Origin of the sequence: Corynebacterium diphtheriae (assembly GCF_001457455.1) — a bacterium.
GTDB lineage: Bacteria > Actinomycetota > Actinomycetes > Mycobacteriales > Mycobacteriaceae > Corynebacterium > Corynebacterium diphtheriae.
The window spans coordinates 57,672-113,633 of sequence record NZ_LN831026.1 but is presented as its reverse complement, the minus strand read 5'-3'; the positions used below and the strand labels follow the sequence as shown (position 1 = coordinate 113,633).

At 57.3% G+C, this 55,962-nt stretch carries 60 protein-coding genes and 3 pseudogenes (2 of these 63 running past the window's edge); 28 read left to right on the top strand and 35 right to left on the bottom strand.

The features are described from left to right. The 3 genes from AT687_RS00600 to AT687_RS00590 all read left to right on the top strand — a co-directional run. Positions 1–115: the 3' end of a galactan 5-O-arabinofuranosyltransferase gene (locus AT687_RS00600; RefSeq protein ID WP_014318479.1), read on the top strand. Its footprint begins 1,886 nt before the window's first position; the window shows 115 of its 2,001 coding nt (coding positions 1,887–2,001); its start codon lies beyond the left edge, outside the window; the stop codon is at positions 113–115. Further along, on the top strand, positions 108–3,533 hold the full coding sequence (locus AT687_RS00595; RefSeq protein WP_014318478.1) for an arabinosyltransferase domain-containing protein: 3,426 nt from the start codon (positions 108–110) through the stop codon (positions 3,531–3,533). The genes AT687_RS00600 and AT687_RS00595 overlap by 8 nt, the downstream gene beginning before the upstream one ends. A 225-nt stretch (positions 3,534–3,758) precedes the next feature. Further along, a complete protein-coding gene (locus AT687_RS00590) occupies positions 3,759–4,196 on the top strand; it encodes a hypothetical protein (RefSeq protein ID WP_016830456.1) in 438 nt (145 codons plus the stop codon). Positions 4,197–4,216: 20 nt separating this feature from the next. Here AT687_RS00590 and AT687_RS00585 read toward each other — a convergent pair whose 3' ends face one another. Genes AT687_RS00585 through AT687_RS00575 form a run of 3 tightly spaced genes read right to left on the bottom strand, consistent with a single transcriptional unit; the run spans position 4,217 to position 6,664 of the window. After that, positions 4,217–5,125 carry an ABC transporter substrate-binding protein gene (locus tag AT687_RS00585; protein ID WP_014318476.1) on the bottom strand — a complete coding sequence of 303 codons (909 nt, stop codon included), beginning with the start codon at positions 5,123–5,125 and terminating at the stop codon, positions 4,217–4,219. Beyond that, on the bottom strand, positions 5,115–6,035 hold the full coding sequence (locus tag AT687_RS00580; protein WP_014318475.1) for a PrsW family intramembrane metalloprotease: 921 nt from the start codon (positions 6,033–6,035) through the stop codon (positions 5,115–5,117). Before AT687_RS00580 ends, AT687_RS00585 begins: the two co-directional genes overlap by 11 nt. Continuing rightward, positions 6,032–6,664 (bottom strand): hypothetical protein, encoded by a 633-nt coding sequence (locus tag AT687_RS00575; RefSeq protein WP_014318474.1) that lies wholly within the window; start codon positions 6,662–6,664, stop codon positions 6,032–6,034. Before AT687_RS00575 ends, AT687_RS00580 begins: the two co-directional genes overlap by 4 nt. 42 nt (positions 6,665–6,706) lie before the next feature. On the opposite strand from AT687_RS00575, the gene AT687_RS00570 reads away from it, so the two are divergent. Continuing rightward, positions 6,707–8,701: a M13 family metallopeptidase gene (locus tag AT687_RS00570; RefSeq protein WP_014318473.1), complete on the top strand. Its 1,995-nt coding sequence runs from the start codon at positions 6,707–6,709 to the stop codon at positions 8,699–8,701. A gap of 7 nt (positions 8,702–8,708) precedes the next feature. Here the strand turns inward: AT687_RS00570 and AT687_RS00565 are convergent, their stop codons facing one another. After that, on the bottom strand, positions 8,709–9,335 hold the full coding sequence (locus AT687_RS00565; protein ID WP_014318472.1) for a CG0192 family protein: 627 nt from the start codon (positions 9,333–9,335) through the stop codon (positions 8,709–8,711). 139 nt (positions 9,336–9,474) lie between these two features. Between AT687_RS00565 and AT687_RS00560 the strand changes: the two genes are divergently transcribed. Further along, the gene (locus AT687_RS00560) at positions 9,475–10,395 is read left to right on the top strand and encodes an alpha/beta hydrolase (RefSeq protein ID WP_003850127.1); all 921 of its coding nucleotides are present in this window, start codon (positions 9,475–9,477) and stop codon (positions 10,393–10,395) included. A gap of 9 nt (positions 10,396–10,404) precedes the next feature. On the opposite strand, the gene AT687_RS00555 is transcribed toward AT687_RS00560, so the two are convergent. From AT687_RS00555 to relB, 5 genes are all read right to left on the bottom strand, one after another. Next, positions 10,405–10,710, bottom strand: a complete 306-nt coding sequence (locus tag AT687_RS00555; protein WP_003850125.1) for an MGMT family protein — start codon at positions 10,708–10,710, stop codon at positions 10,405–10,407. A gap of 5 nt (positions 10,711–10,715) precedes the next feature. Beyond that, positions 10,716–11,540, bottom strand: coding sequence for a VOC family protein (locus tag AT687_RS00550; protein WP_014301205.1), 825 nt, complete (start codon positions 11,538–11,540; stop codon positions 10,716–10,718). Continuing rightward, positions 11,540–11,833 (bottom strand): RNA-binding S4 domain-containing protein, encoded by a 294-nt coding sequence (locus AT687_RS00545; protein WP_014302727.1) that lies wholly within the window; start codon positions 11,831–11,833, stop codon positions 11,540–11,542. The genes AT687_RS00550 and AT687_RS00545 overlap by 1 nt, the downstream gene beginning before the upstream one ends. Before the next feature lie 126 nt (positions 11,834–11,959). Next, complete coding sequence (locus tag AT687_RS00540) at positions 11,960–12,223, bottom strand: type II toxin-antitoxin system RelE family toxin (protein WP_014302726.1); 264 nt, start codon at positions 12,221–12,223, stop codon at positions 11,960–11,962. Further along, complete coding sequence (relB, locus tag AT687_RS00535) at positions 12,207–12,443, bottom strand: type II toxin-antitoxin system RelB family antitoxin (protein ID WP_003850117.1); 237 nt, start codon at positions 12,441–12,443, stop codon at positions 12,207–12,209. The genes AT687_RS00540 and relB overlap by 17 nt, the downstream gene beginning before the upstream one ends. Before the next feature lie 502 nt (positions 12,444–12,945). On the opposite strand from relB, the gene AT687_RS00525 reads away from it, so the two are divergent. Then, complete coding sequence (locus AT687_RS00525; protein ID WP_014302723.1) at positions 12,946–13,629, top strand: hypothetical protein; 684 nt, start codon at positions 12,946–12,948, stop codon at positions 13,627–13,629. Between the two features lie 210 nt (positions 13,630–13,839). Here the strand turns inward: AT687_RS00525 and AT687_RS12870 are convergent, their stop codons facing one another. The 7 genes and pseudogenes from AT687_RS12870 to AT687_RS00490 form a co-directional block, all read right to left on the bottom strand. Continuing rightward, positions 13,840–14,592: an IS30 family transposase gene (locus tag AT687_RS12870; RefSeq protein ID WP_227889257.1), complete on the bottom strand. Its 753-nt coding sequence runs from the start codon at positions 14,590–14,592 to the stop codon at positions 13,840–13,842. Next, positions 14,514–15,362: a helix-turn-helix domain-containing protein gene (locus AT687_RS12865; protein ID WP_003850110.1), complete on the bottom strand. Its 849-nt coding sequence runs from the start codon at positions 15,360–15,362 to the stop codon at positions 14,514–14,516. Before AT687_RS12865 ends, AT687_RS12870 begins: the two co-directional genes overlap by 79 nt. Before the next feature lie 279 nt (positions 15,363–15,641). Further along, complete coding sequence (locus tag AT687_RS00510) at positions 15,642–16,400, bottom strand: hypothetical protein (RefSeq protein ID WP_003850109.1); 759 nt, start codon at positions 16,398–16,400, stop codon at positions 15,642–15,644. A 265-nt stretch (positions 16,401–16,665) separates the two neighbouring features. Beyond that, positions 16,666–17,064 carry a LysE family translocator gene (locus AT687_RS00505; RefSeq protein ID WP_003850107.1) on the bottom strand — a complete coding sequence of 133 codons (399 nt, stop codon included), beginning with the start codon at positions 17,062–17,064 and terminating at the stop codon, positions 16,666–16,668. A gap of 10 nt (positions 17,065–17,074) precedes the next feature. Beyond that, positions 17,075–17,803: an SDR family NAD(P)-dependent oxidoreductase gene (locus AT687_RS00500; protein ID WP_003850105.1), complete on the bottom strand. Its 729-nt coding sequence runs from the start codon at positions 17,801–17,803 to the stop codon at positions 17,075–17,077. A 4-nt stretch (positions 17,804–17,807) separates the two neighbouring features. Beyond that, entirely contained in the window at positions 17,808–18,395 is a 588-nt protein-coding gene (locus tag AT687_RS00495; RefSeq protein ID WP_003850103.1) for a DNA-3-methyladenine glycosylase I, read from the bottom strand. A 52-nt stretch (positions 18,396–18,447) separates the two neighbouring features. Continuing rightward, positions 18,448–19,139 (bottom strand): annotated as a pseudogene (locus tag AT687_RS00490) (alpha-ketoglutarate-dependent dioxygenase AlkB family protein). A 19-nt stretch (positions 19,140–19,158) separates the two neighbouring features. On the opposite strand from AT687_RS00490, the gene AT687_RS00485 reads away from it, so the two are divergent. Together AT687_RS00485 and hrpB are read left to right on the top strand one after the other, a co-directional pair. Beyond that, positions 19,159–19,530: an LbetaH domain-containing protein gene (locus AT687_RS00485; RefSeq protein ID WP_014318465.1), complete on the top strand. Its 372-nt coding sequence runs from the start codon at positions 19,159–19,161 to the stop codon at positions 19,528–19,530. Continuing rightward, complete coding sequence (gene hrpB / locus AT687_RS00480) at positions 19,520–21,865, top strand: ATP-dependent helicase HrpB (RefSeq protein WP_014318464.1); 2,346 nt, start codon at positions 19,520–19,522, stop codon at positions 21,863–21,865. Before AT687_RS00485 ends, hrpB begins: the two co-directional genes overlap by 11 nt. On the opposite strand, the gene AT687_RS00475 is transcribed toward hrpB, so the two are convergent. Beyond that, positions 21,855–22,625 (bottom strand): TSUP family transporter, encoded by a 771-nt coding sequence (locus AT687_RS00475; RefSeq protein WP_014307773.1) that lies wholly within the window; start codon positions 22,623–22,625, stop codon positions 21,855–21,857. The two genes, hrpB and AT687_RS00475, sit on opposite strands and share 11 nt — an antisense overlap. Here AT687_RS00475 and AT687_RS00470 point away from each other — a divergent pair. Both AT687_RS00470 and AT687_RS00465 read left to right on the top strand, forming a co-directional pair. Then, a complete protein-coding gene (locus AT687_RS00470) occupies positions 22,624–23,208 on the top strand; it encodes a hypothetical protein (protein ID WP_014318463.1) in 585 nt (194 codons plus the stop codon). The genes AT687_RS00475 and AT687_RS00470 overlap by 2 nt on opposite strands. A gap of 4 nt (positions 23,209–23,212) precedes the next feature. Then, complete coding sequence (locus AT687_RS00465) at positions 23,213–24,265, top strand: AbrB family transcriptional regulator (RefSeq protein ID WP_003850090.1); 1,053 nt, start codon at positions 23,213–23,215, stop codon at positions 24,263–24,265. On the opposite strand, the gene AT687_RS00460 is transcribed toward AT687_RS00465, so the two are convergent. Genes AT687_RS00460 through AT687_RS00445 form a run of 4 tightly spaced genes read right to left on the bottom strand, consistent with a single transcriptional unit; the run spans position 24,243 to position 28,948 of the window. Further along, the gene (locus AT687_RS00460) at positions 24,243–24,680 is read right to left on the bottom strand and encodes a MarR family winged helix-turn-helix transcriptional regulator (protein ID WP_014318462.1); all 438 of its coding nucleotides are present in this window, start codon (positions 24,678–24,680) and stop codon (positions 24,243–24,245) included. The two genes, AT687_RS00465 and AT687_RS00460, sit on opposite strands and share 23 nt — an antisense overlap. Positions 24,681–24,716: 36 nt before the next feature. Further along, a complete protein-coding gene (locus tag AT687_RS00455; protein ID WP_014318461.1) occupies positions 24,717–26,330 on the bottom strand; it encodes a DUF885 domain-containing protein in 1,614 nt (537 codons plus the stop codon). A gap of 11 nt (positions 26,331–26,341) precedes the next feature. Then, complete coding sequence (locus tag AT687_RS00450) at positions 26,342–27,565, bottom strand: TIGR00730 family Rossman fold protein (protein WP_014318460.1); 1,224 nt, start codon at positions 27,563–27,565, stop codon at positions 26,342–26,344. Positions 27,566–27,577: 12 nt separating this feature from the next. Beyond that, positions 27,578–28,948, bottom strand: coding sequence for a PepSY-associated TM helix domain-containing protein (locus AT687_RS00445; RefSeq protein ID WP_014318459.1), 1,371 nt, complete (start codon positions 28,946–28,948; stop codon positions 27,578–27,580). Positions 28,949–29,315: 367 nt separating this feature from the next. On the opposite strand from AT687_RS00445, the gene AT687_RS00440 reads away from it, so the two are divergent. Further along, positions 29,316–30,314, top strand: a complete 999-nt coding sequence (locus AT687_RS00440; protein WP_014318458.1) for an ROK family protein — start codon at positions 29,316–29,318, stop codon at positions 30,312–30,314. Here the strand turns inward: AT687_RS00440 and AT687_RS00435 are convergent. Both AT687_RS00435 and AT687_RS13365 read right to left on the bottom strand, forming a co-directional pair. After that, entirely contained in the window at positions 30,311–30,865 is a 555-nt protein-coding gene (locus AT687_RS00435; protein ID WP_014318457.1) for a gamma carbonic anhydrase family protein, read from the bottom strand. The two genes, AT687_RS00440 and AT687_RS00435, sit on opposite strands and share 4 nt — an antisense overlap. A 407-nt stretch (positions 30,866–31,272) precedes the next feature. Beyond that, a pseudogene (locus tag AT687_RS13365) lies at positions 31,273–31,521 on the bottom strand (PTS ascorbate transporter subunit IIC); the annotation flags it as partial. 126 nt (positions 31,522–31,647) lie between these two features. On the opposite strand from AT687_RS13365, the gene AT687_RS12525 reads away from it, so the two are divergent. Together AT687_RS12525 and AT687_RS13360 are read left to right on the top strand one after the other, a co-directional pair. After that, positions 31,648–31,890, top strand: a complete 243-nt coding sequence (locus AT687_RS12525) for a hypothetical protein (RefSeq protein WP_167596961.1) — start codon at positions 31,648–31,650, stop codon at positions 31,888–31,890. A 201-nt stretch (positions 31,891–32,091) separates the two neighbouring features. Further along, a pseudogene (locus AT687_RS13360) lies at positions 32,092–32,965 on the top strand (RNA-binding domain-containing protein). Positions 32,966–32,969: 4 nt separating this feature from the next. On the opposite strand, the gene AT687_RS00420 reads toward AT687_RS13360, so the two are convergent. Further along, the gene (locus AT687_RS00420) at positions 32,970–33,548 is read right to left on the bottom strand and encodes a nitroreductase family protein (protein WP_010934031.1); all 579 of its coding nucleotides are present in this window, start codon (positions 33,546–33,548) and stop codon (positions 32,970–32,972) included. 96 nt (positions 33,549–33,644) lie between these two features. Here AT687_RS00420 and AT687_RS00415 point away from each other — a divergent pair, with 96 nt between their 5' ends. From AT687_RS00415 to AT687_RS00405, 3 genes are all read left to right on the top strand, one after another. Continuing rightward, on the top strand, positions 33,645–34,427 hold the full coding sequence (locus tag AT687_RS00415; protein ID WP_014318454.1) for an alpha/beta hydrolase: 783 nt from the start codon (positions 33,645–33,647) through the stop codon (positions 34,425–34,427). Positions 34,428–34,521: 94 nt separating this feature from the next. Then, positions 34,522–35,280, top strand: coding sequence for a VIT1/CCC1 transporter family protein (locus AT687_RS00410; RefSeq protein ID WP_014318453.1), 759 nt, complete (start codon positions 34,522–34,524; stop codon positions 35,278–35,280). Between the two features lie 246 nt (positions 35,281–35,526). Then, positions 35,527–36,594, top strand: coding sequence for an inositol-3-phosphate synthase (locus AT687_RS00405; RefSeq protein WP_014318452.1), 1,068 nt, complete (start codon positions 35,527–35,529; stop codon positions 36,592–36,594). Here the strand turns inward: AT687_RS00405 and AT687_RS00400 are convergent. The 9 genes from AT687_RS00400 to bioB all read right to left on the bottom strand — a co-directional run bounded on the left by AT687_RS00400 (position 36,581) and on the right by bioB (position 45,005). Continuing rightward, positions 36,581–37,000, bottom strand: a complete 420-nt coding sequence (locus AT687_RS00400) for a DUF2871 domain-containing protein (RefSeq protein ID WP_014301170.1) — start codon at positions 36,998–37,000, stop codon at positions 36,581–36,583. The genes AT687_RS00405 and AT687_RS00400 overlap by 14 nt on opposite strands. Positions 37,001–37,022: 22 nt before the next feature. Beyond that, the gene (locus AT687_RS00395) at positions 37,023–38,363 is read right to left on the bottom strand and encodes a cryptochrome/photolyase family protein (RefSeq protein ID WP_014318451.1); all 1,341 of its coding nucleotides are present in this window, start codon (positions 38,361–38,363) and stop codon (positions 37,023–37,025) included. A gap of 14 nt (positions 38,364–38,377) precedes the next feature. Beyond that, positions 38,378–38,785 carry an iron chaperone gene (locus AT687_RS00390; protein WP_003850048.1) on the bottom strand — a complete coding sequence of 136 codons (408 nt, stop codon included), beginning with the start codon at positions 38,783–38,785 and terminating at the stop codon, positions 38,378–38,380. Positions 38,786–38,802: 17 nt separating this feature from the next. Continuing rightward, complete coding sequence (locus tag AT687_RS00385; RefSeq protein WP_014318450.1) at positions 38,803–40,281, bottom strand: hypothetical protein; 1,479 nt, start codon at positions 40,279–40,281, stop codon at positions 38,803–38,805. An 89-nt stretch (positions 40,282–40,370) separates the two neighbouring features. After that, on the bottom strand, positions 40,371–41,129 hold the full coding sequence (locus tag AT687_RS00380) for an ABC transporter ATP-binding protein (protein ID WP_003850046.1): 759 nt from the start codon (positions 41,127–41,129) through the stop codon (positions 40,371–40,373). Position 41,130: 1 nt separating this feature from the next. After that, complete coding sequence (locus tag AT687_RS00375; protein WP_003850045.1) at positions 41,131–42,174, bottom strand: FecCD family ABC transporter permease; 1,044 nt, start codon at positions 42,172–42,174, stop codon at positions 41,131–41,133. After that, the gene (locus tag AT687_RS00370) at positions 42,175–43,362 is read right to left on the bottom strand and encodes an ABC transporter substrate-binding protein (protein WP_014302690.1); all 1,188 of its coding nucleotides are present in this window, start codon (positions 43,360–43,362) and stop codon (positions 42,175–42,177) included. Positions 43,363–43,749: 387 nt separating this feature from the next. Beyond that, entirely contained in the window at positions 43,750–44,010 is a 261-nt protein-coding gene (gene bsaP, locus AT687_RS00365) for a biotin synthase auxiliary protein BsaP (protein WP_014307755.1), read from the bottom strand. After that, the gene (gene bioB / locus AT687_RS00360) at positions 44,010–45,005 is read right to left on the bottom strand and encodes a biotin synthase BioB (protein WP_003850042.1); all 996 of its coding nucleotides are present in this window, start codon (positions 45,003–45,005) and stop codon (positions 44,010–44,012) included. Before bioB ends, bsaP begins: the two co-directional genes overlap by 1 nt. Positions 45,006–45,082: 77 nt before the next feature. Between bioB and AT687_RS00355 the strand changes: the two genes are divergently transcribed. The 3 genes from AT687_RS00355 (at position 45,083) to AT687_RS00350 (ending at position 47,438) form a co-directional block, all read left to right on the top strand. Continuing rightward, on the top strand, positions 45,083–46,429 hold the full coding sequence (locus tag AT687_RS00355) for a M20/M25/M40 family metallo-hydrolase (protein WP_014318449.1): 1,347 nt from the start codon (positions 45,083–45,085) through the stop codon (positions 46,427–46,429). 10 nt (positions 46,430–46,439) lie between these two features. Then, on the top strand, positions 46,440–46,607 hold the full coding sequence (locus tag AT687_RS11625) for an antitoxin (protein WP_003850040.1): 168 nt from the start codon (positions 46,440–46,442) through the stop codon (positions 46,605–46,607). 63 nt (positions 46,608–46,670) lie between these two features. Next, positions 46,671–47,438, top strand: coding sequence for a MerR family transcriptional regulator (locus AT687_RS00350; RefSeq protein WP_014318448.1), 768 nt, complete (start codon positions 46,671–46,673; stop codon positions 47,436–47,438). 66 nt (positions 47,439–47,504) lie between these two features. Here AT687_RS00350 and AT687_RS00345 read toward each other — a convergent pair whose 3' ends face one another. Then, positions 47,505–49,145 (bottom strand): cytochrome c biogenesis protein DipZ, encoded by a 1,641-nt coding sequence (locus AT687_RS00345; RefSeq protein ID WP_014318447.1) that lies wholly within the window; start codon positions 49,143–49,145, stop codon positions 47,505–47,507. Positions 49,146–49,375: 230 nt separating this feature from the next. Here AT687_RS00345 and AT687_RS00340 point away from each other — a divergent pair, with 230 nt between their 5' ends. Genes AT687_RS00340 through AT687_RS00315 form a run of 6 tightly spaced genes read left to right on the top strand, consistent with a single transcriptional unit; the run spans position 49,376 to position 52,990 of the window. Beyond that, the gene (locus AT687_RS00340) at positions 49,376–49,621 is read left to right on the top strand and encodes a hypothetical protein (protein WP_003850035.1); all 246 of its coding nucleotides are present in this window, start codon (positions 49,376–49,378) and stop codon (positions 49,619–49,621) included. A gap of 50 nt (positions 49,622–49,671) precedes the next feature. Further along, positions 49,672–50,232 carry a sigma-70 family RNA polymerase sigma factor gene (locus AT687_RS00335; protein WP_014301156.1) on the top strand — a complete coding sequence of 187 codons (561 nt, stop codon included), beginning with the start codon at positions 49,672–49,674 and terminating at the stop codon, positions 50,230–50,232. Then, a complete protein-coding gene (locus AT687_RS00330) occupies positions 50,229–50,837 on the top strand; it encodes an anti-sigma factor (RefSeq protein ID WP_014318446.1) in 609 nt (202 codons plus the stop codon). Before AT687_RS00335 ends, AT687_RS00330 begins: the two co-directional genes overlap by 4 nt. A 9-nt stretch (positions 50,838–50,846) precedes the next feature. Next, on the top strand, positions 50,847–51,677 hold the full coding sequence (locus tag AT687_RS00325) for an ABC transporter ATP-binding protein (RefSeq protein ID WP_014318445.1): 831 nt from the start codon (positions 50,847–50,849) through the stop codon (positions 51,675–51,677). Beyond that, entirely contained in the window at positions 51,668–52,309 is a 642-nt protein-coding gene (locus AT687_RS00320) for an ABC transporter permease (protein ID WP_014306251.1), read from the top strand. Before AT687_RS00325 ends, AT687_RS00320 begins: the two co-directional genes overlap by 10 nt. 6 nt (positions 52,310–52,315) lie before the next feature. After that, entirely contained in the window at positions 52,316–52,990 is a 675-nt protein-coding gene (locus AT687_RS00315) for an ABC transporter permease (protein ID WP_014302684.1), read from the top strand. 350 nt (positions 52,991–53,340) lie between these two features. Here the strand turns inward: AT687_RS00315 and AT687_RS11620 are convergent, their stop codons facing one another. After that, complete coding sequence (locus AT687_RS11620) at positions 53,341–53,631, bottom strand: hypothetical protein (protein ID WP_071569687.1); 291 nt, start codon at positions 53,629–53,631, stop codon at positions 53,341–53,343. A 149-nt stretch (positions 53,632–53,780) separates the two neighbouring features. Between AT687_RS11620 and AT687_RS00305 the strand changes: the two genes are divergently transcribed. The 3 genes in view from AT687_RS00305 to AT687_RS00295 are tightly spaced (at most 38 nt apart) and all read left to right on the top strand, a layout consistent with a single transcriptional unit that may run on beyond the window. Beyond that, positions 53,781–55,010, top strand: a complete 1,230-nt coding sequence (locus tag AT687_RS00305; protein ID WP_014318443.1) for a sensor histidine kinase — start codon at positions 53,781–53,783, stop codon at positions 55,008–55,010. Further along, the gene (locus AT687_RS00300) at positions 55,010–55,669 is read left to right on the top strand and encodes a response regulator transcription factor (protein ID WP_014301148.1); all 660 of its coding nucleotides are present in this window, start codon (positions 55,010–55,012) and stop codon (positions 55,667–55,669) included. The genes AT687_RS00305 and AT687_RS00300 overlap by 1 nt, the downstream gene beginning before the upstream one ends. A 38-nt stretch (positions 55,670–55,707) precedes the next feature. Beyond that, a protein-coding gene (locus tag AT687_RS00295) for an ABC transporter ATP-binding protein (protein WP_014318442.1) crosses the window boundary here: on the top strand, positions 55,708–55,962 show its start. The gene runs 447 nt beyond the window's last position; 255 of the gene's 702 nt are visible here — the first part of the coding sequence; it begins with the start codon at positions 55,708–55,710; its stop codon lies off the right edge, out of view.

Sequence of the window (55,962 nt, the reverse complement as noted above, 5' to 3'; positions counted from 1 at the left end):
CAACCCCAACGTATGGTTCAAGGGTGTTCGCTTTAACCCCGAGGTATTCCAAGGAGAAAATAGCCCATGGACTGTCACCCAAGTAGGACCATTCGTGGTGGTGACGCATGACTAAGCCTATGAACACTAACATCACCGGCATAAAGTGGGCGGCGATCCTTTCCGGTGTGATCGGCTTCGTCCTGTTCATCATCACCCCACTCATGCCCGTCAACCAGGTGCAATCGAGTGTGTCGTGGCCACAAAACGGCTCACTCAACAGCGTGAGCGCTCCACTGATGAGCTACACGCCCATCTCTTTCGATGCGAAGATCCCAGTGGCAAGCGTCGATAAGCTGCGCAAAGGCCAAGACCTCATCCTAGGCACACTGCCCGCCAACAGCGAAGATGCCGGTGCCCGCGGACTCTTCGTGCGCGCAAACGACGACGGCCTGCAAATCACCTCCCACGGCGAACTCGTGCTCGACCTGGGCAAACGCGAACTCGCCCAACTGCCTGCCGACGCCACCATCGCGATCTCCTCAACCGAGGACGAAACAACCGCCGGCATCGAAGGCGACGACTCCACCACCGAAACCGTGGAACGCGACGTTCGTCCCATCATCATGGGCATCTACACCGAGCTGGAAAGCAACGCCGCAGCTGACCTCCTCAACGCCGGACTTAACGCCCATGTAGAGATCAACTCACGCTTTACCTCCTCGCCGACCCTAGCCAAATACGCCTCCATGTGGCTCGGCGGCCTCATGCTGCTGATCTCCCTGATCTCCCTCGGCATGCTCGATCGTCGCGACGGCGCCACCGACATCCGCTTCCTCAATAAGGGCTTCTTCCGCCCACGGCCCCTCGACGCCATCGTGGGCGCCATCCTGCTGGTCTGGTACTTCATCGGCGCTAACACCTCCGATGATGGCTTCATCCTCACCATGGCCAGGGCCTCCTCGGCCTCCGACTACATGGCCAACTACTACCGCTGGTTCGGTGTGCCAGAATCCCCCTTCGGCGCCCCCTACTACGACCTTCTCGGCCTCATGTCCAAGGTGTCCACCGCCTCCATTTGGATGCGCTTGCCATCACTGATCTCCGCCATCGTGATCTGGCTCGTCCTCTCCCGCGAGGTACTACCACGCCTTGGCGAAAAAATCGCACAGCGCCGCGTCGCACAATGGACCACAGCATTTGTGTTCCTCTCCTTCTGGCTGGCCTACAATAACGGCCTGCGCCCCGAACCCATCATTGCCGCTGGCACACTACTAACTTGGTTGTCGTTCGAGGTAGCAATCGCCACCCAACGCCTCCTACCAGCAGCAATAGGCACGATGCTGGCAGCATTTACCCTCGCCTGCGGCCCCACCGGCCTCATGGCAGTCACCGCAGTCCTCGCCGGACTGTCCTACCTCATCCGCATCGTCTACCGACGCCTGCCCTACCTGAACACGGGGGCGTCGAAACGCTCCATCGCGGTGAGCGTAATGGCCATGGTCGCACCATTCATGGCCGCCGGCACCGCCGTGTTTATCGCCGTCTTCGGTGACCAAACACTGCGCAACGTGCTGGAATCCATCCACGTGCGCGGCGACAAAGGCCCAGCCCTGAGCTGGTACAACGAACTCGTGCGCTACCAAGTGCTCATGATGCAAACAGTCGACGGCTCCTTCGCCCGCCGCGTCGGAGTCTTCTTCACCTTTGTCGCCGCAGCACTCGTCGGTGCCACCATCTTGCGCCAAGGCAAAGTACCAGGCACCAACAAAGGCCCCGTCATGCGCCTCATGCTCGTCATGGTGGGCACCTTGTTCTTCATGATGTTCACCCCCACCAAGTGGACGCACCACTTCGGTGTGTGGGCCGGCATAGCCGCAGCACTAGCTGGTGTAGGTGCCGTAGCGCTTTCGCACATCGCGCTACGCTCCCCACGCGCCCGCATTCTGCTGACCGGCGGCATCCTCTTCGTGTTCGCCTTCGCCCTCGCAGGCCCCAACGGCTGGTGGTACACCTCGAGCTACTCCATCCCTTGGTGGGACAAGACCATCCAATTCCACGGGATCGAAGCATCAACCGTGATGTTGCTGCTCTCACTGGTCGTCATGGCTGCCGGTGTGCTCGTATCCTTCCGCAAAGACGTCGCCGAGGAACAAGCAGAAGCCCGCGGCGAAGACCCCACGATGGTCAACCGCCCCTTCCGCAAGCAGTACTTCGAAGGCCTTGCAGCCGCACCCATCGCTATCCTGAGTATCTTCGCAGTCGCATTCTCCCTAGCCTCATTGACCAAGGGATTCATCGACCAATACCCGAATTACTCCGTCGGCTTAGGCAACCTCCGTTCGCTCAAGGGTGACACCTGCAACCTCGCCAACGATGTCCTCGTAGAAACAAACACCAACGAGTCCTTCCTCACGCCGCTCACCGGCACACTAGGCGACTCCCTTACTAACGACGACGTCCGCGGCTTCGACCCGAACCGCATCTCACCGTGGGCATTTACCCCAGAAAACCGACCGGAAGCACTCGGCGCAGCAAACAGCACCGGCGACGGTTCTGGCACTGCCGCAGCTGACTCCGACGCATCCAACACCGCAGCGGGTGCTGACTCTGATGGCTCTGCAGCGAAAGCTGACGCAACCTCCGACAACCAAGAAGAAGCTGCGAAGAAGAAAGAAACCCACCGCGCCGACCAAGGCGTGAACGGTTCTCACTCCCGACTCCCCTTCAACTTGGATTACCGCACCGTACCGGTGTTGGGCTCGTGGACCGATGGCAAACAAGAAATCGCTGAGGCAACCTCCAGCTGGTTCAAGCTGCCAGAAACCACCGACAACACCCCACTGGTTGTTGTCTCCGCCGCAGGATCCATCAAGCACAAGGATGTCAACGGCATTGTGGAAAACGGCCAAAAGATCGTGCTGGAATACGGCCGCAGCAACACTGGTGGCTCCTCCGGCAAGGCAGAAAAACTCGGCGAGCTCGACCTGCTCGACAGTGGTATCGACTCCACCTGGCGCAACCTGCGACTCCCACTGAGCGACATCCCCGATGACGCCGACGTGATCCGCATCCATGCCAAAGACACCAGCCTCGACCCCGACGAGTGGATCGCCTTTACCCCACCACGCGTGCCCACCATGGACACCTTGGCCAACCAATTCCCTGCCTCTACCCCAGGCCTACTGGACTGGGCGGTACCGCTGCAGTTCCCGTGCCAGCGCACCTTCAACCACTATGCAGGTGTGGCAGAAATCCCTGAGTACCGCATTTCTGCGGATGCTAAGGGTAAGCAAAGCGGTATGAACTTCCAGGACTTCGCTGGCGGTGGCGTGACCGGCATTGCTGAGACGATCAACTCCAGCTACGAGTTGCCGAGCTACTCCAAGAATGACTGGGTTCGCGACTGGGGTTCTATCAAGGTGTACAAGCTGCGCACTAATTCCAAGGGCGAAGCTCCCGATGTAGCCACCGTGGACACCGAAACGATCACTCGATCTGGGCTGTGGTACCCAGGCCGGATGAACATTGATACGAAGGTGACTAAGAACTAGCCAGCCTTTGCATCACAAGTGAGTAGTTCGTGCCAAAACTTTTTCACCTCCGCAGCGTTTCCGCAGGTCGGAGATATAAGAAAAGATTTAATTTGGCACGAACTACTCACTTTTCTTATCCCCACCCCTTTTTGGCAGCCAACCCCTTAGCCCTTTACAGCTAATCCACAGCTTGCCGACGCATGCTAGAAACTATCTTCCGTGAGACTTCAAAGAGGTGTGCCGATGCGAAAGCTAACCATGGTCGGGATTACTGCAGCCGTGGTGGGCGCCAGCGTGATCGCTGGGATATCGGGGATGACGTCGCGCAATTCGGACCACATCACTGCGGCTAGCTTGATCTCTGCATCCTCTGAGGTGCGCAGCGCGCCCGCAGATGGAACCATCTCAGAACCTGGCACTTACAGGGTGGGCAATCAAGATATTCGTGTGACAACAACCGAGCCGGTCATACTGGTTTTGTGTGGCCCAGAAGTTGCGTCTATTTCCGCGTCAGGCCCGTTGGGATTGTCGTTGGACGAGGACGTTCGTTTGGGTTCACTGCAGACCACGGGGGATGTGACGCTGGTGGGACGCGGCGATTTGTACATTGCTGAGACGTTGAGCGCCGCTCATGTGGCCACGCAAACAGGGCAGCTAGTCACGCATGGTGTTCCGCGCTAGCTGCCCCTATTTTTCGGGTTTTATAGGTGTTGTTTGATCCAGTCTTTGGCGATCACAGAGCTGGGTAGTTGCTCGTTGACGGAGCGGGCGTTGAGTTCGCGGAGTTGCTTGGTTGTCAGTGTGGCATTGACCTTGTTGAGCACGGTTGCGGCACCGAGGGGGACATCGTCGTGTGCGATGGTGACCACGTGGGAGGCGAGGAATTGCCCCTTGGGGTCTTCGAGGGTGGTCAGGTGGTTCGTGCTTATCGACGGGTCCGCACTGTAGATGATGGCCAACTGGATGGAGTTGTCGCGTAGTGCTTTGACGGTTAGCGGTCCGCCAGAATCCTCGATGGGAGTAAAGCCGACGGACACCCCATAGGTTTTTTCTAGCCCTTTGGGGCCGTTTGGGCGGTCTTGGGCCTCCGAGTTGGCGCCGAGTGTGAGGGGTTGTTTTTTGGCAGCTTCGGCAAGGTCAGCGATGGACTTTACGTGGTGTTTTTTGGCAAACTCCTCGGTCACCACATAGGAATCTTGATCGGTGGCCGCTGATTGATCAAGGGCTACAAGGTGCTCAGGCAATGCTTCTTTGAGCTGCTGATACACCTCTGTTTTCTCGCGGGCTTCGGTATCTGGTTTCCAGTGTTGAAGGAGTGGGCCGGTGTATTCGGGGAAGACGTCGATACGCCCAGATTCGATTTCGTCGACGTAGACCTCGCGTTGCCCGATTCGGAACTGGCGGTCCACGGTGTAGCCCTTGGCCTCGAGGGCCTGCGAGTAAATCTCTGCGATGATTTCGTTGGAGTAGTAATCCTGCGATCCCACCACGATGGTGTCGGAGTTGTGGTGGCTTCCGCCCTCGATGGATTCGATGGATCCACAGGAAGAAAGCGCGAGAGCTCCGGCGGTGACGGTGGCGGCGATAATCGTGGTGATGTTAAGACGCATGAGGCTGGCTTTCTTCAGAGGTGGTGGCGAGCTTGCGACGCTGCAGCTCAGCGATGGTCGTAATGGGGCTCTTCATGCGCACTACCCCGAGATCGTTTTTGGCTTGCCTATGGCACCGCAGCCAGAGCCACACCATCAGTGGGTAGAGGATCAACGCCACGATGATAAAGTTGGCGATTTGCTTGGCGTAGCTATCAAACTGCAAGTTCCATGTGAAGTGCAGGCAGAAGGCCACACCAAGTGCGCATAGTCCCACAAGGAAGCGCTGGAGGGTGTCCCAGCCGTAGCGGAATACCGCTAGACCGATTCCATAGCCTGCGATGGCTGTGAAGGCGACGTGCAGGCCTGGGCCTGCGATGCTGCGGATCCCCCACGAAGATAGCGCTCCGGTGATGTCGGTGTTGGGGTCGCTCATCGCCCCAAGTACGCCGTAGCTGATGTTTTCAAAGACCTCGAAACCCAATCCGATCATGGCTCCGGTAACAAAACCGTGCCAAGGGCGAGTCAGTTTGGAGAAGGTAAACAAGATGAGCAGCACGCCGAGAGACTTCGCGATCTCTTCGGGGTAGGCACCGGCGAATGAGGCGGAGATGGCTTCCCATCCCAGTTTGTCTGTGAGATCTGTAAACGGGGCCGCAGATAGCATGACAATGCAGAAGGAGGCACCGGCGCCCCAGCCGATGCACGCGAAGTACCACTTCCAGCCGGCGGTGGGCCACATGGGTGAGAAGAAAAATAGTGCGGTGCCTACGGCGAAATAGACGAGGCCGAAGAGGACACCAAGGAATGCCGCGATCGGAGAGGCGAAGTAGTTAGCGAAGGTGAAAAACACTATGACTGGTATCGAGATACCGATGAGGGTCCACAGCACCCATGAGATGGATGCGGGTTGTGCTCGTTGGGTGCTCATGTGTGTGCGTCCCCCTTGTGGGCTTTGTCGAACCCTTTGGTGAGTTCTTCTAGGGTCATCGGTTCGTGCTCGCCACCAGCGATGCGGGCTTCTTCAGCACGGAGGTTGTTAAACACCAGCTCGGCGTAGCTATCAAATTCGGGCCCGTCGACAAGCACGAATAGGGTGCCGGTGTGCTCAACGTCGTCGGCGGGTCGCTCTAGACTCAGGCCGACTTGGTTGGGGTTCTCAGGGCTGCTGATAATGCGCACGCCACCCTTGTGCAAGATGGGGACCTCATCGCCTGGGTCAATCATGGAATTGAGTCGCATCATGCGTCGTAACGTCATGTCTTGGTCTTTACTGCCCCACACCACCATGGAGGTCAGTGTTGCGCCGTCGCAATCCCAGGCGGGGGTAAGTAAATCCGACATGGATTCTTCGCATTGCAGGCGGGAGGAGTCATTTTTAAACATGGGCATTTCCCATTTTTCCTGCTCGGAGCCTAGGGAAACATTCACGGTCTTAGCGTCCACATCTGGGGTGACCATGTTGAGAAGCGCTGGCAGCACAAGAGCAGTGATCACTCCTAGTGCGAGCAGGCTCCATGTTTTGGCCGTCACCGCCGGCCGGAATTGATAATGCGACATGAGATACAACCTACTAGGTCATCGTGACATGCGGTTACCCCAATGTTGGATAACCTCACTAGAGTGGTGCGTATGAATGATAATCAGCACCGTTTTGCCCTGTCAGACCTCTACCGTTTTGTTAATGGCCCGTGGTTGGATTCTCATGTGATTCCAGACGATCGTGGCGTGGATGGCACTTTCCATGGCTTGCGGGATCGCGCGGAAGAAGATGTGCACACGATCGTGGCGGATTCTGCTGATTCGTTGGCCGGAAAGTTGTATGCCTCGTTCATGGATACCGAGGGCATCGAGTCGGCGGGTATTGCGGCCCTCGATAAGGATCTCGCACTGATCGATGTTGCTACGGTGCCGGAGTTTGTTCAGGCCTTGGGCGCGTTGGACCGCGTGGGCGTGGGCGGACCTGTGGGGTTCTGGGTTGCGAAGGATTCTGCTGGTGACGAGTCCGTGGCTTATATCATGCAGTCAGGTATTACGTTGCCGGATGAGGCCTATTACCGTGAGGAGGCTCATGCGCAGACGCGTGCGGCTTATCAAAAGCACGTGGAAAAGATGTTGGGTTTCCTTGCACCGGAGCAGCTGGGCACCACGCCTATCGACGCCGCCACGCGGATCCTGGCACTAGAGACTGATATTGCTGCTGCCCATTGGGATGTGGTGCAGCGTCGCGATGCTGTAAAGACCTTCAATCCCACTGAGATGGCTGAGCTTCCGCCGCAGGTGGCAGCCCTGTTGCGTGCCGCTGGTCTGCCGGAGCACCGTGTTATTTCCATGATGCCTTCCTACTTTGAGGCCCTAGAATCCCTGCTGACACCGCAGCGTCTTGATGATTGGAAACTGCTGACCACCTGGCACATCCTGCATTCTCGTGCCGGTGTTCTCACCCCTGAGATTTCTCGCGCCGACTTTGAGTTCTTTGGTACCACGCTCTCTGGTGCGACACAGCAGCGCGACCGCTGGAAGCGCGCCTTGGGGTTGGCGGAGTCTTTCGTGGGTGAAGAAATCGGTGCGTTGTATGTGGAACGCCACTTCCCCGAGTCCTCCAAAAAAGATATGCTTTCGCTGGTCAGCTACCTTATCGAGGCCTACCGTGAGCGCATCAGCGGGTTGTCGTGGATGACGCCGGAGACTCGTGAGCGTGCGTTGGACAAACTGGACAAGTTCAATGCCAAGATCGGCTATCCAGATTCTTGGCGCAGCTACGCCGGCTTGGAGTTCAGCGCCAAGGGAACAGACCTCCTTGATAACGTTCGTGCTGGTTCTGCCTTTGCCCACGACTATGAGCTGAACAAAATTGGGCGGTTGGCGGATCGCAACGAGTGGGTTACCACCCCGCAAACCGTCAATGCGTTTTATAACCCCGTGGTCAATGACATCACCTTCCCTGCGGCTATCCTGCGGACACCGTTCTATTCGCCTGATGCCGATGCGGCTGAAAACTTTGGTGCTATCGGCGCGGTGATTGGCCATGAGATCGGCCACGGTTTTGACGACCAAGGTTCGCAGTACGACGGCCACGGCAATCTGGAATCCTGGTGGACCGATGAGGATCGTGCTGCGTTCAGCGCGTTGACGGACCGTCTGGTGGAGCAGTTCGAGGGCTTGGTTCCGAGCGTGCTCGCGGACAACAACCCCAGCGGTGCGGGTGTAAATGGCCGGTTTACCTTGGGTGAAAACATCGGTGACCTCGGCGGATTGGGCATCGCAGTCATCGCTTATCGACGCTACCTCGCCGATCACGGCCTCGACTTCGATTCCACCCCACTAGCTGCTTTCCACGTCGAAGATGCCGACCCAGAACTGGAAAAGACCCAGTTCACTAGCCTGCAGCGCTTGTTCCTCGCATGGGCACGCGTGTGGCGCACAGCGATTCGTCCAGAGCTTGCGGCACAGTACCTCGCCATTGATCCGCACTCCCCTGCCGAGTTCCGCTGCAATGTGATTGCCGGCAACGTCGCCGAGTTCTACCAAGCCTTCGACGTGGCAGAGGACTCCCCCATGTGGATCGCCCCAGAAAAGCGAGTCACTATCTGGTAGCCCTTGGTTAAATATCGTGCCAGCTGAGCTCCGCTGCGATGAGAACGGTTTTAGGAGACATCACCACAGAGCCGTTCAATCGCATCGGCGAGATGTTATGCCCTAGGCGCGGGGAGTTCTCTGGCACGAGCAGATGCGGAACACGCAGGACAAAGCCGCGCAGGGTGGCGTCGATACGCACGTAGCCCACCGCGCGCTGCCGTGTGGCCTCAAGAATGCGCACCTCCCCGAGGGTGAGTTTTTCCTCGCGGTTGCCGCTTCCGCGCACGTCGAGGACCGACACTTTGCCGTCGGAACGCTGCGCGCCGTTGTCGGCCTCCAAGATCACCCGAATGTACTCGCGTACCGCCACCGGATCGCCCATGGCGTTGCTCACGTAGCGGGTGCCTAACACCGAGTGGTCCATGGTGGTCAATGTGTGTTCCGCATCAAATTCGGCACTGCGGTACGTCACCGGCATTTGTACAAGCCGGCGGTCGAGGTCGAAGCCAATCAGCGACTCGATACCTACCTGACCGTCGGGGTCAACAAACCGGTAGGAACCAATGTGCTCAAAATAGCCCAACCATTGTTCAGCAACCTCGCGCTTGGTGGGCTTGAGAACTGCGTTTTCGATAATAGAGATACCGCTCATGATCCGCACTAACCCTTTCGCGCTACGGACACACCCTTGTGACCATTATGTTTTTATTGTTTCTACACCTTTTGTTGAGAACGTGGCGCGGTAATGTCCTGCAGCGGGGGTGATCCCCAACACGCGTAGGATGAAAAACATGACGGATACATCGAATATCAGCCCAGAAGAACGCCGCGAGCGTGAAGAATTCCTCATCGGCGGCCACGATCGCATCCTTACCCCCGAGCAGCAATTAGAGCAGCTCTCCACCTATATCGCCGCCCACTATGAGGCACCTGCGAAGAACCCACCGTGGTCGGATAACCCCAGCGATAAGGAGGCCATCGACACTTTCGACGCCCGCCTGCCCGACCGGATCACCCATGCGTGCATGCTCATGCTTGGCTCCGCTCTCGACCACACCATGCCAGGTGTTGCCTTTATCGACGGCGTGACCACCGAAGATGTTCCCGAACTTGGCGGGCAGATCATCCGCCCCGCCAACCCCAGTGGCGCTTGGGCTATTTCTTTGCACCCAGGCGGCTGGTGGAAGGGCTCGGGCGTGGCGCTCGATAATGCGTGGCGCCCCGAGGTTGCTGCTGTAGCCAACCTCTCCGGTGTTACCTTCTTGGACCTAGATTATCCGCTGGTGCCAGAGCACACCTTGGAACAGGTCATTGCAACGGTCACCACGGCCGCCCAGTGGGTGCGTGACAATCAACAGCCCACCGCGCTGTTTGCCTGGGGATACTCCTCCGGTGGAGCGTTGACCACCTTGACGCATTCGCTTTGGGATGCTCAGGCTTTAACTTTCCCGCATCTTGATCTCACGGGGCTGCCACCTGAGGTTGTTGGGGGTATTAGTTTCCCTGATGCGGCACAGTTCCCACCAACGCTTATGCAGGTAGCTAGCAACGATACCATCGCAGGGCATTACCCGTGGGCTGAGGAGCCGGAGCAGGTCAGGGTGCAAGAATACGTCTCTGAGCATCGGGTTTCTACCCCAGAGGTGGCTCGTCAACGGGTGCGCGACGTGGCGGAATTTTTTGCTCATCAGGCAGCGCAACACAGCGCGTAGATTCACCGGTTATGGCTGGTAGTAGCACTGGGATAGGTCCACGCGTTTTCCATTGTGCGCGATATTTTCGCGGTCCCAGTGTTCGATGGCGCGGTCGGCGACCGCTAGGGTGCCGTCGGCACGCACGACGCGCCACCAGGCGGTCAGCGCCCCGTATCGACGCATAATGCTGCCGACATGGCGGGCGCCACACCCCACGCGGCGCGCTATGTCACCATAGGTGGTCACTGCGCCGCTGGGTATGGTGTCAACATCTGCTAGAACCCGCTCAGTGAGATCGCTGAGCGGGACATGCTGCGAGCAATCAGTGCCCATGACGGCTAGAGGCCGAATTGGCTGAGGTCGATGCCTTCTAGTGGATCGGACTCGTTGCCTTCTTCTACTGGCTCCGGTGCTTCGCATAGGGTGACGGTGGCGCCGGTGGAGTCTGCGATGATCGCCATGCGACCGAATTCGGTGTCCCATGGTTCGCGGATAACACTGCCGCCGTATTCCACGGTCGCTGCAACGGCGGCGTCTACCTCAGCAACGCCGAGGTAGCTTTGCCAGAAGCTTGGTACTTGGGGTGGGAATTGGCCTTCGGCGTTGAAGATTCCCGCAATGGCACCGCCATCTACTTGGGCGGTGGTGTATTCGAAGGAGCCGTCGGTGTCCATGGTGGCTGTTGCCCAGCCGAAAAGTGCTGGGTAGAACTCTACTGCCTTGGTGTAGTTCGTGGTGGCGGTGAGCTCATGCCACACTGGTGTGCCAGGTTCGCCGGCCGCAATGAAGGCATCTTCGCCGGCGGGTTGGATCAGGCCGAAGAGGCCGCCGGCGTTGTCGACGACCAGTGCCATCTGTCCGAGTCGGACTTCCATGGGGTCGGCAAGTACCCGACCGCCTAGTTTTTCTACTTCTGCACAATCAGCGGCGATGTTGTCGGTCATGAAGTAGGTGACCCAGGTATCGGGCTGCTGATGGTTTTCTGGCCGTTTGATAAAACCTGCTACTGGTAGGCCTTGTACGCGGGCAAGGTGGTAGTCGGCACCAAATTCTTCAATTTCCCAGCCCAGTACGTGGGAGTAGAAGTATGTGGATTTACGCAGGTCGCTGGTGGTCAGGTCAATCCAGTAGGGCATGCCTGGCTCGGCTTGAAATGCGGGCATTACATGTTCCTCCAGACTTCTGGGTCGAAGTCATCGTTGGCGGTCTTTTCATCAAAGTAGTCATCGTCGTCTGCTGCGCCTGCGACTACGCGGGCGCAGGCGGTGCCGATGCAGACAACGTCGCCGTCGCGAAGCGTTTTGCCACGGCGGGTATCCACGGCACCGTTGACGGTGACGCGGCCTTCGGCGATAACTTCTTTTGCGGCACCGCCGGTTTCTACGAGGTTGGCGAGCTTAATAAACTGACCGAGTTTGATTTCTTGATCACGAATCGTGACATCCTGCGCTTGCATGCACATCAGTCTAACCGGTGCGGCCGCTTATGGCCTCGGCACCCCCTCAAGCCCACAATCTACAACCCCCGCCTCTGTCGCGTGATGGAAAACGGTGGACCCGACGGAGGCGAGGACCAAGGGAGGTTAGTCGTAGGCCTTCGAGCGGTGCCCAACGTCAACCACAACGACGACAACACGCGCGTCCACAATGTCAGCAATAATCCGATAGTCCCCCACACGCCAGCGCCACAAACCCGACTTATTGGCTGTTAATGCCTTACCTCGTAACCTCGGGTCCTCAAGGGCGCCAACCTCCCGCAGAAACTTACTCACCCTCCGCTGCTCACCCGTATCGAGCTTCTTAAACGACTTCACCGCCCGAGGAGAAAAACTAATCTCCCAAGCCACACTCGCGCTCCAGCTGACTCAACGGCACAGTTCCCAACTCCCCGCGACGAACCTGAGCAGCCTCCTCCTCCAAGCGATACACATACTCCAGATCAGCCAGATGTGCACTCAACGCTTCCCGAAGATAAAACGAACACGGCCGCCCCGTACGTCGCGACAGCTCATCCAAACGCCGCTTCTGCTCGTCATCGATACGCAAGCTAATCACCGAACCACTCATGTAAACATGCTTACAGGTTATACGGGCAAGAATCAAGGGCTCGCCACAGCCACTCAAGCAGCCGACGAGCCACCCCAAAGTGAAGGCCAAAGCACGCGAACTACTACGTAACCGGAACCCGTGTGCCGAATCCGCCTAACTGAGGTTCCCAAGGTGTCCGCTAGCTCCTTGGATGAGGGGTCGGCACCCCCTGGGTTCTGGCCTCCAAGATGGCCATTTTCACCTTTGAAGAGAGCAGCTCGCCTTGCATCTCTCTTTGCATTAGCTGCTTGAAGAGCGCTTCTGCGTCCTTGTGCGTAGTCGCCGTTAGGGTCTGTTTTCCAGCGTTGTTCGGCCTTCTGTTCATCCCTGCGCCCCATAGTTGCTAGGGCCTTGCTTTCGCGGGCAGTGGCGCTTCCAGCGCACCGAGAGGTGTGCTGAGTTATCTGAGCGTGGCCTACGGCCAGTAACCTAGTTTCTGGAGGAATCAATCAAGCTAGGTAGATCATCTGAGGAGGATGTCATGAAAGAGCATCTACACCCATCTTTGGTGAGGCTGTACGGTGGTGCGTCTGATGATGACGCCTTTCTTTACCTCGATGAGTCGTACTCGGTGCCTGACGAATACGAGAGCGGGTCCTTTTATATCTTGGCAGCAGTGAAGCTTAGCTATGGGGATCTTGAGGGAACCCGAAAGACTCTTCGCGATATTTCGGAGAAGGATTATTGGCACACAACAGATGAACTCCGCACCTCTGAAGGTCAGTACCGTACCGTCGAGATGCTGAAGCAGCTCGACTCCTGGGGAGACAAGCACCTTGTTTCCGTTGAAATTTCCCTGCAGTCTGGGGGAGCCCTTGAGCAGGCTAGGGGAGATTGCTTAAGGTCTCTGGTAGAGCACATCTACGGGAGCGCACGCGATAATCCTCCGGCAGGGCTCATCTTCGAAAAGCGATTAAGACGAGTTGACGATAATCGGGATCGGCGTCTGGTTAGGAGGCTCAGGCAGGAGGGCATCTTTCCTCGTGAGGTAGGCGTAGCTTGGGTTAGCCCATCCGATGAGCAGCTTCTATGGGCTCCGGACATAACTTGTATGGCCTACCGACGTCAGATTACACACAAGGGCAGAAACGAAACCGGGGACTACTTCGAGACCTACTTAGAGCCGCACTCTACGATTATCTATGCAGCTCCCCAGAAGAAATAAAATGGCCCGCACCTGCCAGTAGCTACAGTGCGGGCCGAGTTGATGTTCATCTCTCAACGAAGATCAACTCCACACCCTTGAGGATAGCGTTCTGTTTTAGGAAGGGCAACCCCAACCTTTTCCGTGTTCTCGTCAAGAGCTGGTTGGCAGTTGTTGCTTCCCCTCGTGACTTCTTTCTTGGGTTCTAGGAGTCGTTGCAACAACGACTAATTATCCGGTGATACTACCCTCCACACGAAGCACATCTGCCATAACTTCAGCGGGCGTGTGCCATCCCAGCGCTTTACGCGGTTTGTGATTGTGGATATTCGCGATCATTTCCAGATCCTGTGCACTGTAGACCGACAGGTCCTGGGATTTCGGGAGGTTCCTACGCAACCGACCGTTAGTATTTTCATTAGTTCCCCGCTCCCACGGCGATGCGGGATGACAGAAGTAGACCGGAACGTTCGTAGCCATGCTAAACCGTTTGTGCCCAGCCATTTCCGATCCTTGATCCCAGGTAATCGACGACCACATGGATTGATCAATCCGACCAACGATGTCTTTAAGCACTCGCGTGACTTCAGCTGAGGTGTGATTGCTCGGTAGACGGCCAAGGACCACGAACCGGCTGACCCGTTCCACCAGCGTGATCACTGCTGACTGGTTGTTTTTGCCCAAGATCAGATCTCCTTCCCAATGCCCAAGGACCACGCATTCTTCAACGTCGTGTGGTCGGTCATCGATCATGGTCATCGCGTCAACAAATCGATCGGTGCTTTGGCCACTGCGGCAACGACCACGATGCCGGCGTTTCTTACGCCCAGTGGGAAGTTGCAGGTCAAGGTCTTTTAGTCTTCCTTTCGCATCCAGGTAGAACGCGTCGTAGATGGTTTCGTGGCTCATGCGCATCTCCTGATCATCGGGATAGTCGAGGCGAATTCGACTCGAAATTTCCTCCGGTGACCATTGTGCCCGCAACCCGCCGACAACAGATTTCGGCGCAAGTCCCGGGTGATCGTCGAGCGGCTCTGCCCCATCACTCGGGCGATGTACGCCGGGCAATGACCTTCCCGATACAGGTCAGCGATCTGAATGCGATCTTCGATGTTTAAGTACCTGCGGTTAATAGGTTTGTAGGGGTCAATGCGTGTGGGTAGCGCTGGGGCCGGTAGACGGCCTTCTTCGATGACATCATGGCGGGCAGCAAGCGTGGTCATACACGTGTTATACGCCTTGGCATGAGGGCCGTTTGGGATGAACCGTCGGCGTGTGGAGCCAGTATGCGACAAACCATGGTCGAAGTCATAGGCAGTGCGACGCCCGATGTCTACCGCGGTGGCTGCGTCGCGTTGCGACAGGCAGGCAAGCCGCAATCGTAGGTACTCCAGGCGTAGGTTGGTTGAATCAACACGTTGTTGGTAGCGGCTGCGTCTGGTGTGCTGGCCGGTGTCACGCGCTAGGCGGTAGGCCACTGACAAAGACAGTTCGGTATCGATGGCTGCACGGCGGATGGAGGTGTTCTCGTTGTTGATCTGGGTGAGAAACGCAGCGCGTTGCTGTGGGACGACCGTGCTCTGCCGCCGTGGGGTAATCAATGTGTTGTGATGGGAATAGTTCAAGCAATGCCGGTAGTTGGCGTTGAGGAGGCGTGCTGCAGCATGGACACTACTGCCAGCTGTGATCAGTTCAGTCAGGCGATGCTTGTCAGCGTCGGTGAGACTGTGGAACGGGCCTGGGGATGATGCCATGAGCAACCTCTTTCGGATGAAAGTGTTGCAACGACCCTCTGAACCCAAACTTCGTGTGCTCATAGAAACACTCCCTATTAGTCGGTGTCTGATTTCTCAGTCCAACTAAAGGGGAGCAGTTCACAATCTCACCCACGGAGTTGACAACCTATATAGGAACACCCCCAAGTCGGCTGCACGGCGAACCATCTCTGCGATGGTGCGGCCTTCAACAGTAGGTGTCGTGGCAACAATCGTGGGTATCTCCTTGTCGTAGCAATTGTTGGCTTACGCAGCTTATTAGCTGGCAAGTTTGTGGATTTGTTTGTTAACCAAGTCGGTGATCACTTGGTCAGGAATATCACCGGTTCCCACTGCGGTGATGGTGTGTCCGTGCGCTTGCGCGATGACCACTGTGGTGCGTTCCCCGGCGCGCGCACCGCTCATATCAGCGTCGTCGAGGGTTAAGCCCTGGAGGTTTTGGTCAACGGCTACGACGGTGTCTGCGCCTTCTATTGGGAGTTCTTTTGGTGCGATGGCGTAGGTGGTGCGTGAGGTTCCTAGTGTTGAGGTGTTTTCTGTGGTGACGGTGGCGCAGGCACCTGCGTCTGGTACGGGCCTTGCTGCGTCTTCTTCGATTTTGATGAAGGCGGTTTGGTCGCCGTCGGCGCTGTTGTACATGGATACTGCGGTGGTGCCGCGGGCTTGGGATCCCCAGTTGAACATGGTGTGGCTGTCAAAGATCAGTGGTTCACATTCTGGTGGGTTGATGGTGTCTTTGGGGGTTTCTTCTGTGGAGCCGAACATGGCGTAGAAGTCCTCGTGTGTGAGGCCTTCGGGGGCGTCTTCGGCGCCGACGATTCGCCCTGAGAGTGCGTCGGTGGTGGTTGGTGTGGCCGAGGCTGCTGCTGGGCTAGAAGGTCCTGCGGAGCCGTCGGTGGTGTCGGTTGTGGTGTCGGATCCGCAGGCTGCCAGCATGGCGGCACTGAGCGTTCCTACTGCGAACACGAGTGGGAGTTTGGTCCAGCGTGTGTGTCCTTGACGGTGTGGTGTACGCATTGCGTGTGTTCTCCTCTTGAATAGACAACGTTGGACGGGGCACGCTGCGGGTGCAGTGCATCCTCTCTTGTGCCGCAGACTAGCACACATCAAAAGGATTAAAGTGGCTTACCCCACAATTCCGGCAACTCCTTCAACGGCCATGATTACGCCAATGATGAGGAAAATTACGCCCGCACCAAGATCAATCCATGCACTATTACGTATTAAAGCGCTGGCTACCATCCTCACGGCACATGCAAGGCCGATAAACCACGCTAGACCGCTAACGATCGGAAACGCTGCTATCACAATAGTCCACATAGCCCCCATATTGGGGTTGACAAACTGCGCGAATATCGAGGAGAAAACACCACGGCTTTGGGATTAGACAGATTCGTTGCCACCCAGACCGCACAGAGGACACACCCATCCACGCGATATAAAGCCCACCAACTAATTGAATAAGGTGCACGATCTCTGGCCTAGCAGCTAACACTGCCGCAAACCCCAACAGGGATCCCACAATCCATATCGTGTTACCCGTCATCACACCTAGCGCACACCACATGCCTAAGTGCCGGTTCTTAGTACCCATGCGCACAATCTGCAGCACGTCTGGGCCAGGCAGCGTAATTGCTGCAGCCCACACGGCAGCTAGTGCACCAAACACCGAAAGAGTCATAACGATAGAGCTAGATCACCTGATCCTGTGGGGTGATCACAAGCCGGTCAATGTTGACGTGTGCAGGCAACGAGGCCACCCACCGGATCGTTTCCGCAATATCGCCCGCGGTGAGGTTCACCTTGCCCTCATAGACGGCATTGGCTGCCTGCTGGTCACCTTTAAACCGCACCAGTGAAAAATCAGTATGCACCCGACCTGGGTTGATTTCTGCCACACGGATACCTCGTTCTTGGAACTCAATGCGCATGACCTTATCCATGGCCGATACCCCGAACTTCGCAGCGTTATAGCCAGCGCCACCGGCATAGGGCGCGATACCGGCGATCGAACTGATGTTGATAATCAGACCATTACTGCTGCTCAACACATCAAGCAGAGCCCTCGTTACCCGCAATGTGCCTAACACGTTGGTGTCATACATCCACTGCCAATCCTCAAGGTTTGCTTGGGCAATGGGATCAAGCCCTAATGCGCCTCCCGCGTTATTCACCAGCAGGTCACATCGCGGAATCTGCGCCGCAAACGCAGCCACGGACTCATCGCTTGTCACATCAAGTTCAATCGCTGTACCGGCAATATCAGCAGCCAGAACATCCAACAGGTGTTTGCGTCGTGCCGCTACGATCACATGCCAACCATCGGCCGCAAGAGCACGCGCGGCAGCCTCACCAATACCCGAGGAAGCACCGGTAACAACCGCAATCTTTTTCTCATTAACCACATGTTGATTCGACATGGCACTAGCTTTCCACGAGAAGTGGCGACGCGCCACGGGGGCGATCATCTACCATCCCCACCGCCTGCATCGTGGCATAGCACGTGGTAGGCCCAACAAATTGGAAGCCACAACGCTTCAACTCTTTAGCCATCGCCCGTGACTCCACCGTCTGCGAAGGGATATCCGCCACCGTAAGAGGAGGCGTATGCTGCGCCGGCGCAAACGACCACAACACCTCATCCAAGCCACCATGCTCACGCAGATCAATCACAGCACGAGCGTTATTGACCACCGCCATGATTTTGCGCCGATTGCGAATCAGGCGGGCGTCGACAAGCAAAGCCTGCACATCCGCCTCCGTCATACCCGCCACCCGATCCGCATCAAACCCCCAGAAAACCTCCCGAAAAGCAGCGCGCTTCTGCAGCACCGTCCGCCAACTCAACCCCGACTGGAACCCCTCTAGCGCTAATCGCTCAAACAACCCCGACTCCGAATGAACCGGTGCGCCCCACTCATAGTCGTAATAATGACGCAACAGCGCATCCCCCACCGCCCATGCAGGGCGTACCCGACCATCATCACAAGAAATAAGATCCATACCGTTCATGACAGCGAGGCTAAAACATCCCTCCAACACGCGGGGGTAAAACAGGGGTAAACTATAGCTTTACCTGCCGAAATGTCAGATTTATCCGCCCCTGAGACACCCCACATCGCGTCGGTGCCGTGCCCTCGTGCAGCCGCACCACCGAATGAAACATGTCTCGCGACGGTCCACCAAACACCACCGCATCCCCGCTCCCCAACACCACATCCTGCCACGGACGCTGCCGATTCACACCATTGCCCGCCCGAAACACCGCCGAATCTCCAATAGACAACGACACCACCGGTGCACGGGAATCCTCAAACGCATCTTGGTGCATCCCCATCCCAGCACCCGGCGGATAATAATTCACCAAAGCCGCATCAATGCGATAAGAATCCACCCACGCGGCAAGGGAGTCGTCAACACCCGCAGCAGCGCACAACACCTCATGCGCCAGCGCCGAAAACTCCACAGGAATAGGCGGGACAGCCACCCCACCCCACTGAGAAACATACTGGTAGGTGCGGTATTCCCAGTGCAACCCCAAGGACATCAAATAGGCGCTCATCGTGCCATACGCCCACTGCTGCCGGTGCATCGCAAGCGGAGTACCTGCCACCGAGCGCGCAATCTCACGGCACTGCTGCACCACGGCGAACTGCTGGTCCAACCCCATCCAACGTGGCAGGTGAACAAGACCAGGGCGCAGCGCCCGTGACAGCTCACCACTACCCAACCGCTATCACTGAAAAGATCTGGCATACCCACTAACCTAGCCATCATGAGCTTAGATCCGCATACCCTAGCTACGATGGCCGACCAGCGCGCCCAACGGTGGCATATCCCAGTATCGCCGGAGATCACGCAGGCTATAGCTCGCACCGCCGAGTTGGTTTTCGATTACAACGCCACTCACCCAACGCATACCGAGGAGCTTGATCGCCTCCGCCGGTTGATCCTCAGCCCCGCCAGTAAGGACTGCACGATCAGACAGCCTCTGACCATTGAATATGGTGTTAACACGACCATTGGCAAAGATACTTTTATCAATTACGGAGTGACCATCCTCGACACCGCAGGGGTCACCATCGCCTACGGCAACCCCGCCCGAGTTATACGCACCGCTAATCCTCACACCACTTATGAGCTTTAATCTTTCTGTTATCGGCGCCGGTCTGCCCGTCGCACAGTCCACCACGACGCTTATCGACGCCCTGCGCACCCATCGCATGGCGGTGGTGCAAGCCCCACCTGGCACAGGTAAAACCACCCTTGTACCACCCATTGCGCACAATGTAACTGGCGGCAAGGTGATCGTGGTGGCACCGCGCAGGGTGGCTGTTCGTGCTGCCGCCCATCACCTTGAACAGCTCGACCGGAGCAGTTGCGATCAGCCGAGTACACATCGTGTGGGTTATACCATTCGTGGCGAGCGTTCTCGGGGCGATCTCGTGGAGTTTGTCACCCCAGGTGTGCTGTTGCGCAGGCTGATTTCTAATCCGGAGCTCGACGGAGTCTCTGCCGTGGTGGTCGATGAGGTCCATGAGCGCCAACTCGACACCGACCTTGTCCTTGGCATGCTTGTTGAGCTACGAGAGCTTCGCGACGACCTCACGGTGATCGCGATGTCCGCAACCGTCGATGCCCCGCGCTTTGCTGAGCTACTGAGCCCAGAACACCCAGCACCTATCGTGGAAACCCACGCGGAGATTCACCCCTTGGAGCTGCATTATCAGCCTGCTGCCGAGCGCATAGCGCTGAGCCGCTCATACATGGATCATGTTTGCACAGTTACCCAGCGTGCGGTGGCGCACTCCACGGATTCCGCCCTTGTATTCCTCCCCACCATTGCCGCCGTGACCACTGCGGTTTCCGCTTTAGAGCAGCGCACATCCGTGCCGGTTTATCCTCTGCATGGCCAGTTGACTAGTTCGGAGCAAGACGCTGCGCTGCGCGCTGGTCGGCAGCGGATCGTGGTGGCAACGTCGATAGCCGAAAGCTCTTTGACCGTGCCAGGCGTGCGCATTGTTGTCGACGCCGGCCTAAGCCGTGTTCCCAAACGCGATCGCGCCCGTGACCTCACCGGCCTGGTCACCACCAGCACCAGCCAGGCACAAGCAGACCAACGTGCGGGACGCGCTGGTCGTGAAGGGCCAGGCACCGTATACCGCCTGTACTCGGCGGCGGAGTTTCAGCACTTCCCCGACCACGTCACCCCAGAAATCCGCTCCGCCGATCTCACCCAAGCGGCACTGTGTTTGACCGCGTGGGGTTGTACTGATCCCGCCCAGTTTCCGCTGCTGAGCACGCCCCCGAAGCAATCATGGGAGCAGGCCGTGGATACATTGCGCGACATCGGCGCACTCAACGCCGCAGGCCAGATCACCGAACTTGGTCGCACGCTGGCTACGTTGCCTACGGATCCTCGGCTGGGTGCGTCGTTGCTGCATTGTGGTGGCGGGGCTGCACCGACGATTGCGGCGCTAAGTCTTGATGCCCGTGGGGATATTCCTCGTGCAATCGCGGCGATGTCTCATCAGCAGCGTTTTACCCGCGAGGTGGCGCGGTTAGCGGGGTTCGTGCCTGATTCTGAGTGCACACCAGGGGAAGCGATCGCGCGGGCGTGGCCTAAAAATGTGGCGCGGCGCGATGGCGACAGCTATCTTATGGCAGGCGGTTCCCGTGCTGAGCTGGGGGTTTCTAGTCTTTCTGGCCATGAGTGGCTTGCGGTGGCGCAGGCGTCTCTCACACATCGTGGCAGTGTTATCCGCTCGGCTGCCCCTATCAGTGAGGCCGCTGCTGTGGACATCATCGGCGTTGCGGAGCGCACTGAGGCTACGCTTGTCGACGGCTCCCTGCGGGGCACGCGCATTCGCCACTCCGGCGCAATAACATTGAGCACAACCAATGTGAAAGTTGAGGGTGAGCTCGCGGAACAGGCACTAGCCGAGGGTATCCGCACCCATGGCCTTGAGCTGTTTACGTTCTCCGATAAGGCCACCGAGCTGCGCGATCGCCTCCGACATCTTCACGAGTATTACGGTGAACCGTGGCCGGATGTTGATGCAGCCGACCCCACCTTGTGGCTTGGCCCTGAGATCGCAGCATTGGCCGCCGGCACCCCAGCCGCCCGAATCGATCTCTACCCCGCACTCCAGCGCTTGCTCCCGTGGCCGGAGGCCACCCGCCTCGACGAGCTGGCACCTGCTGTACTCGAGTTGCCTAATGGTCGCCGCGCCCGTATTTCTTATGCTGGCGACCGGCCGGTGCTGAGCACTAGGCTTCAAGACTGTTTTGGCCTGTTGGAGTCCCCCATTGTGTGCGGCCGCCCGCTTCAGTTTCATTTGTTGTCGCCTGCTGGTCGCCCGCTTGCGGTGACCGACACGTTGGATAGTTTCTGGGCGGGCCCCTACCAGCAGGTTCGTTCCGATATGCGCGGACGCTACCCCAAGCATCCGTGGCCGGAGGATCCGTTGGCTATCCGTTGAACCACTGTTGTTGTGCCAGGTAGATACTCATCACGACGACGAGGGTGAGCAGGGCTGCGCGCAGGAGGCGGGTGCCACCACCGAGGACGGTGCGTGCGCCTAGTTGTGCGCCAGCAACGTTGGCGATGGCGAGGATGATGCCGAGTTTCCAGAGGATGTGGCCCGCGGCGATGAAGACGCAGAGGGCGCCAATGTTGGTGGCGGTGTTGATGACTTTTGCCAAGGCTGCGGAGCGGATGAAGTCTTGGGAAAGCAAGGCGGTAAACGCCATGATGAGGAACATCCCGGTGCCGGGCCCGAAGATGCCGTCGTAAATTGCGATGGCGGCAACGGCGATGAGTGCTACGGCGCGTCCCCATGGTTTGTGAGCGCTGTTTCCTTGGCCAAAATCGGGTCTAAGCGCCACAAAGAGGCCGGCGATAAGCATCAATATGATAACGATTGGCCGCATTACATCTTTGCTTATCGACGCCGCCATCAGCGCACCCACTCCCGAACACACGGCCGCAACGGGGATCATACGTAGCGCGAGGGAGGTATCTACGCCCACTTTGCGCACGAGGGTTACCGCCGCGGAGAATGTTCCGGTGACTGCCGCAAATTTGTTTGTGGCCAGCGCATTTGCTGGGAGCAGTCCTGGGGCTACGGCCATGATGAGGGGGATGAGGATCAATCCACCGCCGCCAATGACGGCGTCTACCCAACCGGCGGCGGCCGCCCCAAAGGTGAGTATCGCCCAGCCGCTTAGTCCTAGATCCATGGGGGTGTTGTCCTTTGTTCGTCTTCTGTGCCCTGTCAGCGTTGTTCGTGGTTACACACTACGCTCGGAGGTAACCAAGCTTGTGGAGGTGAGCACCGTGAGATTGACTACCGTTTTTCAAGGCACTGTAACTACTACCGCGATTGCTGCCGCGGTGGCATTGGGGGTGTGTGGTTGTTCGTCGGCTGGATCGGTCCAGCAGGCGGCACCGGAAACCATTCAGCCCGGCGGCTATGTGGTAGCCCTTAGCAGCGATGTAGACCTTGCTTGTGATTTCACCCCAGCCCAAGCCCAGTGTTCACCGCTGCAGTTTGTTACCACGTGGAAAAACACCGAAGGTGCCCACGAGCAAGCCACCACGGTGCGAGTCCAGGCGGAGCCGTTTGCGGTGTCGGCAACGGGTAAGCAGCCACCGGTGCGAGATCAGGGCTTCGCACACTTGGGTAAAGAGCACCGCTATGTGGTCGGTGATCCGCAGTCGGGGTGGACGATCGATACCTCGGCACCGGATTCGATAAAAATCAGCAGGCCTGATGGCAAGGGTGTGGTGATTACCCAGGATTCCTATGAGGCTGTGAACTGACAAAGTGGCATGGAATAGCAGTGTTGCCGCCAAGTGGCTGCTGGTGGTTCCAGCCTCGGTTGCAACCGGATATGTGTTCAGCATGTTGCATGTTCCTGCGGCATGGATTCTCGGTGCGATTTTTGTATCGGCCACGATGGCGATTGTGAGCGGCACGGAGCTACCGATCCACAAGGAGGTGTTTAACCTCGGCCGTGGCTTCATTGGAATTCTGGCGGGTTTGCCGTTAGCTACTGCGAACCCGGCGCTGCTGGCACGCTACGTGCTGCCTGGTCTCATGGTCACGTTTGTCACGTTGGCGATTGGCATTGTGGGTGGCATGGTGTTGGCGCGGGCGCAGCCGTTGATTTCTCAGGAGACGGGCATTTTGTCGATGTTGGCTGGTGGGGCGTCGGTCATGCCGGTGTTGGCGCAGGATCTGGGCGCGGATTTTCGCTATGTGGCATTGTCGCAGTATTTGCGTCTGGTGGCGGTGTCGATGTCGTTGCCGCTCGTGGCTCATATGATTGCGCCGACGGGTTTGGACCATGTGGTTACCCCGCGTGGCGACCAGCCGTGGTGGGCGCTTGCGCTTGTGTGTGTGATTGCGGTGGTGGGCCATCGTCTTGCGGCGGTGTTGCGGATTCCGGTGCCGTCGATTCTGGGGCCGTTGCTTCTTATTGTTGCTGCTAGTGCGGTGTTGCCGCATGTGGATTTCACCCCGCCAATGTTGGTGCGCATTTTTGCGTTTTTGTGCATTGGTTGGATGTGCGGCGGTGGGTTATCGGTGGCTGCGTTGAAGTTTTTTGCACGCCAAGTACCTGCCACGATGATTTTTATCGTGGTGTTGTTGGGTGGTTGTGCGCTTACGGCGTGGCCGTTGGCTGCGACCATGGGCGTGGATTATTTTGACGCGTATTTGGCTACCAGCCCTGGTGGCTTGGAGACGGTCCTAGCCCTTGCCAGCGAGGGCGGTGCTGGCCCGATTGTGGTGGCCGTGCAGATTATCCGCCTGTTGTGTGTGTTGTTGCTGGCAGGGTGGCTGCCGCAGCTTATTAGATTGCTGCGGAGGGGTTGATCTTTTCTAGGACGCGGGTGACGGCGGTGAGGTCGGCGTCGTCAAAGCCCAGCATGTCGTTGAGCTCGTCGTTCATTTTTTTGGCTTTGGTTTTCAGCCGGCGGCCGCGGGTAGTCAGGCACACGACTACTTTGCGATAGTCGCTTTGTTCATGTTCGCGGGTGACAAAGCCATTGGCCTCCATGCGCCGCAGTAGTGGCGAGAGGGTACCGCTGTCTAGGTCGAGGGGGTCTGACAGTTCGCTGATGGTCTGGCGATCTTTTTCCCATAGCAGCAATAGGACCAAGTACTGGGAGTACGTGATTCCCCACTGGTCGAAGTAGACGCGGTACATTCGTTGCATGAGGCGCGATCCGGTGTACAGCTGGAAACAGATCTGCTGGTCCAGTTTCAGTTGGTCAGACATACACCGCATTATATTGCGCGCAACAGGTGGAGTGGAAATCGTGGGTTAGCGAAGTACCTCACGCCGCAGGATCGACATGGGGATAGACCCCAGCGTTAGGGCACGGCTGTGGAATTCCGGCAGGCTCATTCCTTGTGCGACGGCACTGTCACGCAGGTCTTGCCAGAGGCGCTGGCCGAGGGCATAGGACGGTGCCTGGCCTGGCCAGCCGAGGTAGCGGTCGAGTTCAAAGGCGAGGTTCTTCTCGTCCATAGCCACGTTGGCGCGTAGGAAGTCCCAAGCGTAGGCGGCATCCCATACACCGCCGTCGGGGGTGGTTTTGCGCAGGTGCACGCCGATGTCGAGGACAACGCGGGCGGCGCGGAGGCGTCGTGCGTCGAGCATGCCCATCATGGTGCCAGGGTCGTCGTGGTATCCCAGTTCGGCCATGAGTTGTTCGGCGTAGAGGGCCCAGCCTTCGCCGTGTCCGGAGTTCCAGCAGGCTACGCGCCGCCATAGGTTGAGGTTGTCGCGTTCGCAGGTGGCTTGTCCGCATTGCAGGTGGTGGCCTGGTACCGCTTCGTGGAATACGGTGGTGAGTTCTTGCCACGTGTGGAATTCTTCTTGACCTGCGGGAACAGACCACCACATGCGTCCTGAGCGGCTAAAGTCGTCTGATGGTGGGGTGTAGAAGATTCCTCCGGTGCCCGCGGGGTCGATTTTGGCTTCGATGGTGCGTACCGGCTCGGGGATGGCGAAGTGGGTGCCGTTGAGATCGGCGATTACGCGGTCGGCTTGGGTTTGCATCCATTGTTGCAGCGCGTCCACGCCGTGGATGGTGTAGCGCTCTTCGGTATCGAGGCGTTTCATGGCGTCGGCGACGCTGGTGCCAGCACCGTAGAGTTCGGCGGCGATGGCTTCTTGCTTATCGACGATCTCCCGCAGGCGCTCTTGACCCCACAGGTAGGCGTCGTCAAGGTCTACTACATCACCAACAAACAGGTGGCTTAGGCGCTGGTAGCGCTCCCTACCGACGGCATCCTCAGCAGGTGCCTTGGGTAGTAGTTCGGTGCGCAGCCACTGCGCCATCTCCCCGCAGGCCGCCTGCGCGTGCTCCACAGCGGCACCCGATACGCCCAGCTGCGTCAGCATTGATTGCGGCTGGGTAAGCTCCGTGAGTTGTTCGATCACACACTGTACCTGGCGGGCAGCCGCTACCCTGCCTGCTGCGGCAGCCACCTGCAGGGATTCCTTATATCCGGCCAGTGCGCGCGGGAGGTGAGTCAGGCGCGCGGCAATGGCATCGCGCTGCTCGTCGGTATCCTGCGGCATGAGCAAGAAGGTGTCACGAATGGTTTGCACTGGCGACTCAATATTGTTGAGCTTTGCTAGGTTATCGCCAGCCGCATCAATATCTAATTCCACCCCGAGGCGATCCCGCAACACAGCAGCCGTGACACGATCAACCGAGTCGAGGGTGTCTTCTGCAGGGATGGCGTTCAGAAGTTTGCGATGCTGGTCTGCAACTTTTTCCCAATACGCTGGGGAAAAATCTTGGAGTTGATCGTCATAGCCGCTAATCCCCCACGCGGTCGCATCGGTGGGAGAAACAGCAGCAAGATCGTACACATACGCCTCACAGGAGGCGTCGAGAACAGAAGGAATCCGTGAGCTATTCATGCCTCGACAGTCTAGTCAGACAGCCACTTCAGCCCAGGATTCACCCACGAGCTGAAGCCTTGGAAAAGCTCCTCAGAATCTTTCGCCATCACCAGCGCATCAATATAACGCTCTGAAATAAAGCCCTCTTCACTCATTGTGCGCAATGCAGCAATAAACGGATCCCAGAACTCCTCAATATTCATCAACGCCACCGGACCCGCATACGGCCCTAGCTGCTGACGCACCAACACCTGGAACATCTCCTCCATAGTGCCCATGCCACCTGGCAGGACCACAAAGGCGTCGGCAAGCTCTTCCATGCGCGTCTTACGCTGCGCCATCGTGTCAGTAATATCAAGCGCACTCAAACCAGGATGCGCCTGCTCTAGATCAACAAGCGCATGCGGCATCACACCATGCACCTTGCCACCCGCGGCGATGGCAGCGTCGGCAGCAATACCCATCAGACCTGGCCTGCCGCCACCATAAACCATGGTGATACCGCGCTGCGCCAACGCAGTACCCAACTCACGCGCCGCCTGCGCATACTCAGGTCGCTCCCCCACAGCCGAGCCGCAATACACAGCAACGCTACGAATCTTCGGACTCAAGGTCTTCAGCATGATAGCACCATATTCAACCTCACGGTCCTGAGCAGCGAAATCATGGCGCGCATAAAGGCGACGAGCTGGCGACTGCTTTTCCACATTCACCGCAATACCAGGCCAACCGTTCAAACGACCATACTCGGTTGCCTGCTCAATCAACCAGCCACCGATCCCCTTCCCGCGCCACGCTTCATCCAAACGAAGCGTCATCTCAGGCACAGCGGGGTTGAGGTAGGCCAGTCCTTTAATAAACTGCACGCACATGGTACCCACGACGGCACCAGAGGCATCTTGTACCACGATGCCAATATCGCCACGCCCCTCGTTAAAAAAGGTGTACTCCGACAACGGCACTACAACAAGATCGTCGGCGGTAAAGTGCTGCTCAAAACGATTCAGGTTACGTAAAACGGAGTCCGTGTGCGCGGGGACATCGGCGTTGGTCATGGCATGGACGGACACGCCGAGGCCCTGCATAAAGTCAGGCAGTTCTGGGGAAAAGCTCATGTGAACACAGTCTAGGGCACTACGAGGATTGTGTAATAACTGCCGTGATGATTGCGAGTGAGTAGTTCGTGCCAAATTGCATCTTTTCTTATATCTCCGACCTGCGGAAACGCTGCGAGCCTCAAAAAGTTTTGGCACGAACTACTCACTTCACTTCTTCAGCATGCTGCAGATCAAAAACGCCACGCAGGTAATACCAAACAGGGGTGCCACCACGCCATAGATCACCATGGCAGCAACGCCTATCCAGCCAAGTGCGCCATATCCGCGCACACCGTCTACACTGCGCGCCGGAGCGCTACCAACCCACGCGGTGCCACGACGCTGGAACCACAGCAGGTAGCCACGCACCACGAGGATGAGAAGGCCAATAGCCAACAGACCGAGGGCGATTTGGTTAGGTACGCCCAGCAGGGTGCCCATGTGCAATTCGATCAGCCAGGCAGTGAGCTTTGCGGGCAATGACCACTGCTCAAAGTCCACACGGTCGGTCACCTGCCCGTTGGAGCCGTCGACAGCTAAGGCGTCGTAGGTGAGGCGGTAAGCAACGCGGTCTTCCGCGGCGGTCCAGGCGTGGCCGTCTTCCTTCGGGGGCTTGACGGTAAAGGGGGTGCGCAGTTCGCCGGCAGCGGTGGTTGCTACGCGTTGTGCCTGCTCAGATACGTCCAGAGCTGCCATGTGCGCATGGTGTCCGCTGTGTCCGCCGTGCTCAGCGTGGGGGTCGGCGGGGGTTTGCTCGGTCGCCGCACCGAGCGCCGTGCTTACCGACGGCGTAGTCCAGTTCAAGGCGGTGCGTACCGAACGAATGTTGTCGCCTGCTACAGACGACCATGTCAAGCCAGTGATGGTCAAAAAGATCATGCCGGCGGCCACAAGGGTGCCGATTGCGCCGTGCCAGCGCAGATTCCGAGTGCGGCCGCGGCCGTCGATACGCAACATGGCAGCTAGGCGGCCGGCTTTGCGCTGCCGTTTCCACCACAGGTACACACCACTGACGGCGAGAACACCGAGCCACGATGCGGCGGTTTCGGAGTAGAGGCGGCCAGGTTCGCCGAGCCAGAGATCGCGGTGTCCGAGTGAGAGCCAGTGTCGGATGGGAAGTGCAGCCGATCCGCCGTATTGCGGCATGTCGCCGGTGATGTCGCCGGTGTATTGGTTGACAAAGACTGCCTGCGTGGTGCTCTTGGGCAAGGTGGGGTCGTTGAACATCACGCGCGTGGCTTGGTCGGAGTTGCCTACGCGCACACCAGCGAGTTCAAGGTCGGGGTGGGTGGCGCGGGCGATGTCAACGATTCGTTCTAGCGGTAGCTCATCGCCGCTGGGTGTGACGTTGATGGCTTCGGAGTAGACGGCTTTATCGAGGCTGGGGCCGAAGGCGTAGCCGAGGCCGGTCAGCGATGCGATGAAGATGAGTGGCGCGCAGATGATGCCTGCGAAGAAGTGCAGTCGTCGCAGGTGGCGGGGCAAAGCGCGTGTCGACGCTTCCTGCTTCTCGGCGGACGGTGTGTAAGTTGCAACCATAAACAGCTTTCCGTGATGGGTTGTGGCAATGGAACGCAGTAGTTGTCGGCAGCAATAAGGCAAGAGTTCCCTAAAGTTCAATATTTTTATTGTCTATATTTCAACGTTATGAAATTCACCCCCGTTACCCCCAATATGTCGGGAATATATTCATCCTTGTCGCCGAGATGTAACCTCATAACGCTTATATAAAAAGTGCACTTTCACCTTTTGTTTTTCTTCTCGGCCATATACCCCTAGGCGTACCGATCGGTCTATAGGGGCACCGCATTTAAAGCATATTTGCAGTTCAAAACATCTATTTATCAAACTTTTGAACACCGTCTAATTTAGACAAGCTGGTCTACGAACCCCTAAAATTTGACACATGCCGAACCGCAGAACACTGAGGAACACGCCGTCCTTTACTAAGCCCACTTCCCCGGCTGCCTCATGTTTGCACCTCATCCGCCACCTCCAACCAGTCACACGGGCAACACTGGTCAACGGATCAGGTAAATCCCAACCAACCGTCACCCGCGCAGTCGCCGCACTCATGGAAGCGCACCTCGTTCGCGAACGCCCCGACCTCTCCATCCCTCAAGGACCAGGGCGCCCCACCATCCCCATCGAACTCGCACCTTCACCTTGGGTTCACATCGGCGTCGCAGTAGGCACCCGCGCCACCTACATCGGCGCATACAACACCCGAGGCATCGCCCTACGGGAAAAGATGATTGAGGTCCGGCCGGCGTCGACAAGCATCGATACCTACATCGACGCCATCACAACCGCCATCACCGAGCTCACCACACTCTCCGAACTGCCACTAGCCAGCATCGGAATCTCCAGCTCCGGCCGAGTATCCCCCACCGGACTCGTCACCGCAGCCAACCTCGGATGGGACCGCCTCGACATCGTCAGCGCACTCTACAAACAAATCCCCGTCCCCATCGCCGTCACCAGCGTGATCACCGCCATCGCCGGCGCGGAACAACAAGCACAAGACCCCAACCATCCCAGCACCACCCTCATCTTCTACGCCGACGACTCCACCGGTGCAGCACTACAAACCCCCGACAGCATCACCACCGTTCCCATCGACACCTCCTCAGAGGACGTCGCACTGCTCAGCGAAGCCGCCGTCCACCTCGTCGCAGAACACGCCCCCAACAGCATCGTGCTCGCAGGCTCCGCGTTCTCCAACCCCGACGACGCCCGGACCGTAGGCAAAGCACTACGTTCTTCCCCCACCAACCCCAACATAGAAATCCGCGTCTTCCCCACCCACCTGGACAACGCACGCGCCGCCGCCCGAGCAGTAGCCCTCGATCACCTCATCGAAGACCCACTCGGACTGGCAAAGCGCATCCTCACATCCTGTTAACGGAAGCGAACATCCTCCACACTCAGCGGAGCACCCAACTCCCCATGCTGAGCCGCCACCTCAACATAACGGCCAGCATGAGGAATAAACCCAGCCGACTGCTCATCAGATAACTCACGACGCACCTTCGCCGGCACCCCAGCAGCCAACGACTTCGCAGGAATAACCTGCCCCTCCAGCACCACCGCACCAGCAGCAATCAAACTGCCAGCACCTACCACCGAACGCGACAACAACGCGGCATGCATGCCCACCAACGTGCCATCACCCACAGTGGAACCATGCACCAACGCCATGTGCCCCACCGTGACATCGTCACCCAGCACACAGGCAGCGTCACGATCAACATGCAACACCGAATTATCCTGGATATTCGTACGCGTCCCCACAACAATCGAATTAATATCCGCCCGCAGCACACAGCCATAAAACACCGAAGCATGGGGCCCAATCGTCACATCACCAATCAAAGTGGCATTCGGAGCAATAAATGCAGTCTCATGAACACGCGGAACCTTGCCATTAAACGGCAGAATAAGTGGACCAGTCATAGCTACAACACTATGCCGAGAAGCCCCCGATCAACCCAGTAGGCACGCAACAACAAGTTAAAACAACTCAAAACAACTACCCCTAGCTGCGAAAACACCAGTAAAACCACCCCACATAACACCCAAAAGTTGTTGACAAGTTGTTTAGAACAACAACTGCCACCGAACAAAACAACTTGAGACGATAGTTTTTACACGTCCCAACTCCCCTTAAATCTCTGACCTGCAAAAACTCCACAAAATGGCTCTTCCGGCTTTAGAGTGCATTGATTAGTTCGCCGGGGGTTCGGGCGTGGCACTACGCGGAGCAGGACGTTTTCCACAACCATGGCTTGGCTGGGATTGGGTGGTGTTGGTGGGCGTTGGTGGGCGCGCCACCCCCGCTCACCCCCGAAAAAGACGGCACTTCACACCAAATCCAGCCAAACGGCCGGTTTGGAAGCGATTTGGTGTGAAGTTCTGTGCAAAATGCCTCGAAATACCCCCGAATGGTGGCTCGGTGGAACCGGAGCGCCCTTCGGTGGCAAGACCTTCGGGTATGTACGGGTCAAACCCTGGGCCGGAACCGCAGCAGCACCCGCAAGACCAACAAGGATCACTAGGACGACGCCGAGCAGACCACCTACGCTAGCGCTACCCCCGTTCACCCCCGAAAAGACGGCACTTCACACCAAATCCAGTCAAACGGCCGGTTTGGAAGCGATTTGGTGTGAAGTTCGGAGAAAAATCCTTCGAAATACCCCCGAATGGTGGCTCTTCCGGTTGTAGAGTGCATTGTTTGTGTGTCGGATGTAGGCGGAGATGTCTTTGCGGCGCTTGCTCATGGTTTTCTTGGCTGCCCGCATGCGGGGCATTCATTGATGGGCTCGACGGGCTCGGCTTCGATGACGATGGCATTTCCGTTAGGCTGCACAGTAGGTCCTTGGTTGTGGATGGATGGTTTAGACCCCTTATTCCTACAAAGCCAAGGACCCCAATATCTTGTGCCACGCCCGAACCCCAGCGAACTAATCAATGCACTCTAAAACCGGAAGAGCCCATAAAATTACGGAAATCTTCCACACATTTCCCATCCACAGCCCAACAACTTAAAACAACTCGAAACAACTACCCCTAGCTGCGAAAACACAAGTAAAACCACCCCACATAGCACCCCAAAGTTGTTGACAAGTTGTTTAGAACAATAACTGCCACCGGACAAAACAACTTGCTGGGGAAATGTATCTTTGTTCATGGAAGTTTCCCTCACATCCCTCCCCGCTCATGTCATGAATGCACTAGATGCCATCTGGGAAGGATCCATTGCAGATTCTTTGGAATCAGAAACTTTGGAATTCAAAGAAGACCCAGCATGCGCAGGTCGAGGGAAACAGCATGGCAATCCACAAGCGGCTTTGATTGAAAAGCTCATTGATGAGGCAGTATGCCTTGCCAATGGGGATGCCGACACTGGACATATTGTGGTTGGAATTAAAGATAAAATCGGGGGGCACGGAAGCCTTTACTGGAACCACATTTGACACCGAAAAAATCCTATTAGGCAGCGGTCGTGATATTCCGGATGTTCATACCGAGGACACTTTTGTCGAAGTTATCCTTCATTCAGGAAATCCAGACGAGAGTTTTATCAAAGCACTGCATGAGCTCAGTCTCAGTTTCAACCCAGACATGCTCCATAGCGTCAACACTCTCATAGTGCTGTGGCACCTCTGGACTTCTCCTGTCATATCGCTCAAACAAGCTCGTGTGAAGACTCAGACATCCTCAAAAGAAGCTACCGAGCTAATGTTTGCTCTTGAAAGCAATGGTCTTCTCACCCAAATTCACAACACGGATGAATGGTTTCTCAGCGAAAAAGCTCGAAAAACTACCAATTATTATCAGTCAGAGACAATCCCGCAATCGTCAGTCCAAACATGGGTTGAAGAAAAGCTCAGCTCCGGTTCCCCGATTTCAGCGGCCGAAATTGCAGAGAGCATAGGCATGCCACGTCCCGAGATCACCGAGATTCTCCGCAATTTACGACGCGCTGGAAAAGCACACATTGATCCTTCAGGCCCACAACGAGGATCGGGAACCCGATGGATCAAAGGGACATAACGTTTTAGTAGTGATCGTTGACGCGGCGGCTTGCCTCGCGGCCAGGGTGGAGTGGCTGCTCGGCAGGGTAGCCCATGGCGATGACAAGTCCTACGGCGCGGTCATCACGCCCGCCAAGTCCGACAGCCTCGAGGACCTGGGACTCATCCCAGCCAGTAGTGGGCGAGGTAGCAAGACCTTCGCCTTGGGCTGCAATGAGGGCAAAACCTGCGACAAGCATGGCATCTTTCAGCGCGGTTTCACGAAGAGCGGCTGCGTCGAGACGCGCAAAGAAGCCGTTGGCATAAGCGGCGCGGTCGGGGCCGAGGAGCTCGGGTAGGTCGGTGGGGGCATCGGCACGGGCGACGATCACGAGCACTGCGGGAGCGTCGCGAAGCTGCGCCTGCTTGGAAGCTGCAAAAAGGGCATCCTTGACAGCCTGATCGCGTACCACCACAACGTCGGCACGCTGGGCGTTAAAAGCAGTAGGCGCTTCGAGGGCCTGGGCAACAACGCGATCAAGGATATCGTCCGGGATGGGCTGGTCGGTGTAGGTGCGTACGGCACGACGTTGGGCGATAGCTTCTGCAACAGTCAAAGACATTGCATTATCCTTTCAAGGCTTGTTGATAAATCACTATTATTGGTGTGGTTACACTAACAGTAAAGGCACACGCACTGATAGTACAAGGAGAAAACCATGGCAGTTGTCCAGCATCACCTGCCGCTTTCTGCCCGCCTGCCAGCCCGTGGAATCTTCGAGGACGACTGGCGCGATCGGCCGTCGAAACGCCACCCCTATCCCGTCATCCTGATCCACGGAACGGGAGTCACCAAAGGCGATTGGATGGAGCTCGGGCACGCGCTTCGCAGCCTCGGCTACGCCGTGTGGGCACCGGATTTTGGGATGCGCTCCACCGCAGCCGTAGCGGAATCCGCGGCCCAAGTAGGCGCATATATCGACGCCGTTTTGACCGTCACCAAGGCCAAGAAAGCGATTGTGGTGGGGCATTCGCAAGGCGGAATTTTGGCACGCTATTGGATGCACAACCTCGACGGCGCAAACAAAGTAAGCCACCTCATTTCACTTGCGGTCCCCCACCACGGCACCTCCCACGGCGGAATGATGAGCCCGCTGGGGCGCACACCGCGTGGTACCGCAGTGATCGATTCCCTTATCACCGGATTTTTTGGGGCTAGCGGCTTTGAAATGCTGCACGATAGCGAGCTCATTGCACAACTCAACGCAGATGGCGACACACTGCCGTACGTGTATTACAGCTGCATTGCCACCCGTTCCGACACCATTATCCAGCCGGTAGAATCCTGCTTTCTCCACGGAAAACTTGTACGCAATATTTATGCGCAAGCAGTGTCTAAGCACGCGATCATTTTGCACGAGGACATGCCCCATGATCCGCGGGTACGGCGCCTCGTCATTGCAGAGATAGAAAGAGTGGAAAGTCTAACTATCCCCAGCTAAGGATAGGGTTTCAATCCTTGCCCGCTACTGAAAATAGCAGCACAATGAAGCCCAAGCGACACCGAGTCGCACCATAAAACCAAGGCAGGCAACGATGACGCAAAAGAATTTCCCACCATTGCCAGGGACCCTCTCCTCCACGGGCCAAGCCCTAGACCCAGTGGCAGTATCGGGGCTCAACTCCAAGCTGAACTGGCTACGCGCCGGCATCCTCGGAGCTAACGACGGCATTGTGTCCATCTCTGCCCTGCTGCTCGGCGTGATCGCTACCAACGCCAGCACTTCCACAGTGCTGCTTTCCGGTGTGGCAGCCACCATCGCCGGCGCCGTATCCATGGCACTAGGCGAATTCGTGTCCGTGTCTGCCCAGCGCGACAACGAGCACAAGGTCATGGAGCAGGAATACAACGAGCTTCTGCACGCTCCAGGTGAAGAGCGCGCAGAAATCGCTGGGATCCTTGAAAACTACGGCATGAGCACTGCCACTGCGTATCGTGCCGCCATTGAGATTGGTCGCAACGATCCCTTCCGTGCCCACCTGCAAATCGAGTACGGCATTGATCCCCATGACCTCACCAGCCCGCTTCATGCTGCGGTGTCCTCGGCAGCATCCTTTCTGCTCGGCGCACTGCTGCCACTGCTCACGGTCTTCTTGATCCCAGATCTCTCCCGCGTGGCCGGCGCGATTGCCGTAACTGCCGTCACCTTGCTGGCCTTGGCTATTACCGGTTATATCTCAGCGCGTATCGGCGGCACCTCGCCTGTGAAGTCAGTACTGCGCCTGACCATCGGTGGCATTCTCGGCTTGGCACTGACTTTCGGTGCCGGTTATGCCTTCGGCGCGGTGGCCTAACATCGCCTTTAGCCTCCCCCTCAAAGTGGGGAGGCTTTTGGTATTTTTGGCAGTAATTTTCTCGCCCTTTCGTAGCTGCATGATCCATCTGTACCGATTTACTTAACCGATTAACCAGCAGTTTTAATGCTCCACACCGGCGGTATAGTGGCCGAGATCCACGACAGCACCCACCCGTGGGTCTCCCCCGCAGTGGGTACGTCGTGAAGCTTATGTTCGGTTGTTATCAAAGCCAAGGGAGTATGTGTGTCTGCTATTCGTGTTGCCATTGCCGGTGTGGGCAACTGTGCATCGTCGCTGGTACAGGGCGTAGAGTATTACAAGGATGCGTCCCCTGAACAGCAGGTGCCAGGCCTTATGCACGTGCAGTTTGGGGATTATCATGTGGGCGATATTGAGTTTGTTGCCGCGTTTGATGTGGATCGCGCGAAGGTGGGGCTGGATCTGTCGGAGGCGATTAATGCCTCGGAGAACTGCACGATCCGTATTTGCGATGTGCCGGAGACGGGTGTGACAGTGCAGCGAGGCCCTACTCTTGATGGTTTGGGCAAGTATTATCGCGCAACCGTTGAGGAGTCCCCTGCCCAGGCGGTGGATGTGGTGCAGGTACTCAAGGATGAGCGTGTCGACGTCCTCGTCTCCTATCTTCCGGTGGGCTCGGAGGAGGCGGATAAGTTTTATGCGCAGTGTGCTATCGACGCCAACGTGGCATTTGTGAATGCGCTACCAGTGTTTATTGCTTCTGATCCGCAGTGGGCTGCCAAGTTTGAAGAGGCTGGGGTGCCAATTGTGGGCGATGATATTAAGTCACAGGTTGGTGCCACGATCACGCACCGCGTTTTGGCTAAGTTGTTTGAGGATCGTGGTGTGCATTTGGATCGCACGATGCAGCTGAATGTAGGCGGCAACATGGACTTTAAGAACATGTTGGAGCGGGAGCGTTTGGAGTCGAAGAAAATCTCTAAGACGCAGGCTGTGACGTCGAACTTGGATCAAGAAATTGCGGCTCGGGATGTCCATATTGGCCCATCGGATTATGTGGGCTGGTTAGATGACCGCAAATGGGCGTATGTGCGTTTGGAGGGCACTGCGTTTGGCGATGTGCCGTTGAATCTGGAGTACAAGCTGGAGGTGTGGGATTCGCCGAATTCTGCGGGCATAATTATCGACGCCCTGCGCGCGGCGAAGATCGCCAAGGATCGCGGTATCGGTGGGCCGGTGTATCCAGCGGCTGCGTATTTGATGAAGTCCCCGCCGCGCCAGATGCGCGACGAGGCTGCCCGCGCGGAGCTGGAGCAGTTTATTTCTGGTTAGCTTCGCTGCGCTTGATGGCGGTGTTGAGCATGCTGAAGAACCAGATGAAACCGCCGGTGAGCAGGATGTGGCCCAAGCCAGCGATACCCGATTGGGCTGGGCCCCACATACCGCCGCTGGTAGCTACGATGCCGTTGGCCAGCATGGCGAGGGTGGTCCATGCTAGGGCCACGTTGTGGAAGATGAACCACTGCTGGAATTTCTTTTGGCCAGAGAGGTGAAACATCTTGTCGAGTGCTAAGACGATGAGGAAGAAGAAGGTTCCTAGCACGAGGAGGTGGGTGTGCAAGGTGTTGAGTTGAGAGCGGTCCACGGCGTTGAACACCTTAGTCCATTCACGGTAGAACACCCCGGCTACAAGCCCGAGAATGAGGTAGGTTAACGAGGCATAATACAGTTTTCTCATACCCCTTAACCTATCTGATTGCTCAGCGTTTACAAGCGTTATAGGCGTCGAGGGCTCGAAGTCGGGATTCTTTAAGGTCTACGATCGCCTCTTCGGGATAGTCCACGCTCATGATGGGCAGCCATCGCGTGCGGTAGGTGCCGTCGGGGTCGAAGCGGCGCGCTTGGGTATCGGGGTTGAAGATGCGGAAGTAGGGGGCGGCGTCGTCACCGCTGCCGGCTACCCATTGCCAGTTGAAGGGGTTGGACGCTGGGTCGGCATCAACGAGAGTGTCCCAGAACCATTGCTCGCCGTGCCGCCAGTGGATTCCTAGGTTTTTGACCAGCAGGGATGCGGCGACCATGCGCACACGGTTGTGCATGGTTCCGGTGGCCCATAGTTCGCGCATGCCGGCGTCGACAAGCGCGATGCCGGTGCGGCCATGACGCCAAGCGTTCAGTTCGGCTTCGAAGTCACCGCCGTCCCAAGGGAAGCGGTCAAATTCGGGGCGGATGTTGGCGGTCGCCATGTCGGGGTGCGCGTCGAGGCGGTGCCAGGCGAAATCTCGCCACATGAGTTGGCGGCGGAACCCCTCCGAGGTGTGGGCATGATTCCACACCTCAGCGACGCTGAGTTCCCCGAAGCGCAGGCGCGGGCTTAGCCTAGAAGTGCCGTCGATGTCAGGGCGGTCGCGGTCGTCTAGGTAGCGCGGAAGGATGTCGTCGAGCTCGGCGAGGGCTTCGCGGGCGGCGGGTTCACCTGGGGTCCACGCCTTGCTTATCGACGCAGCCCACCATGCGTCCCAGCCTAAGTCCGCAATCGCGGCCTGGGTTTCCGTGTCGTCTATGGGCTGTTCGGCCTTGGGTGGTGCCGCAAGCGTGTCTAAGGGCAGGTCACCGATGGCGTCGCGAAGGTTACGGGAAAAGGGCGTAAACACCTTGTAGCTGCCACCGGTTGTGGTGGTGATCTCCCCTGGTTCTGCCAGCAAGTGACAGGGGAAGTCGTAGACCTCCACATCGTGGGCACTGGCATCAGCGACGAAGGCATCATCAATACTGCGTGCTGCGGGATCATAGCGACGATTCATCGTCACGGCTGTAGCACCACAGGAAGTCACTAGCTGTGGCAACAGCGTGAGTGGGTCGCCGGAGAGCACATGCAGACGCACACCACGCTGCGCCAGCTGCTCAGACAAAGCCAGCAGGCTGTGGTGCAGCCACCACTTGACTGCCCCACCAAGGGGGCGAACCCCCACCTCGTTGGCAATGTAGACCGCATGCAAGTCCGCAGGGTTGGCACGAACAAGCTCCCATGCCTTCATAAGAGCTGGATTGTCGTGGACGCGTAGATCGTCACGGAACCACACCACCACTGAGCGAGCCATCATATCCTCCTGTATTACTTGCGCCAAAAACTTGTCACATCGCGTTTATCGTCGATGTTAAAGGCGATCACATCGCGCAGCAGATCGAAAGGAATCGGCTGATCCCACGGCAACCGCACCATCATCTTCCCGTAAGACAACCCCCGTTGTTTCAACTGCGGCTCCCATTTCACAATGCCTGCGCGTTCAGGGGCAAAAGAAATGTGATTGGTCGCTGGGCTAAACCCAATAATGAACGTGCCGTGGTGAGTAAACATGGGTTGCTTCCATGCAAAACGGTAACCCAGATCAGGGAATTCTTCATGCACCCACGCCAGAATCCGCTCGGCAATGGCACGGTTAGTGGGATTAGAAATCCTGTCGAGCCAATCAGCGAAGAACTCGATGATCGGCTCGCCTGGTTCAGCAATACGAGTAGCCATAGCCCACCACAATACCGTTATTGATAGGAGACAAACCCTGGGCGCGGATAAATATCCATAGTTTGCTCTGGGGTAAACATCGGGGTGTCCTCATCAATAAAGTTCTTCCACGCCATAGTGAACTCCGGCTGCAGATCCTGCTGCACCATCTCCCAAGTGGCAAACTTATCGCGCGCCGGACCATGACCGTCAGCGTGCAGAATCCACGCCAACTCAGGGGCGGTGGTATTAAGCTGCTCACGACCACGGATCATCTGCCACTGGAACTGGTGCACCACAAAGGGCTTTTGCGGCAGGTTATTATCGCGAACAAGGCCAGCAAGCCACTCAGCCGTGCTATTAATCTCAGCGGCCTCAACACTTCCCACCCGCTCCATGGGCTTTTCACCTGGGTTGATCCGCCACTCGGGGTCAAGAGCAAGCCCCACGTGCGGAAGTTTGAGCAGCTCCTCGAACTGCTTGGCTTGGTCGAGGAAGTTCGCGCTGCCTGGCTGCAGATCAAGGACCGCATATCCGCCCGCTTTACCGATCTCGTCTACCCACGGACGCAGCTCATCAATGGTGCCCTCGTTGGAGTAGTTGCCGTCTGGGCCAGGGTCTGCGCTGGCTACGGTGGCAATAATTTCAAAAGCAGGCACGGTGGTGGTCTGCGGATCGATGGCGGCATAGTGCTCAGTAAGCTCTTTTACCTTGGCCACTGCCTCTGGAGCAGGTTGTTCGCCCATCACACCGAGTGCACCGCCAGAGGGGTGACCATATAAAGCGACGAGGCGATGTTCAGGGAAAATCAAGTGCCCGCCACCTGGGACTTCTGGGCCCTGCAGCATATCTACCGCGCGGTGGAAGCGCTCTTGGTTGCTAAAGCTCGGCCCTAAGCCCACCACTTTGGCGTGGGCATCTTTTTGCAAAGTAGCGGATTCACGTGGGTCCCCTGAAGAGAGGTATTCCACGGTGGCGCCGGAGGCTTTGGCGGTGGCAACACTAGCTGCCGACGTCGCCTGTGACACCAACACCGCTGCCCCACCATCAAGGTGACCGTGTTCTGCAGAAAGCTTAGTGATCTGGCGTACCATCACGTCCTCGGTGTGGTGTTTCTTAGCAGCTGCGTCGGCCGCCACTTGCTGGGCGTCGGCTGCTGGATCACCGATGCGAACCACATCTTTTACCCCAAGCCGTTCGATCTCGGCATTGATGGCCTCGGTGTTGGAGGAGTCGTCGACAAGCAACGGGACCCCGCGCTTAATGGCCTCTTGTGCTCCCTCCCAGCGGTGCTGCGCGGTGCCACCTGCCACCACAACCGAATCTACTTTGTCGGCATCAGGGAAAAACGCTTGCGAAACCTCCACCCCAGAAGAATCCGCAACCAGCGCTGTTTTATCTAAGGACAGCTCACTGCCCGCAACGCTGATGTCTTTTGTCGCAGAATCAGAACCGCAGGCAGAAAGCGTCATACCCGCCACAATGGCGAGAACAAGGGCCGGCTTAAGAAGTCGCACGGTCAAATCCCTCCTAGGGATGTGGTGGTTACAGCTGGGGTTCAGGCACCCCAGCCTAGCAACTCCCGCCGGCCTACGAAGTGAAAGAACTAATCCTCCACGGGACAGACCACCGGCACTCCGGCGTCGTCAAGAACACGGGCACGCAGCCCGTAGACCTGCTCCAACAGGTCAGAAGTAAGCACCTGCGTCGGTGCACCCTCAGCAATCACATGGCCGCCACTAAGCACCACCAAATGATCGCAATACCGCGCCGCTAGGTTTAGATCATGCAACGCCACCACAGCGAGGCAATCCCGAGAATTCACCTCAGCACGCAGCAACTTGAGCAACTCCACCTGATGGCGCAGGTCAAGAGCCGACGTGGGCTCGTCGAGAAGCAAAACCTCCGGCTGACGCACCAACATCTGCGCCACCGCAACCAGCTGACGCTGGCCACCCGACAACTCCGAAACGTAGCGATCCGCCAGCGCAGTAATGCCCAAGCGTTCCATCACCGCTCCAGAGCTCAACAGCGGATCGTAGCCCTTACGCGCGGACACCAAGATAGACTCGAACGCCGTCAACGACGCACTGGTCAACAAATCCTGCGGCACATAGCCCACCACATTGCGCAGCTCATGATGCGGCACCTCCGCACCCTTGCTCATGATGGTGCGCGTGCCACCCGAGGTGGCCTTCAAACCAGCAATGGCCTTAATCAACGTGGATTTACCAGCAGCGTTAGGACCCAACAAGCCCGTCACCGTTCCCAGTGGCACTGGGCCAAAGCTCACACCATTCAAAATATGGCGCGTGCGCGGACCATGACCATAGGAGACTCGCAGGTCAGAAATACTCAAACTCATGCTAGGACCCCCACATTGCGCGGCGGCGAGTAAACACCAAGATCACGAAGAACGGAACGCCCACCAGCGCAGTAATAATGCCGATAGGAAGTGCCACACCAGGGATCATCGTAATAGACACCGCGTGGGCCGTAGCCAGCAGGAACGCACCCGCTGCCATCGACGCTGGCGCGAAGAAGCGCTGCTCCTCGCCCACCAAAATGCGGGCCACGTGGGGGCCAACCAAGCCGATGAAGCCAATGATGCCAGCAAACGCCACCGCGCTTGCCGCTAATAGCGACGCCACCACGAGGGTGATCACGCGCAGCCTTGCCACATTAATGCCCAAGGCGGCCGCGCGAGCGTCGCCAAGCCGAAGTGCCGTCAGACGCCACGCGTTGACCACCGTGTACGGAATCGCGATTGCCAACATCACCGCAATGATCGCATTAGCAGTCCACGTTGCCCGCTGCAGCGAACCCATCGTCCAAAAAACGATCTGCTGCAACGCCTCAGTCGTCGCACGATACTGCATCAACGACAACAGCGCTTGGAACAAAAACACCAGCGCAATGCCCAGCAAAATCATCGACTCCGCGCCAGCACCACGCCACACCGCGGCACCAGCCACAATCACCACAGCCACTAACGACGACGCCCACGCCACCGCAGCCAAATTAAACTGCGCATGCGGAATAAGCACCCAGCCCAAAACAATCGACGCAGCGCCACCGAAAGCCGCCGCCGCCGAAATACCCAGCGTAAACGGCTCCGCCAATGGATTATCCAAAATGGTCTGCATATGGGCACCAGAAAGCGACAGCGCAGCGCCAATCAACACAGCCATAACCGACGCCGGCAGGCGTAAATCCCACAACACAGTACGTGTGGTGGGATCAACACTATCGGGCTGAATAATGCCCTTCAGCATGGTGGCCGGAGTAAGATTCACCGGCCCCACCACAGTGGCCACCACGAATGCCGCGATGGCCAGCACTGTGAGAATCACAATCGCTAAGAGTTTGCGTCGTGAGCGCTTGTGATACTGCTCGACTACGTTGCTCATTTACTTAGCTTCAACCTTGTCGGTAACGAAGAACACGCCCGAGAACTCAAATGGCATCCACTTCTTGTGGAACTCCTTGAAGTCCTTCACAGCATCCAAATCCTTGAACTCCTCTGGTTGCAACCACTGTGCGAACTGCTCAAGAGCAAAGATGTTGTATGGGGAGTCGTAGAACTGGTGGAATACCGCGTGCAGATCACCCTTCTTAGGAGCTTCCAAGGTGCTAAAGCCAGGGGTCTTAAGTAGGCCTTCGAGGGTGCGCTCTGCTACATCATCGGTAGCGGTGTAGCCCAGCTCAACGTGAGGAAGAACCTCAGGCTTCTTGGGGTCTTTCGCCCAAGCGCCACCGGTTGCAATGATCTTTTCTGGCTGCTCAGCAATAACCTTCTCAGCGGTCAGGTCGCCGGACTCGGTATCCAGCAAAGTGTCGCCAATGTTTATGCCACCAGCAGCGTTGACCAAGTCACCAAGGTTGGAGTTTTTCACCGTGGAGCAGCAGTCCTTCAGACCAGCGGCACGCCACACCAAGGTGCGTGGCTTGTTTTCCAACTTCTCTGCACGAGCGATGATGTCGTCACGCTTCTTGGTGTAGAACTCGTTGAATTCCTTTGCCTTGTCCTGCTCGCCAAGAACAGCACCCAAAACCTCCACCGACTTGGTGGTGTTTTCCAGTGGCTTCTGGCGGAAGTCCGTAAACACGTACTTCATGCCAGCCTGATCCATCTTGGCAAGGAAGCCATTTTGCTCGGCTGCCTTCTTGTGGTCAAGGGTCATCACCACAACATCTGGGTTGAAAGCCAACAGGTTTTCTACAGACACATTGCCCTTAGCAATGTGTCCGATAACAGGGATGTCCTTGATCTCTGGGTGAGCCTCAAAAAGTTTCGCCTCAAAGCTCGGTGCAGCTTTGTGCAGATCCTCACCGAGGGCCACGATGTGCTCACCTGGGTTTTCCTTGTCCAAGATCGAGGCAGCAAACATGGCGCGGCCTTCGCCGAGCAACACGCGCTCTGGTTGTTTATCAAATTCAACCGTTCGACCAGCGACGTCAGTGACGGTCAGTGCTGCAGACGAGCCAGTTGCTGAAGCATCCGTTGCAGTGTCTGATGTATTGCTGCATGCAGTAAGCGCAGCACCACTGGCAGCGATTGCCACTGCCACAGCTGTAATTTTTCTGGATAAACGCACAAGTTTTCCTTTACTTTGAGAATCAGATTTGAGGCAAGGCTTACTATAACCTAATTAGGCTAGGCAAAGGAAATCTCAATACATCATCTGGTTGATATATTTTCCGACCAAAAGCATGCACGACCACACCCTTATCGGCGCCCCCCTGGGACTACGCCTACACCGGCGACCCATATCACCAAATCTTCCGCTTGAACGTGGCGATTTCCACGCCGCCAACATCCGACACACAATCAATGCACCCTAAAACCGGAAGAGCCACCAAACGGGGGTATTTCGAAGGATTTTTCTCGGAACTTCACACCAAATCGCTTCCAAACCGGCCGTTTGAGCAGATTTGGTGTGAAGTGCCGTCTTTTTCGGGGGTGAACGGGGGTGGTGCGCCCACTAGCGCCTACCCAAGTAAGCGGAATCTACGCTGCCATGACGTGAACAGGTAGCCTCCCAGCCATCGGGGCGGACCTGCACAACCATGCGGCGGCCACAGATCTGGCAAAAGCGGGGTGCTTCGAGCCCGGCGCGGGCTGATGGGGAGAGCGTGATCTCGATGTCGTCGACAAGCTCTTGGCCGGTGTTGGGGTGAAAGCGGGGTGCTTCGCCGGCGAGGAGGGCTTCGAGGAGTTCTGTGGATTGTGTACGTGTGGCCATTAGACGCTCGCGTTCAGGGCTTTGATAGGTAGGCGGAGTTTGCCGAGCATGTCGAGGTCTTGTTCCATGGGGCGGCCGAGGGTGGTCAGATAGTTGCCCACGATCACGGCGTTAATGCCACCGAGGAGGCCTTGCTCGGTGCCGAGGTCGCCGAGGGTGAGTTCGCGGCCGCCGGCGAAGCGCAGGATGGTTTTAGGAAGCGCAAGTCGGAATGCTCCAATTGCGCGCAATGCATCTGTGGTGTCGAGGACTTCATAGTCCGCGAATGGGGTTCCTGGGCGTGGGTCGAGGAAGTTCATGGGAACTTCGGTGGGGTTGAGTTCTGCGAGGTCACAGGCAAATTCGGCGCGCTGTTCTAGGGTTTCACCCATGCCGATGATGCCACCGGAGCAGACTTCCATTCCGGCTTCGCCGACCATGCGTAGGGTTTCGCGGCGGGATTCCCAGGAGTGGGTGGTCACTACGTTGGGGAAGTAGGAGCGTGCGGTTTCTAGGTTGTGGTTGTAGCGGTGTACGCCGGCGGCTTTGAGGCGATCGACTTGTTCTTGGGTGAGGATGCCGATGGAGGCTGCGACTTCGATGTCGACTTCCGATTTGATGGCGGCGACGGCTTCTTCAAGCTGGCTCATCAGGCGCTCGTCGGGGCCTTTGACGGCTGCCACAATGCAGAATTCGGTGGCACCGGATTTTTGGGTTTGTTTTGCTGCTTCTACGAGGCCTGCGATGTCGAGCCATGCGGAGCGCACGGGGGATTCGAAGAGTCCGGATTGGGAGCAGAAGTGGCAGTCTTCTGGGCAGCCGCCGGTTTTGAGGGAGATGATTCCTTCTACTTCTACTTCTTCGCCGCACCATTTGAGGCGTACTTCGTGGGCGAGTTCGAGTAGCTCTGGGATGCGTGCTTCGTCGAGTTGTAGTACTTGGAGGACTTCTTCTTTGTTTAGGCCTTCGCCGTTGTTGAGCACTTTGGTGCGGGCGAGTTCTAGAATGTCAGTCACGTGATGCTCCCATGTTGTGGCAATTGGTAGATGTCCAAAAATCCTAGCGATAATCATTGAACGGTGTTTAATCTTGGATGTCAATCACCCCCATTGCCCTTAATGTGGTACACATGACGCTTTACGACGACACCCTCGCCCTGCTCACCGAACTCATCCGCAACGCCTGCGTCAACGACCTCACACCAGACTCCGGCCACGAGGAACGCAATGCGGCCACTTTAGAAGAGTTCTTCGCGGGGAGTCCCGTGAACATCCAGCGCTTCGAACCTCACCCAGGGCGCGTCAGCCTCGTCGTCACTGCTACCGGAAGCGACCCTACCGCCGAGCCCCTCACCTTCTTAGGCCACACCGATGTGGTGCCCGTCGATACGCAACATTGGAGCGTCCCACCTTTCGACGCCACCATCATCGACGGCAAACTCTACGGTCGCGGCAGCGTCGACATGCTCTTTATTACCGCTACCATGGCCGCCGTCACCCGACATGTTGCCCGTACTGGCGGCAACGCCGGCACTCTTTACTTCGCAGCGCTTGCCGACGAAGAAGCCCGCGGTGGCCTCGGCGCAGCTTGGCTAGCCCAACACCACCCCGACGCGTTGAGCTGGAAGAACTGTATCTCTGAAACCGGCGGGTCCCACATCCCAGGCCGTGATGGCTCCGACTCCACCATCATCTACGTCGGCGAAAAAGGCGCTGCCCAGCGTCGCCTCCACGTCTATGGCGACGCCGGCCACGGCTCCGCCCCCTATAACAAGGACAGCGCCATCGCCACGATCGGCGAAGTAGCACGCCGGATCGCCGCCTTTGAACCCGAAGTAAGCACCGACGACATCTGGCGCGGCTTTATCGACGCCTTCCGTTTCGACCCCACCACTACCGCCGCCCTGCGAGACGGCACCGGCTACGAACACCTCGGCGACCTCGCAGCCTTCGGCCACGCCATCTCCCACCTCACCATCGCCCAAACCGTGCTGCGCGCAGGTCAAGCCATCAACGTCCTTCCCAGCCACGCCTGGCTCGACATGGACATCCGTACTCTCCCAGGGCACGACGACGCCTACGTGGACGACCTGCTCACCCAAGCCCTCGGTGATCTCGCACCCCACGTCACCATCGAACACCTCATCTGCGAACCCGCCACCATCTCCCCCACCGACACCCCGCTCTACCGCACACTAGCCGAGGTCCTCCACGACTCTTTCCCCGACACCACCGTGATCCCCATGATCGCACCCAGTGGTTCTGACCTGCGCTTTGCACGGCGAATGGGTGGCAATGGCTACGGATTTGCAGTCCATGCACCCGACCGCACCCTAGGGCATGTTCACGACCAACTCCACTCCCATGACGAGTACCTCCACCTCGAAGATCTCCGCCTCACTGTTGCCGGATACCAGCAGCTAGTAGAGAAATTTCTGTAGACTGACCTGCATGGATATTCTCAACAAAGCTAAAGACCTGATTAACAACAACTCCGACAAGGTGAAGGAGGCCGTGGATAAGGCCGGCGACTTTATCGACTCCAAAACCGAAGGCAAGTACGCGGACAAGGTAGACCAAGTACAAGAAGCCGTAAAGAAGAAGATCGACGAGCAGTAGTCGAATCTAATAAAAATCGGCCCGCTTGACCCTCACACCGCGTCAGGGTGAATGGTAACTCCCATGGAAGAACACAATCTTCGCACTGTTGGTGAAGTAGCAGACCTCGTCGGTGTAAGCGTGCGCACTCTTCACCATTGGGATGACATCGGACTAGTCAGCCCCCAATGGCGCAGTTGGGCCGATTACCGCCTCTACAGCGAGGAGGATGTTGCCCAGATTTACCAGGTCTTGCTGTACCGCGAAACTGGCATGCCGCTAAAAACCATCCGCGACATGCTCGAAAGCAACAGCTCTCCCGCGGACCATCTCCAACGACAGCTGGAACTTCTGCAACAGCGGAAACATCGTGTGACTTCCATGATCGAATCTGTACATCAACTTTTGGAGGACACCATGAACCACAACGAACCGCTCTCTGCAGACCACACCGCGAAGGTCCTTGGCCGCGAATGGAGCAAGTGGGAGAAGGAAGCCGAGGAGCGATGGGGTGACACCGAAGACTGGGCAATCTCCCAACAGCGCGCAGCACAGCTGGGCAAGGACGACTTTGCTGCTCGGCAGATGGTCATGCACAAGCTAGACCAGCGCCTTGCCCAAGCTTTCGAATCGGGTATGGCCCCTGATTCCCCAGACGCACATGCACTCGCAGAGGAACACCGGGCATGTTTATCGCAATGGTTTCCGGTTTCACACAGCAAGCATGCGCTGATTGCTCAGGGCTACACTGCCGATCCGCGCTTTACCGCGCATTATGACAAGTACGCGAAAGGCTTGGCGGTCTGGTTGGAGAAGGCTATTCAGAGCAACGCTCAACGCCACACCCAATAAAAATCGGCTAGGTGGGTTGGACAGCAACATTGTGCCCAACTCATCTGGCCGTTTTTCATATGCGGCTTAGCCGAAGGTTAGCGAGTAGAAGCTCACGCCTTGGGATGGCTTCACGGTGAGGATTCCGTCGAGAGGCTCGTCTTGTTCCACCACGTTGACGGTGCCGTCGGCCACCTTAAATTCCTTGGTGTGGCCATCGGGGTAGGTCACTTCGAGGGTTCCGGTGCCGGAGACAACTGTTTGCACGGTTGCTGCGTGAATGTTCACGGACAGTGCAGCGTCTTTAACAGGGTTGATGTGGTCGGATGCAATCTCCCAGGTTCCGCTGAGGGTGTATTGCCCGACTTTTGGTGCGTTGAATTCGAGGGTGCGCTCACCTGGGCCGTAGTTGCTGTTGGTGAAGTAGCGGGCACGCTCGTAGCCAAGGTAAGTTTCGGGGTTGCGACGCTGAGTGAGTTGCGCATCGTGCTTTTCGACGCCCTTTTCTACTGGCTCCGGCAGTGATACTTGGGGGTTTGCTTCACGCAGGAGTTCGCGCACCAGTTGTTCAGTTTCCTTGTATGCACCCTCACCTTCGTGGATGTGGCGCACATTGCCCTGAGCGTCAATCAGGTAACGAGCTGGCCAGTAGCGGTTGTTGTACTTTTTCCATGTGACAAAGTCGTTGTCCTGGGCCACTGGATAGTTAATGCCTTCGCGTTTGGCAGCATCTTTCACATTGGCGAGCTCGTGCTCAAAGCCATACTCGGGGGCGTGTACGCCTACGACTTGCAGGCCTGCGTCGCGGTAGGCGTCGTAAAGCTTGGTGATGTGCTCGCCCGCGCGCTGGCAGTTGATGCACGCGTAGGCCCAAAAGTCCACAAGCGTTACCTGGCCGCTGTGCGTAGACACAGGCTTATCCGTGTTAAACCAGCCAGTCAGGCCCTCAAACTCCGGTGCCTCACCGCAGTCATGCAGCATCGATGGGTCGGCGTCGCGGCACGCAGCCAAGGAGCCACCACCGGAACTCAAAGCACCACGAACCTTGTCATTTTCACTAATCTGCTTTTGCACACCAGCAGTCCAGTCGGGGATCGCACGCTGCACACGCTCAGGAATGTTCAACGCCATAGCCAACGCCAGCGCCAAAATAACCGCACCAACAAGCTTCATGTGTTTACGGATCGCGTCGATCTTCTCACCCATCTTGTTACCCGCCAGCGCAAACACCAGCAGCGGAAGGCTCGCACCTACGGCAAATGCCACGGTGAGCACAACCGTTGGCCAACCGATGTCACCCGTCGCGCCGGCGACGGTAATAGCAGCCAGAATAGGACCTGCGCAGGGAACATACACTGCACCTAGGGCCAGGCCGATCATAAAGCCACCCTTGTCGCGGGCCTTTTGCTGCAAGAAAGTTGGGCGCGGAATGCGACTAAATGGTTCCTCGACCAGCTCACCCAGCTTAGGGATCATCATGCTCAAACCGACGATCACCAGCAGGCCGACACCCGTCCAGCGCAATACATCTTTAGGAAGACCCAAAGAACTTAAAATCACAGTGCCCAGCAGCGTAATGGTGGCAAAGCTGAGCGCTAGGCCAGCAACCACATGGGTTGGTCTGCGGCCCACCGACACGGCGAGAACCACCGGCAAAACCGGCAAGATACATGGGGATATACCGGTGACAATGCCACCGATTAATCCAATTGTGGCCAATTCAAACATCTGTTACGTACTCCCTCATCGCAGTGGTGGTTAGGTTTTCAACGTTGCTGTCAGTTGATACGGAGCCACCCACCGCTATGGATTGCTCACAATGAGAAAAAACTTTTTTCACCCAACCGCAATCCGTTTCCCATCGGAGCTCCGAATACCCCTATGAGACACACAGGGAGCACTCCTGGTGTCAGCCTTCAAGTAAGCAAGTAATCGTGAAACATAAGGAGTATTCACTCATGCGTATGACCACCAAAGCAGCCCTGACCATGATGTTCGCAGCCGGCGCATTCGGCCTTGCAGCCTGCGGCGATAACGGCACCTCCGAGAAGATGACTTCCGAGACAAGCACCCAGATGAGCTCCGAGAAGATGACGCCTGAATCCGACAAGATGATGGAGTCGGACAAGATGGAGCACGACAAGATGGACGGAAAGATGGATCATGACAAGATGACCCACGAGTCTGACGCAATGCAGAAGTAGATTTTTCGCTGGTCGCTGTATGCGGTGTGACCGCTGTAGAGTTATTGGTCATGGATCCCGATGATTTACTCGTCGCGGTTGCTTCTGGTGACCAAGCGGCTTTCGCGCAGCTTTATGACCAGCTCGCGCCCTATGTTTTAGGCCTGAGCACTCAGGTGATTCATGATCGTGCGCAGGCAGAGGAAGTAACCCAGGAGGTTTTTGTCGAGGTGTGGCGCACTGCGCCGAGTTTCGACGCCTCCCGTGGTTCGGCACGGTCGTGGATTTTGCGGTTAGCTCGGTCGCGGGCTATTGATCGCGTTCGTTCTGATATTGCTTCGAAAAAGCGCGATACCACTGATTTTCTCCATAGCGCCACCACATGGTGTGCCGCTGAGGAGGAGGCGGTGGAGTCTTTGGAGTCGCAGCAGGTTCGTGCGCTTGTCGATTCCATTGGCGAGCCACACCGGACGGCCATTATGTTGTCGTATTTCCAAGGTCTTACTCATAGCGAGATTGCAGAGGCCACGGGCGTTCCGTTGGGAACAGCGAAAACACGGCTACGCGACGGCTTGAAAAAACTACGCCAGATTGTTCACCCCCATTTATCTGCGACGGGAGCAGCACGATGAGTAACAACTTCCCCCGAGATATAGAAGATGCTCTCAATGTTTCCCCTGCTCCGCTGACACCACCACCGGCGTTGAAGCTCAGCGTTATGGATGCCATCGCAGCTACCCCACAGGAGCAGCCATCACAGCCAGAACCGAAGCAGTTGGCTACGGTTACGCCGTTGCGACGCCGCCGCCCAGGACTGGTATTTGCGTCGATGGCTGCGTCGGTAGTGCTGCTTGCTGGTGTGGTAACAGCGGTGTATCAGCCGTGGCAGGCTGTGGATCCACATGCTCAGATGGATAGCATTTTGGCTGCCTCTGATGTACGCCAGGCGGATGCGTCGGCGATGGGTGCCACATTGGACATTGTGGTGTCGCAGTCGATGAATTCTGGTGGTGCCATGGTTGATGGTGCTCCTGCGGTTGGGCACGGCATGGGCGCCCAAGTGTGGGCGGTTAAGACGGATGGTTCGATGGAATCGGCTGGTGTTATTGGCCCGGAGGAACACACTGATGTGTGGATGCCGTTGCCGGGGGATACCCACAAGGTGATGATTACTGAGGAGCCTATGGCTGGTAGTACTTCTCCGCGAGGAAAGGTACTTGCCGAGGTCGTAGTGTAGCGTGGCGTCATGATCGAGTTTGAGTCGGTGAGTAAGCGCTATGGCAAGCGTGGTGAAAAAGCCGTGGCCGATTTCAGCCTGTTTATCCCCAAGGGCAAGACGACGGTGTTGGTGGGGTCGTCGGGAAGCGGTAAGACCACGCTGTTGCGCATGATTAATCGCATGGTCGAGCCCACCGAGGGCCGTGTGATTGTGCGCGGTAAGGATGTCGCTGAGACGGATCCGGTGCAGTTACGACGTTCCATCGGCTATGTGATTCAAAGCGCTGGGCTGTTGCCACACCGCACCGTGATTCAAAACATTGCTTTGGTTCCCACGCTCAACAAGGAGCCCAAAGCTGAAATTGAGCGGCGTGCCAAACAAGCGCTTGCCGACGTCGACCTGGAGCCGTCGTTAGCCAACCGCTACCCTGGCGAGCTCTCCGGCGGCCAACAACAACGCGTCGGTGTGGCGCGGGCGCTGGCCTCCGACCCCGACATCTTGCTCATGGACGAGCCCTTCGGCGCAGTGGATCCCATCGTGCGACGCTCATTGCAAAAACAACTCATCGACTTGCAATCCCGCCTGCATAAAACGGTGGTCATGGTCACCCACGACATCGACGAGGCCTTCTGCGTAGGCGACCACATCGTGGTGCTAGAAAAGGGTGGCAAGATTGCCCAGCAGGGCTCCCCCGCCCATATTTTCGCCCACCCCGCCAATGACTTCGTCGCATCCTTCTTGGGCTCTGACCAAGAAAATCGCAGCCTCCACACCGAGCTTATCGACGGCCACACCGTAGTCGTTGACACCTTCGGCAGGCCGCTTGGAACCCTAGGCGATGGTGCCACATGTGGCTAATGCATGCCTGGCCAGAAGTGCTGGATCTACTGCGAGCACACGTGTTGCTCAGCGTTCCCGCCATCGTGATCAGCGTGCTGGTGGCAGTTCCTGTGGGTCTGTTTGCCGCACGCCATCCGCGGGTGGGCAACACGGTGGTGCAGGTGACGTCGTTAGCCTATACGATCCCAGCGCTTCCCATGCTGGTCATCGTGCCTTTTATCGTGGCTGTGCCGCTGCGCTCGCAAATCAATGTGATCATTGCGCTGTGCGTGTACGGCATTGCTTTGATCGTGCGCACCGCCACCGACGCGTTTCGCTCGGTACCGGAGGAAGTCCGCACCGCCGCGGTGGCCCAAGGTATGAGCCCGAGCCAAATCGCATGGAAGGTAGACATGCCGCTGGCAATCCCCGTGTTGATCTCTGGCCTGCGCGTGCTGTGCGTTTCCACCGTCGGGCTTGTCACCATCGGCGCGCTGATTGGTGTATCCAGCTTAGGCAGCCTGTTTACCGACGGTTTTCAACGCAACATCACCGCCGAGGTAGTGGTGGGCATCGTTGCCGTTGTGCTCCTCGCTGTGCTTTTCGACGTCGCTTGCCTCATTCTGCAACGCCTTTGCACCCCATGGACTCGCCTAGGAAAGGCACGGTAACCCCACATGACTTGGTTTGGTGATCTCCTCTCCTATCTCACCACTGCCGCGCACTGGTGGGGCTCGCAAGGCTTTCTTGCCCGCCTTCTAGAACACGTTGGAATCAGCCTAGCTGCGGTCGCCATTGCCGCACTGCTCGCCCTTCCGGCCGGTGTTCTGATCGGCCATACTGGCCGCGGCGCCGGCCTTGTTGGTGGTGTCAGCGGTGCTGCCCGCGCGCTGCCAACCTTGGGCTTGCTCACGATCTTTGGGCTGGCTTTTGGCATTGGACTTACGGCACCGATGCTGGCGCTGATTATTTTGGCGATCCCATCACTGCTGGCTGGTGCTTATTCCGGCGTGGCCGCCGTAGATCGCGCGACCATCGACGCCGCCTACGCCATGGGTTTTACCCACCGCCAAGTAATCAGTTCCATTGAGCTGCCACTATCTGCAGCCGTGCTGGTGGGTGGCATTCGCACCGCAGTGTTGCAGGTGACCGCTACGGCCACACTTGCTGCATATACCGCAGATGTGGGGTTGGGCCGATTTATTTTCCACGGTCTCAAAACGAGGGATTACATCGAGATGTTGGCGGCCTCCGTGCTGGTGATCGCACTCGCGTTGCTTTTCGACGCCCTACTCGGGGGCGCTCAAAAACTGATCTCTCAACGCACCCGCACCGCTACGCCTGCTCCTTAAGAAGCAAATCGTAGACGAGGGTCTACCTTGTTGGTAATCTTGCCACCGCGATCATAAAAGCGCAGCACGCGCTTGTATAAAACCCCACGGGTGACGTCAGAATCGTCATCCAATAATTGCACCATCAGGCTTTTGATTTCATTATGACGACAAGGCGTTTCCTAATTCGCCTCCCCAATTTATGCCCTGCCGCGCGTGCATAGACCTCAAACAATCGCCGACCCAGCACTGGCCCCTCAACCGGGTGGTTATTTTCCAATTTTGAGGTTTCTAGAGTCTAAGTGACGCAATAAAAAACGGATTACGCCATCCATTGTTGGAAGCGCAATCCGTAGAAAAATTAATTATTTTTAGTGATCATCCCAGTGGCCGTCATGCAGTGCGTGGCGGTGGCCATCGTGAATGTAATCAACGTGGTCGTCGTGAGGAACTGCCACGTGACCGCAACCTGGGCCATGCTGATGCTCATGGTCGGCGTGGGTGTGATGCTCGGAGGTTTCACACTCATCCCAGTGGCCGTCATGCTCGCGGTGCAGGTGGCCGTCGTGAACATAGTCAACGTGGTCGTCGTGAGGAACTGCCACATGGCCACAGTTCGGGCCGTGCTGGTGGGTGTGGTTCTCGTGAACTACGTGGGTCATGATGTAGAGACTCCCTTATCTAGATGTGAAAATTTGTTTTTCAACAAGCTCTAAAAATGAAAATACACCGCTGCACCAATATTTTCAATACGTTTTCATTAATGGAAATTATGTGCTTTAACAGCGCAATCACGGAAAGTGAGTAGTTCGTGCCAAATTTAATTTTTTCTTATATATCCCACCTGCGGAAACGCCGCGCACCCCAAAAAGATTTGGCACGAACTACTCACCACACCACTACCATTGCCACCATGGCACGCCTAGGCGACAAGATCCTGACAGCAACCGCGACTATCGTCACCGCAGGCTATCTATTTTTCGCTACTCAGACCCCCTCCGCCCACAACACGGCACACGCAGCCATCTCCATCCTATTTCTGCCTTTTATCTGGCACTGGCGATCCCGCCCCAAACTCAGCTCCGCCGGATTTGTCACGCTCCTCGGCGCCTGGGCAGCAGTCTGGTGCCATGCACTACCAGAAAACATGGGAATCACCCCGTGGGCAGTCTTAGCACCCATGGCGGTATATGCACCCGCGCGTTATCTTCCCCAGAGAAATTGGGGTCGCATAATCCTGTTGCTCACCTTGGCAGGTTCATTTGTCTCCCCAGCAATGTGGCGACTGGACTCGCATCTTCTACTCCACTACCGCGAAGGCATGGAGTTAGTGCTAGCCATCGGGTTCCACTGGGCATTGCTAGGGTGCGTTTACGCTGTTGGTGCGCGCTATTTCCTCGCCGATCAAGCGCGTGAGACTGCATACCAAACCGCTCGCGAAGAAGAAAAACTGCTGATCGCACGGGAACTTCATGATGTTCTAGCGCACTCCTTAACCCTGATCAAGGTGCAGGCGCAGGCGGGACTATATGGTGGCGACCAACGCGAAGCACTAGAGGAGATCCGTAACGCAGCCGCCACTTCCCTTGAAGAGGTGCGCGGGATTGTGCAGGCACTTCGCGATCCCGCACAATCAGGTGCAATGCAGCCATTGTGTCAGCTCGCCGATCTAGCGGAGATCATTGCCAGCTTTGAACGTGCCGGGTTGAATATCTCGGCTCGCCTTCCCCAGCATTGTCCACCAGTGCCCACCTTGGTACAGCTTGCTGGTGTCCGCATTGTGTCGGAGGCGCTTACCAATGTGGTGAAACACCAAGGTGTTGGTAGCACTGTGCAGCTCAGTGTGCAGGTAGACGAACAGCTGCAGATCACCGTCGATTCCCAGACAATGGCACCGACTGGGGCGTCGACAAGCCCCGGCTCAGGGCTGCTGGGGCTTAACGAACGCGCAACCGCACTCGGCGGTCGTTTTAGCGCCCAAGGAACCGCATCCGATTTTCATGTTTGTGCCACCATTCCCATACACCAAGAGGACCATTAATGATTCGCATTGTGCTTGCCGACGACCAACCGCCCATCCTCAAAGCGTTCTCCACAATCATCCACTCCCGCGACACCATGCGCGTAGTGGCCACAGCCGCCAACGGCGCCGAAGCCATCAATGCGTGCATGAGCCACAACGTTGATGTTGTGGTCATGGATATCCGCATGCCCGTCATGGATGGCATCACCGCAGCACGCGCCATCCTCGCCCGGCACCCTCGCATCCGCATCGTCATGCTCACCACTTTCGACGACCCCACGCTCGTCCGCGAAGCGCTCACCGCCGGAGTGCACGGATTTCTTCTTAAAGACGCCGACCCCGAAATCTTCCTCACCGCAATCGAGGCGATCCACTCAGGGGAATCCGTTCTAGCCAGCGGAGTAACCAAGCAGGTTATTGACACATTCCGCCACGCCTATGGCAGCAACCTCAGCCCTGAGCAGCGCCAAGGACTCAGCCTGATCACCCGGCGCGAAATGGATGTACTACTGCGCGTTGCACAAGGGCTCACCAACGCGGAGATCAGTGCTGACCTTGGGATTGCAGAAACGACCGTAAAAACGCATATCACCGCACTACTAGCAAAGGTGCATGCCCGTGACCGCGTCGCTTTGGTGTTGTTTGTACATAAAGCTGGGCTTCTCCTACCACGGTAGGATCTGCGCTTGTGGTTGCTGGATAACAATCAACAACCATGAGTACAACTATTCGAGTCAATGAAGTCTCTAAAAGCTTCCACGGCCAGCATGTTTTGAACAATGTTTCCTGCGATATTCGCCCTGGGGAAGTCCACGCCCTGTTGGGGCGCAACGGTGCAGGAAAATCCACGTTGTTTTCCATTTTGCTTGGTTTGATCCCCGCCGATTCCGGTGAGGTGACTATCGACATTTCCCAAGTAGGTGCCTCTATTAATGGGCCAGCCTTCTATGGGCATTTGTCAGCGCGTTCC

Bases quoted from the DNA above. Each gene is read 5' to 3' on its own strand.
- AT687_RS00595 (WP_014318478.1), top strand. From the start codon at position 108: ATGACTAAGCCTATGAACACTAACATCACCGGCATAAAGTGGGCGGCG.
- AT687_RS00590 (WP_016830456.1), top strand. From the start codon at position 3,759: ATGCGAAAGCTAACCATGGTCGGGATTACTGCAGCCGTGGTGGGCGCC.
- AT687_RS00585 (WP_014318476.1), bottom strand. From the start codon at position 5,125: ATGCGTCTTAACATCACCACGATTATCGCCGCCACCGTCACCGCCGGA.
- AT687_RS00580 (WP_014318475.1), bottom strand. From the start codon at position 6,035: ATGAGCACCCAACGAGCACAACCCGCATCCATCTCATGGGTGCTGTGG.
- AT687_RS00575 (WP_014318474.1), bottom strand. From the start codon at position 6,664: ATGTCGCATTATCAATTCCGGCCGGCGGTGACGGCCAAAACATGGAGC.
- AT687_RS00570 (WP_014318473.1), top strand. From the start codon at position 6,707: ATGTTGGATAACCTCACTAGAGTGGTGCGTATGAATGATAATCAGCAC.
- AT687_RS00565 (WP_014318472.1), bottom strand. From the start codon at position 9,335: ATGAGCGGTATCTCTATTATCGAAAACGCAGTTCTCAAGCCCACCAAG.
- AT687_RS00560 (WP_003850127.1), top strand. From the start codon at position 9,475: ATGACGGATACATCGAATATCAGCCCAGAAGAACGCCGCGAGCGTGAA.
- AT687_RS00555 (WP_003850125.1), bottom strand. From the start codon at position 10,710: ATGGGCACTGATTGCTCGCAGCATGTCCCGCTCAGCGATCTCACTGAG.
- AT687_RS00550 (WP_014301205.1), bottom strand. From the start codon at position 11,540: ATGCCCGCATTTCAAGCCGAGCCAGGCATGCCCTACTGGATTGACCTG.
- AT687_RS00545 (WP_014302727.1), bottom strand. From the start codon at position 11,833: ATGCAAGCGCAGGATGTCACGATTCGTGATCAAGAAATCAAACTCGGT.
- relB (WP_003850117.1), bottom strand. From the start codon at position 12,443: ATGAGTGGTTCGGTGATTAGCTTGCGTATCGATGACGAGCAGAAGCGG.
- AT687_RS00525 (WP_014302723.1), top strand. From the start codon at position 12,946: ATGAAAGAGCATCTACACCCATCTTTGGTGAGGCTGTACGGTGGTGCG.
- AT687_RS12865 (WP_003850110.1), bottom strand. From the start codon at position 15,362: ATGGCATCATCCCCAGGCCCGTTCCACAGTCTCACCGACGCTGACAAG.
- AT687_RS00510 (WP_003850109.1), bottom strand. From the start codon at position 16,400: ATGCGTACACCACACCGTCAAGGACACACACGCTGGACCAAACTCCCA.
- AT687_RS00505 (WP_003850107.1), bottom strand. From the start codon at position 17,064: ATGACTCTTTCGGTGTTTGGTGCACTAGCTGCCGTGTGGGCTGCAGCA.
- AT687_RS00500 (WP_003850105.1), bottom strand. From the start codon at position 17,803: ATGTCGAATCAACATGTGGTTAATGAGAAAAAGATTGCGGTTGTTACC.
- AT687_RS00495 (WP_003850103.1), bottom strand. From the start codon at position 18,395: ATGAACGGTATGGATCTTATTTCTTGTGATGATGGTCGGGTACGCCCT.
- AT687_RS00485 (WP_014318465.1), top strand. From the start codon at position 19,159: ATGAGCTTAGATCCGCATACCCTAGCTACGATGGCCGACCAGCGCGCC.
- hrpB (WP_014318464.1), top strand. From the start codon at position 19,520: ATGAGCTTTAATCTTTCTGTTATCGGCGCCGGTCTGCCCGTCGCACAG.
- AT687_RS00470 (WP_014318463.1), top strand. From the start codon at position 22,624: ATGGGGGTGTTGTCCTTTGTTCGTCTTCTGTGCCCTGTCAGCGTTGTT.
- AT687_RS00475 (WP_014307773.1), bottom strand. From the start codon at position 22,625: ATGGATCTAGGACTAAGCGGCTGGGCGATACTCACCTTTGGGGCGGCC.
- AT687_RS00460 (WP_014318462.1), bottom strand. From the start codon at position 24,680: ATGCGGTGTATGTCTGACCAACTGAAACTGGACCAGCAGATCTGTTTC.
- AT687_RS00455 (WP_014318461.1), bottom strand. From the start codon at position 26,330: ATGAATAGCTCACGGATTCCTTCTGTTCTCGACGCCTCCTGTGAGGCG.
- AT687_RS00445 (WP_014318459.1), bottom strand. From the start codon at position 28,948: ATGGTTGCAACTTACACACCGTCCGCCGAGAAGCAGGAAGCGTCGACA.
- AT687_RS00440 (WP_014318458.1), top strand. From the start codon at position 29,316: ATGCCGAACCGCAGAACACTGAGGAACACGCCGTCCTTTACTAAGCCC.
- AT687_RS00435 (WP_014318457.1), bottom strand. From the start codon at position 30,865: ATGACTGGTCCACTTATTCTGCCGTTTAATGGCAAGGTTCCGCGTGTT.
- AT687_RS00420 (WP_010934031.1), bottom strand. From the start codon at position 33,548: ATGTCTTTGACTGTTGCAGAAGCTATCGCCCAACGTCGTGCCGTACGC.
- AT687_RS00415 (WP_014318454.1), top strand. From the start codon at position 33,645: ATGGCAGTTGTCCAGCATCACCTGCCGCTTTCTGCCCGCCTGCCAGCC.
- AT687_RS00410 (WP_014318453.1), top strand. From the start codon at position 34,522: ATGACGCAAAAGAATTTCCCACCATTGCCAGGGACCCTCTCCTCCACG.
- AT687_RS00400 (WP_014301170.1), bottom strand. From the start codon at position 37,000: ATGAGAAAACTGTATTATGCCTCGTTAACCTACCTCATTCTCGGGCTT.
- AT687_RS00395 (WP_014318451.1), bottom strand. From the start codon at position 38,363: ATGGCTCGCTCAGTGGTGGTGTGGTTCCGTGACGATCTACGCGTCCAC.
- AT687_RS00390 (WP_003850048.1), bottom strand. From the start codon at position 38,785: ATGGCTACTCGTATTGCTGAACCAGGCGAGCCGATCATCGAGTTCTTC.
- AT687_RS00380 (WP_003850046.1), bottom strand. From the start codon at position 41,129: ATGAGTTTGAGTATTTCTGACCTGCGAGTCTCCTATGGTCATGGTCCG.
- AT687_RS00375 (WP_003850045.1), bottom strand. From the start codon at position 42,174: ATGAGCAACGTAGTCGAGCAGTATCACAAGCGCTCACGACGCAAACTC.
- bsaP (WP_014307755.1), bottom strand. From the start codon at position 44,010: ATGGCCACACGTACACAATCCACAGAACTCCTCGAAGCCCTCCTCGCC.
- AT687_RS00355 (WP_014318449.1), top strand. From the start codon at position 45,083: ATGTCAATCACCCCCATTGCCCTTAATGTGGTACACATGACGCTTTAC.
- AT687_RS11625 (WP_003850040.1), top strand. From the start codon at position 46,440: ATGGATATTCTCAACAAAGCTAAAGACCTGATTAACAACAACTCCGAC.
- AT687_RS00350 (WP_014318448.1), top strand. From the start codon at position 46,671: ATGGAAGAACACAATCTTCGCACTGTTGGTGAAGTAGCAGACCTCGTC.
- AT687_RS00345 (WP_014318447.1), bottom strand. From the start codon at position 49,145: ATGTTTGAATTGGCCACAATTGGATTAATCGGTGGCATTGTCACCGGT.
- AT687_RS00340 (WP_003850035.1), top strand. From the start codon at position 49,376: ATGCGTATGACCACCAAAGCAGCCCTGACCATGATGTTCGCAGCCGGC.
- AT687_RS00335 (WP_014301156.1), top strand. From the start codon at position 49,672: ATGGATCCCGATGATTTACTCGTCGCGGTTGCTTCTGGTGACCAAGCG.
- AT687_RS00330 (WP_014318446.1), top strand. From the start codon at position 50,229: ATGAGTAACAACTTCCCCCGAGATATAGAAGATGCTCTCAATGTTTCC.
- AT687_RS00325 (WP_014318445.1), top strand. From the start codon at position 50,847: ATGATCGAGTTTGAGTCGGTGAGTAAGCGCTATGGCAAGCGTGGTGAA.
- AT687_RS00320 (WP_014306251.1), top strand. From the start codon at position 51,668: ATGTGGCTAATGCATGCCTGGCCAGAAGTGCTGGATCTACTGCGAGCA.
- AT687_RS00315 (WP_014302684.1), top strand. From the start codon at position 52,316: ATGACTTGGTTTGGTGATCTCCTCTCCTATCTCACCACTGCCGCGCAC.
- AT687_RS11620 (WP_071569687.1), bottom strand. From the start codon at position 53,631: ATGACCCACGTAGTTCACGAGAACCACACCCACCAGCACGGCCCGAAC.
- AT687_RS00300 (WP_014301148.1), top strand. From the start codon at position 55,010: ATGATTCGCATTGTGCTTGCCGACGACCAACCGCCCATCCTCAAAGCG.